This is a genomic window from Staphylococcus borealis, assembly GCF_001224225.1.
GTDB classification, from domain to species: domain Bacteria; phylum Bacillota; class Bacilli; order Staphylococcales; family Staphylococcaceae; genus Staphylococcus; species Staphylococcus borealis.
The window spans coordinates 1-57671 of the sequence record NZ_CUEE01000011.1; the positions used below are offsets into that span (position 1 = coordinate 1).

Sequence of the window (57671 nt, forward strand, 5' to 3'; positions counted from 1 at the left end):
GATTTACGTTCCGCTAGAGTAGGACGTTGCCAGGCAAATCGTATGGATGCGATGAGCCGATATCGAGACCGTAAGGTCTCTTTTTTTATGCTTAAAAAATCAAACCGAAGGTTTAATGATATATATGTATAATGGCTTAACGAAGAGAAAGCGTTTGAAGCTGATGAATTGAGAAAATTGAGAAGCGAGTTTAGTAGAGCTAAAAGAGCAAGCAATTTTAGAAAAAGAAGAAAGATGCGAGCGCTTGCCTCGAAGTAAAGTAAGATTCTTAGCGCCGATGGTAGCCGATTTACGTTCCGCTAGAGTAGGACGTTGCCAGGCAAATCGTATGGATGCGATGAGCCGATATCGAGACCGTAGGGTCTCTTTTTTTTATGCTTAAAAAATCAAAATGAAGGTTTAATGATATAAAGGTTGAAATAATTATTATCATCATGTAGTATATGTAATATATTGCATATAATAAATATATCTACAAGGAGAACGACTTACAATGAGAATTGGTTTATTATTAATAAGACTTATGTTAGGTATTACATTTACAATACATGGATCTCAAAAAGTATTTGGTGGATTTAAGGAACCGATGGCAATGATGTCTGATTTAGGTTTCCCTGCATTCTTAGGAATTATATTAGGGTTATTTGAGTTTATCGGGGGCATATTAATGATCATAGGTTTATTTGCAAACTATGTTGCTGCTGGTTTCATTATAATTATGCTTGGCGCTTTATTTACAGTTCATCTAGCACATGGTTATATGGCTTCAGAACTTGTAATTATACTATTGGTAATGAGTATATCTGTAATGATTTCTTATAATTGGAAGAAATCACTTGAACTTTATTAAAAATGTGTATTTGCGAATAATTAGCAAATACGTTCATTGAAATTCTATAAGTAAAGTAAAGTCAGTCTGGGACAAAAATAATATAATAATGCTATTTAGCAAATTCGCAGTAGCTGACTGAACTGAGAAGGCGCTTAACTCAAGCTTTTCTCAGTTCTAGTCACCCTTGCGGGGGTGGGACGACGAATTCAAAAGAATTCTGTCCCTCTCCCACTTTTTAATGATTATAAAGTTAATGCTTTGATTAAAATATCAGTATGCTCTTTAAGTTGATGGTTGGGAATACCACCGAAACCAATAATAAACTTTGGGATTGGTTCAACTTGCTCATCATAGTTGTAGATATTTAATTTTAATTTTAGTTCTTCCGCATTGTGCAGGCATTGAGACATGGTAAGTCCATTATTTACTGTTAGTGTGAAATGCATTCCTGTTAATGCGCCTTCAATGTTTAGTTGTTCCTTATAGGGTTCCAATCGTTGCAATATATAATTTAGTTTCTCTCTATAAATTTTTCTCATTTTATTTAAATGACGTTCAAAACTTCCAGATGACATAAAATTCGCAATGATTTGTTGGATATGAACAGGGACGGTATTACTCTCTTTATAAGGCATAGATAAATAAGATTGTAATAATGTTTGAGGCAAAACGATATAAGCAATACGACAACTCGGATAAAGTGATTTTGAAAATGTACTAATATAGATTACTTTGTCTTTTTTATCTAAACTTTGTAAAGCAGGAATTGGTTTACCGTAATATCTGAATTCTGAATCATAATCATCTTCAATAATATATCTACTATGTTTCTGATGAGCCCATTTAATGAGTTGGGTACGTTTTTTTAAGTTCATGACATAGCCAGTTGGGAATTGATGAGATGGTGTGATATATACAATATCATTATTAGAATTAAGTACGTCAGTCATGTTTATTCCATCTTTCTCAACAGTTGCTTGAATATAATCGTGATTGTTTTTATCCAAAACATGTTTAATTGGTGGATAACTTGGTTTTTCTATTATGAATGACGATGTTTTAAGAATATCAGTAATCATGTTAAGTAATTGCTCAGTAGAAGACCCAATGATAATTTGATTTGGATGACATGACACACCTCTACTATTAAATAGATAATGTGCGATTTGTTGTCGTAAATTTAGTTCACCTTGTATGTCTCCTTTTTCTAAAAGCGCTAATTCATTATCTTCAAATGCTTCCTTTGCAAATTTTCTAAATAGATTTAGAGGGAAATATTCGGCATCTATCTCTGCTAAATTAAATGCATACTTATATTGGTTAGTGTCAATTGGATTCGCTTCTGTTTCAATAGATGGGCTATTAACATTAATGACAGGGAGAGACTGTATATCAGATACATAATAGCCGGAGCGGGGTTTAGAGTATATAAAACCTTCATCTAAAAGTAGTTGATAGGCATGCTCAATAGTTGTATGGCTAAGTGATAAATGTTCACTTAATTGGCGCTTTGATGGAAATTTATCTTGTGTTTGATATTGACCTTCGATAATTTGATTTTTCAGCTGCTCATATAATGCTATATATAATTTTTGCTTTTTCATTTTAAACTGACCCCTAATTTTATAAATAAATTGTACCTTTTTAAATATCAGTTTATAACTTAAAATGAATTTAATCAAATGTGAAAAGGGGTTAATATTATGTCTAAAATCGTAGGATCAGATCGAGTTAAACGAGGAATGGCTGAAATGCAAAAAGGCGGCGTTATTATGGACGTTGTTAATGCAGAACAAGCTAAAATTGCTGAAGAAGCTGGCGCAGTTGCTGTTATGGCTTTGGAACGTGTACCATCTGACATCAGAGCAGCTGGTGGGGTAGCACGTAGCGCTAATCCTAAAATTGTTGAAGAAGTAATGAATGCTGTTTCAATTCCAGTTATGGCAAAAGCACGTATCGGTCACATTACTGAAGCACGTGTATTAGAAGCTATGGGTGTAGATTATATTGATGAATCTGAAGTATTAACACCTGCAGACGAAGAATACCACTTAAGAAAAGATCAATTCACTGTTCCGTTTGTGTGTGGTTGCCGTAACTTAGGAGAAGCTGCACGTCGTATTGGTGAAGGTGCTGCGATGTTACGTACTAAAGGTGAACCGGGTACAGGTAACATCGTTGAAGCTGTAAGACATATGAGAAAAGTTAATTCAGAAGTTAGTCGTTTAGTTGTTATGAATGACGATGAAATTATGACTTATGCTAAAGAATTAGGTGCACCATATGATGTGTTAAAACAAATTAAAGATCATGGACGCTTACCTGTTGTTAACTTTGCAGCTGGTGGTGTTGCTACACCTCAAGATGCTGCTTTAATGATGGAATTAGGCGCTGATGGTGTATTTGTTGGTTCAGGTATTTTTAAATCAGAAGACCCTGAGAAATTTGCTAAAGCAATTGTTCAAGCTACGACGCATTACCAAGATTATGAACTTATCGGTAAATTAGCTTCAGAAATAGGCACAGCAATGAAAGGTTTAGATATTAATCAAATTTCATTAGAAGAACGTATGCAAGAGCGTGGTTGGTAATTTATGAAGATTGGTGTATTGGCATTGCAAGGTGCCGTACGTGAACACATTCGTCATATTGAACTTAGTGGTCATGAAGGTATTGCAGTTAAAAAGGTTGAACAATTAGAAGAAATAGATGGATTAATTCTTCCAGGTGGAGAATCTACTACACTAAGAAGATTAATGGATCTATATGGTTTTAAAGAAAAGTTACAACAGTCTGATTTACCAATGTTTGGTACATGTGCAGGCCTTATCGTACTTGCGAAAGATGTCGAAGGTGAAACTGGCTATTTGAAAAAGTTGAATATCACTGTTGAACGTAATTCATTTGGCAGACAAGTGGATAGTTTTGAAGCAGAGTTAGATATTAAAGGTATAGCTGAAAACATTGAAGGTGTATTTATTAGAGCACCTCATATTGCTAGTGTTGAAGAGGGCGTAGAAATATTAAGCACTGTGGGCGAAAAGATTGTAGCAGTCAAACAAGGAAAATATTTAGGTGTATCATTCCATCCTGAATTAACGGATGATTATAGAGTGACACAATACTTTATCGATCATATGGTCAAATAAAAGAATAGTAGGTAATGGAGAGACGCATTTGAGTGTTTCCATCTATGAAAATACCCTAGAACTTCTAATCGTCAGAAGTTCTAGGGTATTTAATTTCAATATTAGATAAAGAATCCAGCGATTGCTGCTGAAATAAATGATACCAATGTTGCACCTAATAATAATTTAAGTCCAAAACGTGCTACGACGTCACCTTTTTCAGAGTTAAGTGATTTGATAGCACCTGAAATGATACCAATTGAACTGAAGTTAGCGAATGATACTAAGAATACTGATGTAACACCTTTAGCATGTTCAGAAATATCTTTTAAGTTTCCTAATGATTGCATTGCAACGAATTCATTAGATAATAATTTAGTTGCCATAATTGAACCAGATTTAACTGCATCTTCCCATGGTACACCAGCTAAAAATGCTAATGGTGCGAAGACAAATCCAATTAACGTTTGGAAATCCCATGTAATTGCGCCACCAGAAACAAAGCTAAAGATACCACTAACGATACCATTTAATAATGCGATGATGGCAATATAACCTATTAACATCGCACCAACGATTACTGCAACTTTGAACCCGTCTAAAATGTATTCTCCCAACATTTCAAAGAATGATTGCTTTTTAGTTTCGCTTTCGTCTACTAATAGTTTATCGTCTTCTTCATTAACTTTATAAGGATTGATGATAGAAGCAATAATGAAACCACCAAATAAGTTTAATACTACTGCTGTAACAACGTATTTAGGCTCAATCAATGTGAAGTAAGCACCGATAATTGACGCTGATACTGTCGACATTGCTGAAGCGGTCAATGTGTACAAACGTTGTTTAGGTATGTAAGGTAATTGTTGTTTTAATGAAATAAACACTTCCGATTGACCTAAGATTGCAGCAGCTACTGCGTTATAAGATTCTAAACGTCCCATACCGTTAATTTTAGAGATTAAGAATCCTAAAACATTAATAATCCATGGTAAGATTCGAGTGTATTGCAAGATACCAATTAATGCTGAAATAAATACAATTGGTAGTAATACGCTAAAGAAGAATGGTGGGTTTTTTGGATCGACAAATTTGAATCCGCCAAACACGAAGTTAACCCCTTCTGCAGCTTTTTGTAATAAGTAGTTAAATCCTTCCGAAATGCCCCCAATAACTGTAATACCTGCTGTCGTTTTTAATAAAATAAACGCAAATACAAGTTGGATGACTAATAAAAGACCAACATATTGCCAGCGAATATTTTTTCTGTCAGAGCTAAACAAAAATGCAAGTGCCAAAAAGAAAATTATCCCAATAATCCCAATAAGAATATGCATAATTCTACTCCTTTAAATTTTTCTTAATTAATATAATACATTAAATTCTTGCATGTAACATCATTATTTTAGAAAATTAAAAAACAAATTGGTTGAAAAAGGTCAAAGATGCTCATATAATATAGTCAAAGAAGGTCAAAAGAGGTGGTAAATCATGCACAACATGTCTGACATCATAGAACAGTACATTAAAAAGTTATTTGAAGAAAGTAATGAAGACGTGGTAGAAATTCAACGAGCTAACATTGCTCAGCGTTTCGACTGTGTACCTTCTCAACTAAATTATGTTATTAAAACTAGATTCACAAATGAACATGGTTATGAAATAGAAAGTAAACGTGGTGGCGGAGGTTATATCCGAATCACTAAAATTGAAAATAAAGATGCAACGGGGTATATTAATCACCTATTGCAAATCATTGGGCCATCTATTTCTCAACAACAAGCGTATTATATTATAGATGGTTTGCTAGATAAGGGGCTCATCAGTGAAAGAGAAGCAAGAATGATTCAAGTAATCGTAGATCGCGAAACATTAAAAATGGACGTGGTTGCTCGAGATATCATTAGAGCCAACATATTAAAACGCGTATTACCAATCATTAATTATTATTAGTAGAAAAGCGAGGTGTCTATGTGTGCTTTGTGAAAACTGTCATTTAAATGAAGCAGAGGTTAAACTCACAGTAAAAAGTAAAGAAGGCACTTCTGAGAAATGGGTATGTTCTATATGTGCGCAGGGCGAAAATCCTTGGCAACAAAATGAAAATACATCGCCACATTCTCAGTTTCAAGACGATATTGAAGAAGCTTTCGTCGTCAAACAAATATTGCAACATTTAGCAACTAAGCATGGAATTAATTTTCATGAAGTGGCTTTTCAAGAAGAGAAGCGATGTCCAACATGCAACATGACTTTAAAAGATATTGCACATGTAGGGAAATTTGGTTGTGCAAATTGTTATGCTACATTTAAAGATGACATTGTAGATATAGTAAGACGTGTGCAAGGTGGGCAATTTGAGCACGTAGGTAAAACGCCTCGTTCTTCTCATAAGAAACTTGCCATCAAAAAACAAATCGAAGAAAAAACGAAGTATCTCAATGTATTAATTGATGAACAAAACTTTGAAGAAGCTGCTATCGTTAGAGACGAAATAAAGGCATTGAAAGACGAGAGCGGGGTGGAACGTAATGAGTGATATGAATACGCATATCAGTGAATGGATGAAGCAAACGGAAGAATCTCCAATTGTGATGTCTTCCAGAATCCGATTAGCTAGAAATTTAGAAAATCATGTCCATCCACTCATGTTTCCCTCAGAACAAGATGGCTTTAGAGTGATAAATGAAGTACAAGATGTATTACCTAATTTGTCTCTCATGCGATTAGATACAATGGATCAACAAAACAAGATGAAACTAGTTGCTAAACATTTAATTAGTCCTGAACTTATTAAACAACCGGCATCAGCAGTGTTATTAAATGAAGACGAATCAATCAGTATTATGATTAATGAAGAAGACCATATACGCATACAAGCAATGGGAAATGATTTGTCATTACATGATTTATATAACAAAGCGAGTGATATTGATGATACGTTAGATCAATCGCTAGACATTAGTTATGATGAACATTTAGGGTATTTAACAACATGCCCAACCAATATTGGTACAGGTATGAGAGCAAGTGTAATGCTACATTTGCCAGGGTTATCCATCATGAAACGTATGAATCGTATTGCACAGACCATTAATCGTTTTGGTTTTACGATTCGAGGTATATATGGAGAAGGCTCGCAAGTTTATGGCCATATCTATCAAATTTCAAATCAATTAACACTTGGTAAAACTGAAGAAGAAATTATAGATAACTTAACTGAAGTTGTTCAACAAATTATAAATGAAGAAATGCAAATTCGTGAACGCTTAACGCATTATAATGAATTGGAAACGTTAGACCGTGTTTATCGGTCGTTGGGTATCTTACAGAACAGTCGAATTATTTCAATGGAAGAAGCTTCCTATCGTTTAAGTGAAGTGAAATTAGGTATCGATTTAGGGTATTTAACATTGAAAGACTTTAAATTTAATGAATTAATGGTAAGTATTCAATCAGCGTTTATTTATAACGATGAAGATGAAACAATCTCTGTAAATGAGAAGAGAGCAGATATATTAAGAGAATATACACAATAGGAGGTACAGAAATATATGCTATTTGGTAGATTAACTGAACGTGCACAACGTGTCTTAGCACATGCGCAAGAAGAAGCTATACGTTTAAATCATTCTAATATAGGTACAGAACATTTACTACTTGGCTTAATGAAAGAGCCAGAAGGTATAGCCGCTAAAGTATTAGAGAGTTTCAATATTACCGAAGATAAAGTGATTGAAGAGGTTGAGAAATTAATCGGCCATGGACAAGATCAAACAGGAACATTGCATTATACACCTAGAGCCAAGAAGGTAATTGAACTTTCAATGGACGAAGCTAGAAAGTTACATCATAACTTTGTAGGTACAGAACATATTTTACTAGGTTTAATTCGTGAAAATGAGGGCGTAGCTGCGCGTGTGTTTGCTAATCTAGATTTAAATATTACAAAAGCGCGTGCTCAAGTGGTTAAAGCATTAGGAAGTCCTGAAATGAGCAATAAAAACGCTACAGCAAATAAATCAAATAATACACCTACATTAGATGGATTAGCACGTGATTTAACTGTGATTGCCAAAGATGGAACACTAGATCCTGTTGTGGGTAGAGACAAAGAAATTACGCGTGTGATTGAAGTATTGAGTCGTCGTACTAAAAATAACCCAGTACTAATTGGCGAACCTGGGGTAGGTAAAACTGCAATTGCAGAAGGTCTTGCACAGGCGATTGTTAATAATGAAGTGCCTGAAACATTAAAAGATAAACGTGTCATGTCACTTGATATGGGAACAGTTGTAGCAGGTACTAAATATCGTGGTGAATTTGAAGAACGTTTGAAAAAAGTAATGGAAGAAATCCATCAAGCTGGTAACGTTATTCTATTTATTGATGAATTGCACACATTAGTTGGTGCTGGAGGTGCAGAAGGCGCAATTGATGCATCAAATATATTAAAACCAGCATTAGCTCGTGGTGAATTACAATGTATTGGTGCTACAACATTAGATGAATACCGTAAAAACATCGAGAAAGATGCAGCGTTAGAACGTCGTTTCCAACCCATTCAAGTCGATGAACCTTCTGTTGAAGATACAATCGCAATTTTAAAAGGATTACGAGATCGTTATGAAGCGCATCATCGTATTAATATTTCTGATGAAGCACTTGAAGCGGCTGCTAAATTAAGTGATCGCTATATATCTGATCGTTTCTTGCCTGACAAAGCAATTGATTTAATTGACGAAGCAAGTTCAAAAGTAAGACTGAAAAGTCATACAACACCTAACAACTTGAAAGAAATTGAGCAAGAAATTGAAAAAGTAAAAAATGAAAAGGACGCTGCAGTTCACGCTCAAGAATTCGAAAATGCGGCTAATTTACGTGATAAACAAACGAGACTTGAAAAACAATATGAAGATGCTAAAAATGAATGGCAAACAACGCAAGGTGATAAATCTACATCACTATCTAAAGAAGATATTGGCGAAGTGATTGCAGGCTGGACAGGCATACCACTTACAAAAATCAATGAAACAGAATCAGACCGATTATTGAATCTTGAACAAACATTACATGATAGAGTGATTGGTCAAAATGACGCTGTAACATCTATAAGTAAAGCAGTACGTCGCGCACGTGCAGGATTGAAAGACCCTAAACGTCCAATCGGTAGCTTTATCTTCTTAGGACCAACTGGTGTAGGTAAGACGGAACTAGCTAGAGCGTTAGCAGAATCAATGTTTGGCGAAGAAGATGCAATGATTCGTGTTGATATGAGTGAGTTTATGGAAAAACATGCAGTGAGCCGTTTAGTTGGAGCGCCTCCTGGCTACGTAGGTCATGATGAGGGTGGCCAATTAACTGAAAAAGTTAGACGTAAACCTTATTCAGTTATTTTATTTGATGAAATTGAAAAGGCACATCCAGATGTGTTTAACATCTTATTACAAGTGTTAGATGATGGTCATCTAACGGATACTAAAGGACGTCAAGTTGATTTCCGTAATACTGTGATTATTATGACATCAAATGTTGGTGCACAAGAATTACAAGATCAACGCTTTGCAGGTTTCGGTGGTGGCTCTGACGGTCATGACTATGAAACGATTCGCAAGACAATGATGAAAGAATTGAAAAATTCATTCCGTCCAGAATTCTTAAACCGTGTAGACGACATTATCGTATTCCATAAACTTTCTAAAGATGAATTGAAAGAAATTGTTACAATGATGGTTAATAAATTAACACAACGTCTTTCTGAACAAGATATTAATATTGTAGTAACCGACAAAGCGAAAGAAAAAATTGCGGAAGAAGGTTATGATCCAGAGTATGGTGCACGTCCATTAATCAGAGCTATTCAAAAAACAGTTGAAGATAACTTAAGTGAATTAATTTTAGATGGCAACCAAATCGAAGGTAAAGAAGTCGTGATTGATCATGATGGCGATGAATTTAAATATAATATCAATGAAAAAAATAATAATGTTTCAGATTCAGACGAAGATAGTGACGTAACTGAAACAGAAGCATAATTTAATAAAATGAACGTTAGGCCTAGCTGTTTTTAGGATAAAAATAGTATAGGGTTATAACGCAAAGTACGTGCTAACTAATGAAGATGAGATAATATTTATATAGTGCGTTTCTTAGCACTCGTCATTTATCTGGGAGTGGGACATGAATTCTTAATGGATTCTGTTCCACTCCTATTACTTTTTGAAATATAATGTAATGATTTCAACTGAAATAAAATGATTATCTATATACGTCATTTCGAACAATAAATATCAATATATTTATATAAAATGCTTAAGTTTACATTTGTCATTGTGCAACGTTACATATAAAATAGATTTGTTCAAAGAAAAATCGGAGGTGCAATTTTGGCCAAAAAGAAAGTGATTTTTGAGTGTATGGCTTGTGGCTATCAATCTCCAAAATGGATGGGAAAATGTCCTAATTGTGGTTCATGGAATCAAATGGAGGAAATTGTTGAAAAAGCTTCAAATCCCAAACACGGCGTTAAGACATCAACATCTAGCGCAAAGGTCCAGAAATTAAATGATATTAAGAATGAAGTGACGCCAAGAGTTCAGACAGAATCAAAGGAATTTAACCGCGTTTTAGGTGGTGGTATTGTAAGTGGTTCTTTAGTGTTAATAGGTGGAGATCCTGGTATTGGGAAATCAACACTATTACTACAAATTTGTGCATCACTATCACAAAAATTAAATGTACTATATATTACGGGTGAAGAATCACTTAATCAAACTAAATTACGAGCTGATCGTTTAGATGAAGATTCTAGTAATTTAAACGTGCTGGCAGAAACGGATTTAGAAGTGATATATCAAACGGTTCAACAAGCACAGCCAGATATTTTAGTGGTCGATTCAATCCAAACCATATATCATCCAGAGATTAGTTCGGCACCTGGCTCTGTATCTCAAGTTCGAGAAAGCACGCAGAGTTTGATGAATATTGCCAAACAAATGAATATCGCTACATTTATCGTTGGTCATGTAACCAAAGAAGGTCAAATTGCAGGACCACGTTTATTAGAACATATGGTTGATACTGTATTGTACTTTGAAGGAGATGAGCATCATGCTTATCGTATCTTGAGAGCAGTTAAGAACCGTTTTGGTTCTACTAATGAAATGGGCATTTTTGAAATGAAACAAAGCGGATTGAAAGGGGTACATAATCCGTCAGAAATGTTCTTGGAAGAGCGGTCTACTAATGTACCTGGATCAACGATTGTAGCAACGATGGAAGGTACGCGACCATTGCTAATAGAAGTTCAAGCGTTAGTGACACCTACCACATTTAATAACCCTAGACGTATGGCTACAGGAATTGATCATAATCGTTTGAGTTTATTAATGGCAGTATTAGAGAAAAAGGAAAATTATTTATTACAACAACAGGATGCTTATATTAAAGTGGCAGGTGGTGTTCGATTAACAGAACCAGCAGTTGATTTAAGCGTTATTGTAGCGACAGCTTCAAGTTTCAAAGATAAGGCAGTGGATGGCCTGGATTGTTATATTGGAGAAGTAGGTTTGACTGGTGAAGTGAGACGTGTTTCTCGAATTGAGCAACGTGTTCAAGAAGCGGCTAAATTAGGGTTTGAACGAGTTGTTATTCCACAAACTAATATTGGTGGATGGCAATTCCCTGAAGGTATTAAAGTAGTAGGTGTCTCTACTGTACATGAGGCACTTAAATATGCTTTTAAAGCGTAACATAAGCTGAAAAAGAGGTGAGACTTTTGAAAGTATTAAAAGGCATTGTAATCATTATATATATTATCTTAGGTATGGCACTTGGTATTTTGCTAATACCTGAAATACTTAAAGATTTTAATATTAATGGTTATCCATTTTTAAATAATTATTATATTGACGGCTTAATAGGCATCGTAGTATTTTTCTTGATTTTTGGCTTCTTTATTAATAAAGTAACAAGAACTTTCAAAGCCGTTGAACATTGGATTATGCAACGTAGCGCAGTTGAAATTTTATTTGCAACACTCGGACTTATCATTGGCCTATTTATTTCAGTAATGGCCTCGTTTATTCTAGAAATGATTGGAAATACGATACTGAATCATCTTATACCACTTATTATTACTTTATTGCTATGTTATTTAGGCTTCCAATTTGGTTTGAAGAAGCGTGACGAAATGCTCATGTTCTTGCCGGAAAACATGGCGCGTTCTATGTCTAAAAGTAATATTAGTGCCGTACCTAAACTATTAGATACAAGCGCAATTATCGATGGTCGTATCTTAGATGTCATTCGATGTGGTTTTATCGATGGCGAAATACTTATTCCGCAAGGTGTCATTAATGAACTTCAAGTCGTTGCTGATGCGAATGATAGCGTGAAGCGTGAAAAAGGGCAACGTGGATTAGATATATTAAATGAATTATATGATTTAGATTATCCGACACGTGTGATACATCCACAAAAGTCTCACAGTGATATCGATGAACTATTAGTGAAATTAGCACAGAAATATCATGCGCATGTGATTACTACCGATTTTAATTTAAATAAAGTATGTCACGTTCAAGGAATTAAAGCGTTGAATGTGAATGACTTGTCTGAAGCAATTAAACCAAATGTACATCAAGGCGATCGCATTAATATTCTATTGACTAAAATGGGTAAAGAACCTGGTCAAGGTGTTGGCTATTTAGATGACGGTACAATGGTAGTGGTTGATAATGCGAAACCACTTGTTGGTAAGCATGTAGACTTAGAGGTCATCAGTTTATTGCAAACATCATCAGGTCGTATTATTTTCGCTAAAAAAGTTGACGATTCGGAATCATGATTCATAGAATAGGTTTGATGATGACAATAAAATATGTGTAAATGACTAGGTTTCATGTGAAACGCTAAATGTTGAGCGTACGCTTTTCAAATAGCAAAGCATGAAACCTATTTATGTAATGTGAATGAATGTGCAACTAAGTGTGGTAAGTGGAAACATGTGACTTATCAAAGTATTGATTTAATGCTACAATAATGAAGAAATGCGAACTTTTATCTAAGATGAATGTAAAGTGGAAAGTTATTCGGAAACACGTCTAAAATGATAGTTTGGAATAACTTTTTTCTAATGGTTTGAAGATGTTTCTGAATGGTGTATGACTGCTCGGTTAAATTACAGAGCGCGTCACCTATATTAGATAAAGCGTATGAATTCGATGGTAAAACAGAATTAATAATTATAGGAGTGAATACGATGAGTGAACGCATTAGAGTGAGATATGCGCCAAGTCCAACTGGATATTTACACATTGGTAATGCAAGAACTGCATTATTTAACTATTTATTTGCCAAACATTACGATGGTGATTTCGTAGTGCGTATTGAAGATACAGATAGTAAACGTAATCTTGAAGATGGTGAGTCATCTCAATTTGATAACTTGAAATGGTTAGGTTTAGATTGGGATGAATCTATCGATAAAGATAAAGGTTATGGTCCTTATCGTCAATCTGAACGCGGTGACATCTATAATCCACTTATCCAGCAATTATTGGATGAAGATAAAGCTTATAAATGTTATATGACTGAAGAAGAACTTGAAAAAGAACGTGAAGAACAAATTGCACGTGGTGAAATGCCTCGTTATGGTGGCCAACACGCACATTTAACTGAAGAGGAACGTCAACAATTTGAAGCTGAAGGACGTCGCCCATCAATTAGATTCCGTGTGCCTCAAGATCAAACGTATACGTTTAATGACATGGTGAAAGGTGAAATTTCATTCGATTCAAATAACATAGGAGATTGGGTTATCGTTAAAAAAGACGGCATACCTACGTATAATTTTGCTGTAGCCATCGATGATCACTATATGGAAATTTCTGATGTTATTCGTGGGGATGACCATGTTTCTAACACACCTAAACAACTTATGATTTATGAAGCGTTTGGTTGGGAACCACCACGTTTTGGTCATATGTCATTAATTGTTAATGAAGAACGCAAAAAACTAAGTAAACGTGATGGTCAAATTTTACAATTTATCGAGCAATATCGTGACTTAGGTTACTTACCAGAAGCATTATTTAACTTTATTACATTATTAGGTTGGTCTCCAGAAGGCGAAGAAGAAATCTTTTCTAAAGAAGAATTTATTAAGATCTTTGATGAGAAACGTCTTTCTAAATCACCAGCAATGTTCGATAGACAAAAATTAGCTTGGGTTAATAACCAATATATGAAAACGAAAGATACGGATACTGTATTTGAACTTGCATTGCCCCATCTTATCAAAGCTAATTTAATCCCAGAATCTCCAAGTGAAGCTGATAGAGAATGGGGTCGCAAATTAGTTGCACTTTACCAAAAAGAAATGAGTTATGCAGGAGAAATTGTACCGTTATCTGAAATGTTCTTCCATAAAATGCCTGAATTAGGTGAAGAAGAGCAAGAGGTTATTAATGGGGAACAAGTACCAGAATTAATGTCACATCTATATGGTAAATTAGAAGCTTTAGAACCATTTGAAGCGGGTGACATCAAAAAGACAATTAAAGAAGTACAAAAAGAAACAGGTATTAAAGGTAAACAATTATTCATGCCAATTCGTGTTGCCGTAACAGGTCAAATGCATGGTCCTGAATTACCAAATACTATTGAAGTACTAGGTAAAGACAAAGTATTATCACGATTAAAAAAATACGTGTAAATGGTGTAAAGCACATACGTGAACAAGATGAACATTTTATTTAGCTAACACTTGAAATTTTACATTAAAGCAAATAAGATAAAGTTAAACATGGCAAAGTCATGTTAATATTGATATTACAAGCGCAAAGGATTAGTAAATATTAGACTATGATTTCAGAGAGTGTACGGTCGCTGCGAGTACACCATAGACGATATTGAATGCACCTTTGTTTGATCAACTAAATAAAGTCAATGAGTATGATAAAGTTAACTTTATCACCTATAGGTAGGGTGAAGTACTAGCTTAATTTTATCTAGAATACAGAGTGGAACCGTGCAGTAGCGCCTCTAGCATCTTAGTGTTAGGGGTGCTATTTTGTTTATCTATTATGTATATCAGTAGTATGTATATTGATTTTGATAAATTTTTAACTTTTTAAAAAACTGAGGGGGCGACAGTCTTGATAAAAAGAATTAGAGACGATGTGAAAATGGTGTTTGAACAAGACCCAGCAGCGTGTACAACATTTGAGGTGATTACAACTTATGCTGGATTACATGCAGTATGGAGTCATCTAATTGCGCATAAACTATATAATAAAAAACGTTATGTACTTGCGAGAATCATATCTCAAGTATCACGTTTCTTTACAGGGATTGAAATACATCCAGGTGCTAAAATTGGCAAACGCTTATTCATAGACCATGGTATGGGCGTTGTCATTGGTGAAACTTGTACAATTGGTGATAATGTAACTATTTATCAAGGTGTCACACTAGGTGGTACAGGTAAAGAAAAAGGGAAACGTCATCCTGATATTGGCGATAACGTATTAATCGCAGCTGGGTCAAAAGTGCTAGGTAATATTCAAATTGATTCAAATGTAAATATTGGTGCGAATTCAGTAGTATTACAATCTGTTCCAAGTTATACGACTGTCGTCGGTATTCCAGGACATATTGTTAAACAAGAAGGTAAACGTATTGGTAAAACATTTGATCATCGTAATTTACCTGACCCATTATTTGAACAAATTAAGCAACTAGAAAAGCAACTAGAAAAAGCTAAGAACGGAGAGATTAAAGATGATTACATTATATAATACTTTGACACGTCAAAAAGAGACATTTGAACCGATTGAACCAGGTAAGGTGAAAATGTATGTTTGCGGTCCGACGGTATACAATTACATTCATATTGGTAATGCGCGTCCAGCTATTAATTATGATGTGGTGCGTAGATATTTCGAATATAAAGGGTATGAAGTGATTTATGTTTCAAATTTCACTGATGTAGACGATAAATTAATTAACCGTTCGAAAGAATTGAATGAGAGTGTGCCAGATATTGCAGATAAATATATTAAAGCATTTTATGAAGATGTTGGTGCATTAAATGTTAAGAAAGCTACTTCAAATCCTCGTGTAATGAATCATATGGACGAGATTATTGATTTTATTAAAGATTTAGTTGACGACGGTTATGCCTACGAGAGTGATGGCGATGTATACTTTAGAACGCGTCAATTTGAGGGGTACGGTAAATTAAGTCATCAGTCATTAGATGATTTAAAAGTAGGCGCAAGAATTGAAGCTGGAGAACAAAAAGAAGATGCGCTAGATTTCACATTATGGAAAAAAGCAAAACCTGGTGAAATTAGTTGGGAAAGTCCTTTTGGTGAAGGACGTCCAGGTTGGCATATTGAATGTTCTGTAATGGCGTTTCACGAATTAGGTAAAACAATTGATATTCACGCCGGTGGTTCTGATTTACAATTCCCACATCATGAAAATGAGATTGCCCAATCAGAAGCACATAATCACGCGCCATTCGCAAATTACTGGATGCATAACGGCTTTATAAATATTGATAACGAAAAAATGAGTAAATCATTAGGTAACTTTATTTTAGTGCATGACATTATTAAAGAAGTAGATCCTGATGTATTGCGATTCTTTATGATTAGCGTACATTATAGAAGTCCTATTAATTATAATTTAGAACTGGTTAATGCAGCTAAGAGTGGTTTAGAGCGTATCCGAAATAGTTATCAATTGATAGAAGAACGTGAAACGATTGCGACAGATATTGTTGACCAATCTAATTATATTGACCAAATCGATGCTATTTTAGAACAATTTGAGACTGTTATGGATGATGATTTCAATACTGCCAACGCAGTTACTGCTTGGTATGATTTGTCTAAACTTGCGAATAAATACGTTTTAGAAAACAATACATCTACGCAAGTCATTTCAAGATTTAAAGAAGTTTATCAAATATTCAGTGATGTGCTCGGTGTGCCACTTAAAGGTAATGAATCAGATATGTTACTTGATGAAGATATTGAAAAACTCATCGAAGAACGTAATGAAGCGCGTAAAAATAAAGACTTTGCACGTGCAGATGAAATTAGAGATATGCTTAAAGAACAAAATATTATACTAGAAGATACGCCACAAGGTGTACGCTTTAAACGTGGATAGTATGGATATTAAATTATTAAATCCATTAACATTAGCCTACATGGGTGACGCAGTATTGGACCAGCACGTGCGTGAATATATTGTTCTTAAATTACAAAGTAAGCCCAATCGATTACATCAAGTTTCGAAAAGTTATGTGTCTGCTAAAAGTCAGGCACAAACTTTAGAAACATTGTTTGAAATGAATTGGTTCACTGATGAAGAACGAGACATTGTTAAAAGAGGTCGCAATGCCAAAAGTCACACTAAGGCTAAAAATACAGATATTCAAACTTACCGTAAAAGTTCTGGGTTAGAAGCAGTCATTGGATTTTTATATTTAGATCATCAAGAAGAAAGATTGGAAAATTTACTTGATATGATTGTACAAACAGTCAATGAAAGGTAGTGAAGACAGTGGAAGATATCGTTATTGTCGGTAGACATGCTGTTAAAGAAGCGATTGTTTCTGGCCATACAATTAATAAAATTTGGATTCAAGAAGGTATTAGAAAGCAACAAATTAATGATATTTTACAAAGTGCAAAAGCACAAAAATTAATTGTGCAAACTGTGCCAAAATCCAAATTAGATAATTTAGCAAATGCACCTCATCAAGGTGTCGCTGCACTGATTGCCCCATATGAATATGCGGATTTCGATCAATTTATACAATCGCAAAAAGATAAAGAAGGTTTATCAACGGTTGTAATTTTAGATGGCTTGGAAGACCCACATAACTTAGGTTCAATATTAAGAACGGCAGATGCTAGTGGTGTTGATGGTGTTATTATTCCTAAAAGACGTTCAGTTGCGCTGACACAAACTGTAGCTAAAGCATCCACTGGTGCGATCCAACACGTTCCGGTTATGCGTGTTACAAATTTAGCTAAAACCATTGATGAATTAAAGGAACATGGCTACTGGGTGGCTGGTGCTGAAGCGGATAATGCCACAGACTATAGAGATATGGCGGCGGATATGCCATTAGCTATCGTTATAGGTAGTGAAGGTCAAGGTATGAGTAGATTAGTTAAAGATAAATGTGATTTTTACATCAAGATACCAATGGTTGGTCATGTGAATAGCCTTAATGCATCTGTAGCTGCGAGTCTAATGATGTATGAGGTCTATCGTAAACGTCATCAAATTGAGGACAACGCATGAAAGATAGATATTTAATTATTGATGGCTACAATATGATTGGACAGTCACCGGAACTCGGTAAGATTGCAAAGCATAATTTGCAAGAAGCACGCGAACAATTATTAGATGCCATTGCTAACTATAATGCTGTTGTCGCTGATGAAGTTGTATGTGTGTTTGATGCATATGAACAATCAGGTATAGAAAGAGAATACATTTATCATGGTGTAAAAACAGTATTTACTAAAGAAAAAGAAACAGCAGATAGCTATATCGAACGTTATGTTTATAACCTATATAACAAACACACAACACATATTACCGTTGTAACGAGTGATATGAGTGAGCAACATGCCATATTTGGTGCTGGCGCATATCGAGTATCTTCGAGAGAAATGTGGCGTGATTTAAGAGAGAATGAAATCACGGTCAGTAAGTCTTTGGATAATTTCACAGAAAGTAAACCAAGAACTCGAATTTCATTATCAAATGATGTATTAGCAGAATTTGAAAAAATAAGACGCGGGAATCATAACAAAGATTGAAATTGCCCACTTGTCTTTTGAAAATAACATCGTATAAACTTTCTCTAACTTAATTTGAAAGGGAAGGTTTATGGCGCATCAATTCAAACAACTAGAGGAGACATTTAAAGCGTTTCAAAATAGTCATTGCAGTCTCGAACGAGAAAGATTATTTATAGAAATAGTAAATCATATACAACCGAAGCTTATTCAAAAGTTTAAAAGTTCTAGAGTACAGAATGAAGAAATAGAAGATTTAGTACAAGAATCATTAATCAGAATTTACTTAGCACTCCATACATTTGATTTTAGTACGAATGTTCCTTTCGAACACTATTTAAACTGTATTGTACGTTCAATGCGAAATGATTTTTGGAGAAGAAAGTATACCGAAATGAATAAACGAGATAGTATGATTAATGACTATGTCATCGAATATAGATTGAACCAATCTATCAAACGTATTGAAGAAGCATGTATGTTACATGAGCAACGTAAAATGCTAGCGCGTAGTTTAACAGCACTAAGTCAGTTTGAACGTTGCGTAGCACAATTACTAATGTCTGATTATACGCCTAATGAAATTGCGAAACATTTAGGTATTAAAGATAAAGTGGTTTACAATAGTATTCAACGTTGTAAAATAAAAATGAAGTGTTATTTATTGAAGCATCATTAGTAAGTTGTAATAGCATTTATATAGCGGTGCTAGTTTGACATTTAATGTTTGATTTATGTATAGTATACTGGTATTAAAATGAGCAAAGGTGAACTGAATTGAAAAAAGTACCTTTAATTTGTGAAGTTTGTGGTACAAGAAACTATAATGTACCGAAAAAAGAAACTTCTGCAACGAGATTAGAATTAAAAAAATATTGTTCGAGATGTAATGCGCATACGATTCACAAAGAGTCTAAATAATAGTGGAACTATTACGATTAGAGGTAGCGGTTAACTAACTGTGAGTATGGAGGTAATTTTGATGGCTAAAGATAAGGGCACAAACAAAGAAAAAGATAGTTTTTTCCAAGGCGTTAAAAGTGAAATGGAAAAAACAAGTTGGCCAACAAAAGAAGAACTTTTTAAATATACTGTGATTGTAGTTTCTACAGTAATCTTCTTTATGGTCTTTTTCTGGGTGTTAGATATAGGTATTGGTAATTTAATTGAATTATTTAGATAAGAATAAGGAGTGACAACATGTCTGAAGAGGTTGGCGCAAAGCGTTGGTATGCTGTGCATACGTATTCTGGATATGAAAACAAGGTTAAGAAGAATTTAGAAAAAAGAGTAGAATCAATGAATATGACAGAACAGATTTTTAGAGTTGTCATACCTGAAGAGGAAGAAACACAAGTTAAAGATGGGAAAGCTAAAAAACTACTTAAAAAAACATTCCCTGGTTATGTACTTGTAGAATTAGTAATGACTGATGAATCTTGGTATGTAGTACGTAATACACCAGGTGTTACAGGATTCGTTGGTTCAGCTGGTGCAGGTTCTAAACCAAATCCATTACTTCCAGAAGAAATGAGATTTATCTTGAAACAAATGGGACTGAAAGAAAAAACAATTGATGTTGAATTAGATGTCGGTGAACAAGTTCGTATTAAATCTGGACCATTTGCTAATCAAGTAGGAGAAGTTCAAGAGATTGAACCTGACAAGTTCAAATTAACAGTATTGGTTGATATGTTCGGAAGAGAAACACCAGTTGAAGTTGAATTTGATCAAATCGAAAAATTATAATCAAGTAATTATGGAAAAATATTGAACAACTAAAAAGATGAAATTTTACTATTGCTTTTTAAGTTGGTTCAGTGTTAAAATAATGTGGTCGCGTTTTTATAGCGCTCATTTCGTCACGAAATGTTTATGAGTGGGAGGGCAAAACTGAGCCCTGTGACCACATCACGATATCAAGGAGGTGCACATCGTGGCTAAAAAAGTAGAAAAAGTAGTTAAATTACAAATTCCTGCAGGTAAAGCGAACCCAGCACCACCAGTTGGTCCAGCATTAGGTCAAGCAGGTGTGAACATCATGGGATTCTGTAAAGAATTCAATGCACGTACGCAAGAACAAGCAGGTTTAATCATTCCGGTAGAAATCAGTGTTTATGAAGATCGTTCATTTACATTCATTACTAAAACTCCACCGGCTCCAGTACTACTTAAAAAAGCAGCTGGCGTAGAAAAAGGTTCTGGTGAACCTAACAAAACTAAAGTTGCTACAGTAACTAAAGATCAAGTACGTGAAATTGCTCAAACTAAAATGCAAGACCTAAACGCTGCAGACGAAGAAGCAGCTATGCGTATTATCGAAGGTACTGCACGTAGTATGGGTATCACTGTACAATAATTAAAGAATAATAAGTTAGTTTAATCTTGAAATAAACTGATAGACGATAGCAGGTAACAGAAATGACAACGACAATATTGTCTATGATTGGTCTGGGTGACTAGTAATTTCTTAGGAGATTGCTCAAACATTAGACATTCATCTGTTATCTGCTCTTAACTTGTGTTAGACACAAGTAAGCGTGGGAGGAAATTCCGCTAAAACCACTAAAGGAGGAACAATAAATGGCTAAAAAAGGTAAAAAGTATCAAGAAGCAGCTAATAAAGTTGATCGTACTAAACACTATAGTGTTGAAGAAGCAATCAGCTTAGCTAAAGAAACAAGCATTGCTAACTTTGACGCATCAGTTGAAGTTGCTTTCCGTTTAGGAATTGATACACGTAAAAATGACCAACAAATCCGTGGTGCAGTAGTGTTACCAAACGGAACTGGTAAATCACAACGTGTATTAGTATTTGCTAAAGGTGACAAAATCACTGAAGCAGAAGAAGCAGGCGCAGATTACGTAGGTGAATCTGAATACGTACAAAAAATCCAACAAGGTTGGTTCGACTTTGACGTAGTAGTAGCTACTCCAGACATGATGGGCGAAGTTGGTAAATTAGGTCGAGTATTAGGACCTAAAGGTTTAATGCCAAACCCTAAAACTGGTACAGTAACTATGGACGTTAAAAAAGCTGTTGAAGAAATCAAAGCTGGTAAAGTTGAATACCGTGCTGAAAAAGCTGGTATTGTACATGCTTCAATCGGTAAAGTTTCATTTAGCGATGAAAAATTAGTTGAAAACTTCAAAACGTTACAAGATGTTTTAGCTAAAGCTAAACCATCATCAGCTAAAGGTACTTACTTCAAATCTGTTGCTGTAACTACAACAATGGGTCCTGGAGTTAAAGTTGATACTTCATCATTCAAATTATAATTAAGTGTAAACTTATTGAAAATAGAACCTGTGACTTTTTGAAAGTCGCAGGTTATTTTTATGTATAGATATAAATTAAGTCCTGTAAAAAGTGTCGCATGACGATGACACGTAAAATCTCTGTATGCACAGGTTATTAAAAGTCATCTGTAAACATTAGTGGTCGTATGTGGATGTAACATAACGCTTAATTTCTACAATGACTATAACTTTTGCTCGTTTGATTAAAAAAATTGAAAAAGTTATTGACATATTACAACAATGAGGTTATATTATTTATTGTGATTATTTTACCTAAGACAGTAGGAGTTAACCATTAACTTAAAACATCATCCTGCCGAGGCTAAAATTGACTTGAACGTGTGATCATATAAATGATCTTTCAAGCGCTTTTTGCCGTGGGTAGAAAGTGCTTTTTTTATTGAGAAATTTAAAAAGCACCAAAAATAAAAATGGAGGTGTCTGAATGTCTGCTATTATCGAAGCTAAAAAACAACAAGTTGATGTTATTGCTGAACAACTTAAAAATTCAGTTTCAACTGTTATCGTCGACTACCGTGGCTTAACTGTTGCAGAAGTAACTGAATTACGTTCACAATTACGTGAAGCTGGTGTTGAATATAAAGTTTATAAAAACACTATGGTTCGTCGTGCAGCTGAACAAGCAGGTATCGAAGGCTTAGATGAATTCTTAACAGGTCCTACAGCTGTTGCAACTTCAACTGAAGATGTAGTAGCACCAGCGAAAGTTATCGCAGGATTTGCTAAAGAACATGAAGCTTTAGAAATCAAAACAGGCGTTATGGAAGGTAACCTTATTTCAGCAGAAGAAGTTAAAACTGTTGGTTCATTACCTTCACACGATGGTCTTGTTTCTATGCTTTTATCAGTATTACAAGCTCCAGTACGCAACTTCGCTTATGCGGTTAAAGCTGTTGGAGAACAAAAAGAAGAAAGCGCTGAATAATTGCGCATAAAATTTTAAAATAATTGGAGGAAATATAAAATGGCTAATCAAGAACAAATCATTGAAGCAATTAAAGAAATGTCAGTATTAGAATTAAACGATTTAGTAAAAGCAATTGAAGAAGAATTTGGTGTAACAGCAGCAGCTCCTGTAGCAGCAGCTGGTGCAGCTGGTGGCGGAGACGCAGCAGCAGAAAAAACTGAATTTGACGTTGAGTTAACTTCAGCTGGATCTTCAAAAATCAAAGTTGTTAAAGCAGTTAAAGAAGCAACTGGCTTAGGCTTAAAAGATGCTAAAGAATTAGTAGATAACGCTCCTAAAGTAATCAAAGAAGGCGTTGCTAAAGAAGAAGCTGAAAAACTTAAAGAACAATTAGAAGAAGTTGGAGCTACTGTAGAATTAAAATAATTCTAGTATCTTAACTTAATATCGAAAGTTAGTGTATTCGATGTATTTATAACAATACATTGATATAATTAACTTGAATTCTTTGAGAAATTAAAACCCCGTTATCACGATAACGGGGTTTTACTTCATTTTCTAGTAAAATAAAGATGAACAATGAAAAAAAGAGGTGGCGTTATGGGACACTATTATGATGAAAATCCTGATGTACAAAGTGATGAAAGAGTCATTCACTATCATTACCATCAACATCAATTAAATCTAACTACAGATGCAGGCGTATTCTCAAAAGCGCAAGTAGATTTTGGGTCAGATACTTTAGTACAAACCTTTTTAAATGAACATCCTCCTGGTCCAAGTAAAGCAATTGCTGATGTCGGGTGTGGCTATGGTCCGATTGGATTAATGATTGCTAAAGTTTCACCGCATCATCAAATTACCATGGTTGATGTTAATCACCGTGCGTTAAGTCTTGCTGAAAAGAATAAAAAAGCAAATCAAATTGATAACGTCATTATTAAGGAAAGCGATGGTTTATCGCAATTGAAGGATTGTCATTTCGATTATGTGCTAACAAATCCTCCTATTAGAGCTGGAAAAGAAGTTGTTCATCGTATTTTCGAAGAAGCATATCAACAGCTCAATGCTCAAGGTGAGTTGTACGTTGTGATCCAAAAGAAACAGGGTATGCCTTCTGCTAAGAAGAAAATGGAAGAGATTTTTAATAATGTCGAAATTGTTAATAAGAACAAGGGATACTACATTTTGAAAAGCCGAAAAGGTTGATTTCAAAAGTGTATTCTGATATAGTTATAAAATGTAAAAATTTATGTTCAATAAGTGTGTACTTTTACGCGAAAAGAGTATGATAAACAAGAATAAATGTAGAATCGAAAATGGTGTCATCAACTGTGTTGCCGTTTTCTTTTTGTCTTGTTATACGAAATTTTCATGCGTATTGGTTCATCACACAATATTTGAGGGGTGAATCTGTTTGGCAGGTCAAGTTGTCCAATATGGAAGACATCGTAAACGTAGAAATTATGCGAGAATTTCAGAAGTATTAGAATTACCAAACTTAATAGAAATTCAAACTAAATCTTACGACTGGTTCCTAAAAGAAGGTTTATTAGAAATGTTCCGTGATATCTCTCCAATTGAAGATTTCACAGGTAACCTTTCATTAGAATTTGTAGATTATCGATTAGGTGAACCAAAATATGATTTAGAAGAATCAAAAAACCGTGACGCTACTTATGCTGCACCTCTTCGTGTTAAAGTACGTCTAATAATTAAAGAAACTGGCGAAGTTAAAGAACAAGAAGTATTCATGGGTGACTTCCCATTAATGACAGATACAGGTACATTTGTAATCAATGGTGCAGAACGTGTAATCGTGTCTCAATTAGTACGTTCACCATCCGTTTACTTCAATGAGAAAATTGACAAAAACGGTCGTGAAAACTACGATGCAACAATTATTCCTAACCGTGGTGCATGGTTAGAATATGAAACGGATGCGAAAGATGTAGTATATGTACGTATTGATAGAACACGTAAATTACCGTTAACAGTATTATTACGTGCTTTAGGTTTCTCTCACGATCAATCAATTATTGATTTATTAGGAGACAGTGAATACTTACGTAATACACTTGAAAAAGACAGCACTGAAAATACTGAACAAGCATTATTAGAAATATACGAACGTTTACGTCCTGGTGAGCCACCAACAGTTGAAAATGCGAAAAGTTTATTATATTCACGCTTTTTCGACCCTAAACGTTATGATTTAGCAAGTGTTGGTCGTTACAAAGCAAATAAAAAGTTACACTTAAAACACCGCTTATTTAACCAAAAATTAGCAGAACCAATCGTCAATAGCGAAACTGGTGAGATTGTTGCTGAAGAAGGTACAGTATTAGACCGTCGTAAATTAGACGAAATTATGGAAGTTTTAGAAACAAATGCTAATAGTGAAGTGTTTGAATTAGAAGGTACAGTTATTGATGAACCTGTTGAAATTCAATCAATTAAAGTTTACGTTCCAAATGATGAAGAAGGTCGTACAACTACTGTAATTGGTAATGCTTTACCTGATTCAGAAGTTAAATGTATTACACCAGCAGATATCATTGCGTCAATGAGTTATTTCTTTAACTTGTTAAATGGTATTGGTTATACAGACGACATTGACCATTTAGGTAACCGTCGTTTACGTTCAGTTGGTGAATTATTACAAAACCAATTCCGTATCGGTTTATCAAGAATGGAACGTGTTGTGCGTGAAAGAATGTCAATTCAAGATACAGATTCAATCACACCACAACAATTAATTAATATTCGTCCTGTAATTGCTTCTATTAAAGAGTTCTTCGGTAGCTCTCAATTATCACAATTCATGGACCAAGCTAACCCGTTAGCTGAGTTAACACATAAACGTCGTCTATCTGCCCTAGGACCTGGTGGTTTAACACGTGAACGTGCTCAAATGGAAGTGCGTGACGTTCACTACTCTCACTATGGACGTATGTGTCCTATCGAGACACCAGAGGGACCAAACATTGGTTTGATCAACTCACTTTCAAGTTATGCACGTGTGAATGAATTTGGTTTCATTGAAACACCATATCGTAAAGTAGACTTAGACACTAACTCTATTACAGATCAAATCGACTACTTAACAGCTGATGAAGAAGATAGCTATGTAGTTGCCCAAGCGAACTCTCGCTTAGATGAAAATGGCCGTTTCTTAGATGATGAAGTAGTATGTCGTTTCCGTGGTAATAACACAGTTATGGCCAAAGAGAAAATGGACTACATGGACGTATCTCCAAAACAAGTAGTATCAGCTGCGACAGCATGTATTCCATTCCTTGAAAACGATGACTCTAACCGTGCCTTAATGGGTGCGAACATGCAACGTCAAGCAGTACCATTGATGAACACTGAAGCACCATTTGTTGGTACAGGTATGGAACACGTTGCTGCACGTGACTCAGGCGCTGCAATTACTGCTAAACATAGAGGTCGTGTTGAACATGTTGAATCTAAAGAAATCTTAGTTCGTCGATTAGTAGAAGAGAACGGCATTGAACATGAAGGTGAATTAGATCGCTATCCATTAGCTAAATTCAAACGTTCAAATACAGGTACGTGTTATAACCAACGTCCAATTGTTACAGTTGGCGACGTTGTTGAGTACAATGAAATTTTAGCTGACGGACCATCTATGGAATTAGGTGAAATGGCGTTAGGACGTAACGTTGTAGTTGGTTTCATGACTTGGGACGGTTACAACTATGAGGATGCTGTTATTATGAGTGAACGTCTAGTTAAAGATGACGTTTATACTTCAATTCATATTGAAGAATATGAATCAGAAGCGCGTGATACTAAACTAGGACCTGAAGAAATCACTCGTGACATTCCAAACGTGTCAGAAAATGCACTTAAAAACTTAGATGATCGTGGTATTGTCTACGTTGGTGCTGAAGTTAAAGACGGTGACATCTTAGTAGGTAAAGTAACGCCTAAAGGTGTGACTGAATTAACAGCTGAAGAAAGATTATTACATGCTATCTTCGGTGAGAAAGCACGTGAAGTACGTGATACATCATTACGTGTACCTCACGGTGCCGGTGGTATCGTTCTTGATGTTAAAGTGTTTAATCGTGAAGAAGGCGATGATACTTTATCACCAGGCGTTAACCAATTAGTACGTGTATACATCGTACAAAAACGTAAAATCCATGTTGGGGATAAAATGTGTGGTCGTCACGGTAACAAAGGGGTTATCTCTAAGATTGTTCCTGAAGAAGATATGCCTTACTTACCAGATGGACGTCCTATCGATATCATGTTAAACCCACTTGGTGTACCATCTCGTATGAACATCGGACAAGTATTAGAACTACACTTAGGTATGGCTGCTAAAAACTTAGGCATCCATGTTGCATCTCCAGTATTCGATGGTGCGAACGATGATGATGTATGGTCAACAATCGAAGAGGCAGGTATGGCGCGTGACGGTAAAACAGTCTTATACGATGGTAGAACAGGTGAACCATTCGATAATCGTATTTCTGTTGGTGTTATGTACATGCTTAAACTTGCACACATGGTTGACGACAAACTTCATGCGCGTTCAACTGGTCCATACTCACTTGTAACGCAACAACCACTTGGTGGTAAAGCACAATTCGGTGGACAACGTTTTGGTGAGATGGAGGTATGGGCACTAGAAGCTTACGGTGCTGCTTACACATTACAAGAAATCTTAACTTACAAATCTGACGATACTGTAGGACGTGTTAAAACTTACGAAGCTATCGTTAAAGGTGAAAACATCTCTAGACCAAGTGTTCCAGAATCATTCCGTGTATTGATGAAAGAATTACAAAGTTTAGGTTTAGATGTCAAAGTTATGGATGAACATGATAATGAAATCGAAATGGCGGATGTTGATGATGAAGATGCAACTGAGCGCAAAGTAGATTTACAACAAAAAGATGTTCCTGAAACACAAAAAGAAACTACTGACTAATTAGAAATAGAAGTTATCTAACATAAGGGATATGAAACTCAGTTCGATTTAATTCTGAAACATGGATAAATCGTACTGATTTCCTCCCCATATTCATAATGACTTGTTTTAGTTTCAATAGATGTAAATCAATCAAATAGCACAGCTAATCTAAATTGAAGGAGGTAGGCTCCTTGATTGATGTAAATAATTTCCATTATATGAAAATCGGTTTAGCCTCACCTGAAAAAATCCGTTCATGGTCATACGGTGAAGTAAAAAAACCAGAAACAATCAACTATCGTACATTGAAACCAGAAAAAGATGGTCTTTTCTGTGAAAGAATTTTTGGACCTACAAAAGACTGGGAATGTAGTTGTGGTAAGTACAAACGTGTACGCTACAAAGGCATGGTCTGTGACAGATGTGGTGTAGAAGTAACTAAATCTAAAGTACGTCGTGAAAGAATGGGACACATTGAATTAGCTGCTCCAGTTTCACATATTTGGTATTTCAAAGGTATTCCAAGTCGTATGGGTCTTTTATTAGACATGTCTCCTAGAGCATTAGAAGAAGTGATTTACTTCGCTTCATATGTTGTTGTAGATCCAGGCCCAACTGGCTTAGAGAAAAAATCTTTACTATCTGAAGCTGAATTCAGAGATTATTATGATAAATATCCAGGCCAATTTGTCGCTAAAATGGGTGCTGAAGGTATTAAAGATTTATTAGAAGAAATCAACTTAGACGAAGAATTAAAATCATTACGTGACGAATTAGAATCTGCAACAGGTCAAAGATTGACACGTGCGATTAAACGTTTAGAAGTTGTTGAATCATTCAGAAACTCTGGTAATAACCCAGCATGGATGATTTTAGATGTACTTCCAATTATTCCACCAGAAATCCGTCCAATGGTTCAGTTAGATGGTGGACGTTTCGCAACAAGTGATTTAAATGACTTATACCGTCGTGTAATTAACCGTAACAACCGTTTGAAACGTTTATTAGACTTAGGTGCTCCTGGCATCATCGTTCAAAACGAAAAACGTATGTTACAAGAAGCTGTAGATGCTTTAATTGACAACGGTCGTCGTGGTCGTCCAGTTACTGGTCCAGGTAACAGACCATTGAAATCTCTTTCACATATGCTGAAAGGTAAACAAGGTCGTTTCCGTCAAAACTTACTTGGTAAACGTGTTGACTATTCAGGTCGTTCAGTTATTGCAGTTGGACCAAGCTTGAAAATGTATCAATGTGGATTACCTAAAGAAATGGCCCTTGAATTGTTCAAACCATTCGTAATGAAAGAATTAGTTCAACGTGAAATTGCTACGAACATCAAAAACGCTAAAAGTAAAATTGAACGTATGGACGATGAAGTTTGGGACGTATTAGAAGATGTAATCAGAGAACATCCTGTATTACTTAACCGTGCACCTACACTTCACAGATTAGGTATCCAAGCATTTGAACCTACATTAGTTGAAGGTCGTGCTATCCGTCTTCACCCACTTGTAACAACAGCTTACAACGCGGACTTTGACGGTGACCAAATGGCTGTTCACGTTCCTTTATCTAAAGAAGCACAAGCTGAAGCACGTATGTTAATGCTAGCTGCGCAAAACATCTTGAACCCTAAAGATGGTAAACCTGTTGTAACACCATCACAAGATATGGTACTAGGTAACTATTACCTTACTTTAGAACGTAAAGATGCAGTAAACACTGGCACAATCTTTAATGATACTAATGAAGTGCTTAAAGCATATGCAAATGGTTATGTACATTTACACACTCGTATTGGTGTGCATGCGAAATCATTTAATAACCCTACATTTACAGAAGCTCAAAACAACAAAATTTTAGCTACTTCAGTAGGTAAAGTGATCTTCAATGAAATCATTCCTGATTCATTCGCATTTATTAATGAACCTAGCCAAACTAATCTTGAAGGTAAAACACCGGATAAATACTTTATTGATCCAACTCAATTAGGTGAAGGTGGACTTAAAGCTTACTTTGAAGAACAAGAACTTATTGAACCATTCAATAAAAAATTCTTAGGTAATATTATTGCCGAAGTCTTCAATAGATTTAGCATCACTGACACATCTATGATGCTTGACCGTATGAAAGATTTAGGTTTCAAATTCTCATCTAAAGCGGGTATTACTGTTGGTGTAGCAGATATTGTTGTACTTCCAGATAAACAAGATATCTTAGATGAACATGAAAAATTAGTTGAACGCGTATCTAAACAATTTAACCGTGGTTTAATTACTGAAGATGAACGTTATAATGCGGTTGTTGAAATTTGGACAGATGCCAAAGATCAAATTCAAGGCGAATTAATGCAATCACTTGAGAAAACAAACCCAATCTTCATGATGAGTGACTCTGGTGCCCGTGGTAACGCATCTAACTTTACTCAGTTAGCTGGTATGCGTGGTTTAATGGCCGCTCCATCAGGTAAAATTATCGAGTTACCTATCACATCTTCATTCCGTGAAGGTTTAACGGTATTAGAATACTTCATCTCTACTCACGGTGCGCGTAAAGGTCTTGCCGATACAGCCCTTAAAACAGCTGACTCTGGTTACCTTACTCGTCGTCTTGTTGACGTTGCACAAGATGTTATCGTTCGTGAAGAAGACTGTGGTACAGACCGTGGTTTACTCGTTTCTGATATCAAAGAAGGTACAGAAATGATCGAACCATTCATCGAACGTATTGAAGGACGTTACTCTAAAGAAACAATTCGTCATCCTGAAACGGATGAAATTATCATTCGTCCAGATGAATTAATTACAGCTGAAATTGCTAAGAAAATCACTGATGCAGGCATTGAACAAATGTACATCCGCTCAGCATTTACTTGTAACACACGTCACGGTGTTTGTGAAAAATGTTACGGTAAAAACCTTGCAACAGGTGAAAAAGTTGAAGTGGGTGAAGCAGTTGGTACAATCGCTGCGCAATCAATCGGTGAACCTGGTACCCAACTTACAATGCGTACATTCCATACAGGTGGTGTAGCAGGAAGCGATATCACTCAAGGTCTTCCTCGTATCCAAGAGATTTTCGAAGCACGTAATCCTAAAGGTCAAGCCGTGATTACTGAAATCGAAGGTGTCGTTGAAGATATTAAATTAGCTAAAGACCGTCAACAAGAAATTGTTGTTAAAGGTGCTAATGAAACAAGATCTTACTTAGCTTCAGGTACTTCTAGATTGAAAGTAGAAATCGGTCAATCAGTTGAACGTGGTGAAGTGTTAACAGAAGGTTCAATCGAGCCTAAGAACTTCTTAGCCGTTGCTGGTTTAAATGCAACTGAAAGCTACTTACTTAAAGAAGTTCAAAAAGTTTATCGTATGCAAGGTGTAGAAATCGACGATAAACACGTTGAAGTAATGGTAAGACAAATGCTACGTAAAGTTAGAATCATTGAAGCTGGCGATACTAAGTTATTACCTGGTTCATTGGTTGATATTCATAACTTTACAGATGCAAACAGAGAAGCATTTAAAGAACGTAAACGTCCAGCAACAGCTAAACCAGTATTGCTTGGTATTACTAAAGCTTCTCTTGAAACAGAAAGCTTCTTATCAGCAGCGTCATTCCAAGAAACAACACGTGTGCTTACAGATGCAGCTATCAAAGGTAAACGTGATGACTTACTTGGACTTAAAGAGAACGTTATTATCGGTAAGTTAATTCCAGCTGGTACTGGTATGAGACGTTATAGCGACGTTAAATACGATAAAGCGGAAACACCAGTTACTGAAACTGAAGAAGCCGAAGTTATTGAATAAACTATGAAATAAAGCCTATTAGGAATTATTTTTATAATTGACGAGACGGGACATATCTAACTTTTAAAGAGGTAGTCTCGCTCTCGTTCTTTAATTTTTAAAATGAGTAAAAAGTCTATAAAAAATGTTGACTTGATGATTCAATAAGTGTTATTATTGTAAAGGTTGATGCAAGCAGAACTTTGGAGGATATTTTAATGTCTAATGAAAAAGTTGCACGCTTTAACAAACAACACTATGTAGTTGGTCTTAAAGAAACGCTTAAAGCGTTAAATAGAGATCAAGTTGCATCTTTGATTATTGCTCAAGACGTTGAGGTACATTTGTTAGCTCACGTATTTAGTTTAATCAATCATAAAAATATACCTATCACTTATTATCAAAGCAAACATGCTTTAGGTAACTATGTAGGTATTAATGTTAATGCAACCATTGTTGCGTTATTGAATGAGAATTAGTAAGTATTTTGCTTACTAAATTTTATTTAACCTAAAAATGAACCACCTGGATGTGTGGAATTAAAAAGTGAAGAGAGGAGGACATTTCAATGCCAACTATTAACCAATTAGTACGTAAACCTAGACAAAGCAAATCTAAAAAATCAGATTCACCAGCTTTAAACAAAGGTTTTAATAGTAAAAAGAAACAATTTACTAACTTAAACTCACCTCAAAAACGTGGTGTTTGTACTCGTGTAGGTACTATGACACCTAAAAAACCTAACTCAGCGTTACGTAAATATGCACGTGTGCGTTTATCAAACAATATTGAAATCAACGCATACATCCCTGGTATCGGCCATAACTTACAAGAACACAGTGTAGTACTTGTACGTGGTGGACGTGTAAAAGACTTACCTGGTGTGCGTTACCACATCGTACGTGGTGCACTTGATACTTCAGGTGTTGACGGACGTAGACAAGGCCGTTCATTATACGGAACTAAAAAACCTAAAAATTAAGTTTAAGATTGTGTAAATTTTAATTTCAATTTTTAATAATATACTATAATAGGAAGGGAGGATTTTAATTATGCCTCGTAAAGGATCAGTACCTAAAAGAGACGTATTACCAGATCCAATTCATAACTCTAAATTAGTTACAAAATTGATCAACAAAATTATGTTAGATGGTAAACGCGGAACTGCACAAAGAATTCTTTATTCAGCATTTGACCTTGTAGAACAACGCAGTGGTCGTGATGCTTTAGAAGTATTTGAAGAAGCAATCAACAATATTATGCCAGTATTAGAAGTAAAAGCTCGTCGTGTAGGTGGTTCAAACTACCAAGTACCAGTTGAGGTTCGCCCTGAACGTCGTACGACTCTAGGATTACGTTGGTTAGTAAACTACGCGCGTCTTCGTGGTGAAAAAACTATGGAAGATCGTTTAGCTAACGAAATCTTAGATGCTGCTAATAATACAGGTGGTGCCGTTAAGAAACGTGAGGACACTCACAAAATGGCTGAAGCGAACAAAGCATTCGCTCACTACCGCTGGTAAGATTAAAGCTTTAACCCTGAGTGTGTTCCGTCACATTGGTTTACCAAATAAGATGGCTCATGCTTAGGGCATCGCCATATTCAATAGTACTTATTCAGTAATTACTGGAAGGAGAAAAACAATGGCTAGAGACTTTTCTTTGAAAAACACTCGTAATATCGGTATCATGGCTCACATCGATGCTGGTAAAACAACTACGACTGAACGTATTCTTTACTATACAGGTCGTATCCACAAAATTGGTGAAACACACGAAGGTGCTTCACAAATGGACTGGATGGAACAAGAACAAGACCGTGGTATTACAATCACATCAGCTGCTACAACAGCTCAATGGGATGGCCACCGTGTAAACATTATCGATACTCCAGGACACGTAGACTTCACTGTAGAGGTTGAACGTTCATTACGTGTACTTGATGGTGCGGTTACTGTACTTGATGCGCAATCAGGTGTAGAACCTCAAACTGAAACTGTTTGGCGTCAAGCTACAACATACGGTGTACCTCGTATCGTATTCGTAAACAAAATGGATAAATTAGGCGCTAACTTCGATTACTCTGTAAGCACATTACATGATCGTTTAGATGCTAACGCTGCACCTATCCAATTACCAATTGGTGCCGAAGACGAATTTGAAGCTATCATTGACTTAGTTGAAATGAAATGTTTCAAATATACAAACGACTTAGGTACTGAAATTGACGAAATTGAAATTCCTGAAGATCACAAAGAAAGAGCAGAAGAAGCTCGTTCTAATTTAATCGAAGCAGTTGCTGAAACTAACGACGATTTAATGGAAAAATATCTTGGTGAGGAAGAAATTTCAGTTGAAGAATTAAAAGATGCTATCCGTCAAGCAACTACTGACGTAGAATTCTACCCAGTACTTTGTGGTACAGCATTCAAAAACAAAGGTGTTCAATTAATGCTTAACGCAGTAATTGACTACTTACCATCACCTTTAGATGTTAAACCAATTGTTGGTCACCGTGCTGACAATCCTGAAGAAGAAGTAATTGCTAAACCAGACGATTCAGCTGAATTCGCTGCATTAGCATTTAAAGTTATGACTGACCCTTATGTTGGTAAATTAACTTTCTTCCGTGTATATTCAGGTACTTTAACATCAGGTTCTTACATTAAGAACTCAACTAAAGACAAACGTGAACGTGTAGGTCGCTTATTACAAATGCACGCTAACTCACGTCAAGAAATCGATACTGTTTACTCAGGCGATATCGCTGCTGCAGTTGGTCTTAAAGATACAGGTACTGGTGACACATTATGTGGTGAAAAGAATGACATTATCTTAGAATCAATGGAATTCCCTGAACCAGTTATCCACTTATCAGTAGAACCTAAATCTAAAGCTGACCAAGATAAAATGACTCAAGCTTTAGTTAAATTACAAGAAGAAGACCCTACTTTCCATGCACACACAGATGAAGAAACTGGACAAGTTATCATCGGTGGTATGGGTGAGTTACACTTAGACATCTTAGTTGACCGTATGAAGAAAGAATTCAACGTTGAATGTAATGTAGGTGCGCCAATGGTTTCATACCGTGAAACATTCAAGCAATCTGCACAAGTTCAAGGTAAATTCTCTCGTCAATCTGGTGGTCGTGGTCAATACGGTGATGTTCACATTGAATTCACACCAAACGAAACTGGCGCAGGTTTCGAATTCGAAAACGCTATCGTTGGTGGTGTAGTTCCTCGTGAATACATTCCATCAGTTGAAGCTGGTCTTAAAGATGCTATGGAAAACGGTGTCTTAGCTGGATATCCATTAATCGATGTTAAAGCTAAATTATTTGATGGTTCATACCATGATGTCGATTCATCAGAAATGGCCTTCAAAATTGCTGCATCATTAGCGCTTAAAGAAGCTGCTAAAAAATGTGATCCAGTTATCTTAGAACCAATGATGAAAGTAACAATCGAAATGCCTGAAGAATACATGGGCGATATCATGGGTGACGTAACAGCTCGTCGTGGACGTGTTGATGGTATGGAACCTCGTGGTAATGCACAAGTTGTTAACGCTTATGTACCACTTTCAGAAATGTTCGGTTATGCAACTTCATTACGTTCTAACACTCAAGGTCGCGGTACTTACACAATGTACTTCGATCACTATGCAGAAGTTCCAAAATCAATCGCTGATGATATCATCAAAAAAAATAAAGGTGAATAATTAAACTTGTTTTAACTAGATTTTCTAGGTAAAATACAGCGTATGCTTATTCTTTAAGCAAACACCTTTATGAATTGATTTTTTACTGAAAATGCATTATAAATGAATTATGAATTCTAACAATCATTATGTCTCATGATGGTGAGAAACTATCATGAGAGATAATATTGAAATAACTTTTACTAGAATAGGAGAGATTTAATAATGGCAAAAGAAAAATTTGATCGCTCAAAAGAACATGCCAATATTGGTACTATCGGTCACGTTGACCATGGTAAAACTACTTTAACAGCTGCTATCGCAACTGTATTAGCTAAAAATGGTGACACTGTAGCACAATCATATGACATGATTGACAACGCTCCAGAAGAAAAAGAACGTGGTATCACAATCAATACTGCACACATCGAATACCAAACTGACAAACGTCACTATGCTCACGTTGACTGCCCAGGACACGCTGACTATGTTAAAAACATGATCACTGGTGCTGCTCAAATGGACGGCGGTATCTTAGTAGTATCTGCTGCTGACGGTCCAATGCCACAAACTCGTGAACACATTCTTTTATCACGTAACGTTGGTGTACCAGCATTAGTAGTATTCTTAAACAAAGTTGACATGGTTGACGATGAAGAATTATTAGAATTAGTTGAAATGGAAGTACGTGACTTATTATCTGAATACGACTTCCCAGGTGACGACGTACCTGTAATCGCTGGTTCAGCTTTAAAAGCTTTAGAAGGCGATGCTCAATACGAAGAAAAAATCTTAGAATTAATGCAAGCAGTTGATGATTACATTCCAACTCCAGAACGTGATTCTGACAAACCATTCATGATGCCAGTTGAGGACGTATTCTCAATCACTGGTCGTGGTACTGTTGCTACAGGCCGTGTTGAACGTGGTCAAATCAAAGTTGGTGAAGAAGTTGAAATCATTGGTATCCATGACACTTCTAAAACAACTGTTACTGGTGTAGAAATGTTCCGTAAATTATTAGACTACGCTGAAGCTGGTGACAACATCGGTGCATTATTACGTGGTGTTGCTCGTGAAGACGTACAACGTGGTCAAGTATTAGCTGCTCCAGGTTCAATCACACCTCACACAAAATTCAAAGCAGACGTATACGTTTTATCTAAAGACGAAGGTGGACGTCACACTCCATTCTTCACAAACTATCGTCCACAATTCTATTTCCGTACTACTGACGTAACTGGTGTTGTTAACTTACCAGAAGGTACTGAAATGGTTATGCCTGGCGACAACGTTGAAATGACAGTAGAATTAATCGCTCCTATCGCGATTGAAGACGGTACTCGTTTCTCAATCCGTGAAGGTGGACGTACTGTAGGATCAGGCGTTGTAACTGAAATCATCGAATAATTTTAATTATTCTTTATTTCAAAGACTCCCTTTAAGGGAGTCTTTTTTTTGGAGAAGAACAGAAATTAAAATAATTTGTTGTTCTCTCCCAGCTTGCTTAGTTTATAGAATCTCTTGATGAGATTCCCTTTGCTAGGGCCCCATCGTCAAGTATGACTAGTTTTGAAAAACTCTTGATTTAAGCGCATTTTAAAATTAAATCAGTCAGCTACTGCCTAAATGTTTAAAGAGGCTAAGACAATTCATTTTGTTTTAGTCTCTTTTTATATGCTCGATAATAGGCACTATTGTGTTTCTATATGATTAATAACTATAGCTATCACAGTTTGTTATATATAAATATTACTTCCTTTTATATGAAAATAGGAGTGGGACAGAATTCTTTTTAAATTCGTTGTCCCACCCCCAGCCTGCTTTGCTTGTAGAATTTCTTTATGAAATTCTCTTTGCTGGGGCCCCGACTCCCAACTTGCTTTGCTTGTAGAATTTCTTGATGAAATTCTCTTTGCTGGGGCCCCGCCCGCAAGGATGACTAGAACTGAGAAAAGCTTGAATTAAGCGCCTTCTCAGTTCAGTCAGCTACTGCGAATTTGCAAAAATAGCTTCATTATATTATTTTTGTCCCAGCCTCATTGTTCCATTAAGTTAAACGATTCTATTTTTAAAACACATTTTCAATTTCTAATATTTTCAAGAACGTACTAGCAGCATACTTAAATGCAGTTTCATCGATATCAAAATGTGGGTTATGATGTGGTGCTGTAATACCTTTATCTTTATTACCACATCCAGTTAAGAAGAATGCCCCTGGGCGGACTTTTAAATAGTGAGAAAAGTCTTCACCAATCATCATTAACTCAGATTCATTGAAGCGTAGATGTAAGTCATTTGCAGCTTGTTTGACTACCTCATATGCATTGACATGATTGTGTACTGGTAAATAGCCACGAATGTATTCTAAGTCGTAAGTGATATCATTAGCTAGAGCCAAGCCTTGTAATAGTTTATCCATCTTATGTTGAATGTGTGATTGTAATTCTGTATCAAATGTGCGCACAGTTCCCTTACAAAAAGCACTATCGGGAATAACACTATCAGACGATCCAGCTTGAATCATTCCGAATGTAAGGACAGCTTCTCTTACAGGATCGATTGTTCTAGATATAATTTTTTGCGCACTGAGAATAAACTCAGCCATAATTACAATGGGGTCAATGGTTTCATGCGGTTTAGCGCCATGGCCCCCTTTACCTTGGATTGTAACTGAGAATTCATCTGGTGATGCCATAATCGCACCAGGTCTTGAATAAATCGTACCTGTACTATAGCCACTCCATAAATGGGTACCATAAATTTTATCAACACCATTTAAGCAACCATCATCAATCATTTCTTGAGAGCCACCTGGCATAATTTCTTCACCATATTGGAAGATAAAGACCACATTTCCTTTTAATAAATGGCGATGTTCATGCACAATCTCAGCGACGCCTAATAATATCGCAGTATGACCATCATGACCACATGCATGCATCAATCCATCATTCTTAGATTTGTAAGGTACATCGTTAAGTTCTTGTACAGGTAGTGCGTCGAAGTCAGCACGAAATGCAATTGTTGGTCCTTCTTCTTTACCTTTGAATGTTGCTTTAATGCCATTACGTCCAATAGGTGATTCAATTTTACAATCAAGATGACTAAGCTGATTTAGAATATAGTTATGCGTCCAAGTTTCCTCGAAAGAAGGTTCAGGATATTGATGCATATAGCGACGCATCTGAATCATTCTATTTTCCTTATTACTGGCTAATTGAAACCAATCTAACACATGAACCACTTCTTCCTAATTATTATGAATTTTAGTATATCAAATTCTAATTCAACTCAATAGATTAATTCGGTATTTTCTAGAAAATGAAGGTAAATATACATGTTGTATGAACAGTTGTACATGACGTAAAGAATATTCAATATATTGAATTAACTGGAATGATAGTGCTTTCATGTTCAAGTAAAATCAGTTATGATTATGTTGATAAATAAATGCAAAGGGGATATGAATATGGTTCAATCACTACACAACTTTTTAGAAGAAAATATTCAATATTTAAAAGACAATGGATTATATAACGAAATCGATTCAATCGAAGGTGCGAATGGTCCAGAAATTACAATCAATGGGAAACAATATATTAATTTATCATCAAATAACTATTTAGGACTAGCAACAAACGAAGATTTAAAATCTGCAGCTAAACATGCAATTGATTCACACGGTGTTGGTGCTGGTGCTGTACGTTCAATTAACGGTACATTAGACTTACATGATGAGTTAGAAGAAACATTAGCTAAGTTCAAAGGTACTGAAGCTGCTATTGCTTATCAATCAGGATTCAACTGTAACATGGCAGCTATTTCAGCAGTAATGAACAAAAATGACGCAATCCTTTCAGATGAATTAAACCACGCATCTATTATTGATGGATGTCGTTTATCTAAAGCTAAAATCATCCGTGTTAACCACTCAGATATGGATGATTTAAGAGCGAAAGCGAAAGAAGCTGTTGAATCAGGTCAATACAATAAAGTTATGTACATCACAGATGGTGTATTTAGTATGGATGGAGACGTTGCTAAATTACCTGAAATCGTTGAAATTGCTGAAGAATTTGGCTTAATTACTTACGTTGATGATGCGCACGGTTCAGGTGTAATGGGTAAAGGTGCTGGTACAGTTAAACATTTCGGTTTACAAGATAAAATCGACTTCCAAATCGGTACACTTTCAAAAGCAATCGGTGTAGTTGGTGGTTATGTAGCAGGTACTAAAGAACTTATCGACTGGTTAAAAGCTCAATCAAGACCATTCTTATTCTCAACTTCATTAGCTCCTGGAGACACTAAAGCAATTACTGAAGCTGTGAAAAAATTAATGGCTTCTACTGAATTACACGATCAATTATGGGATAATGCGAAATATTTAAAAGATGGCTTAGCTAAACTTGGCTTCAATACTGGTGAATCAGAAACACCAATTACGCCAGTTATTATTGGAGACGAAAAAGAAACACAAGAATTTAGTAAACGTCTTAAAGACGAAGGTGTATATGTTAAATCTATCGTCTTCCCAACAGTACCACGTGGCACAGGACGTGTAAGAAATATGCCTACAGCAGCGCATACGAAAGAAATGTTAGACAAAGCAATTGCTGCCTATGAAAAAGTTGGTAAAGAACTAGGTACAATTAAATAATGATATAAGAGAGAGTCATTTTTAGGCTGGGACGATTATGATCGTTTCAGTCTATTTTTATTGTGATTTAACAAAGATAACGCAAAATGTCGCTTGTTAATAGATGAGGTGGAGATATTTATTTTGGTAAAATAATGTTATAGTTCATCATCTTATAATGTGAAATATCAAATTAACATATAATTTAGAAGGTGGTGTGTTAATGCTAAATCTAAGACAGTTAAGCTATTCAGATAAAGTTGCTTTAATGAAGTACCTCCAAGAATGGTATGTTCATGATGAACCCATAGTGCCTTCCAACACAGACTTGTCGAAGTATGAGTCATTTGAGCACATGGTAGACCATTTAAATAATATAGAGGTTGATGATGATTGGGTACCAACGACCACACTATTTTGCTTTGAAAATGGAGCTATTGTTGGTGCAGTCGATATTCGTCATCACTTAAATCGACGCTTAGTAAACATTGGCGGACATGTGGGTTACGGCGTATGTCAGTCACGTAGAGGACATGGCATTGCTTCATTTATGTTGCAAGAGGCGAAGCTATTGTTAAAAGAATTAGGTGTAAACAAAGTATTAATGACTACAAATCCTAAGAACACTGCCTCACAAAAAGTGATTAAAAAACATGGCGGATATGAAATCGAACCATATGTTAAAAAGAATGGTAATTTAGTAAGTCGATTTGAAATTCCTAATGAATGAAGGTTGGATGAATGAAAGATTTAAAAGTAGTATATGCATTGATACAAGATGAAGCAGGAAATATTTTACTCGTTCATAATACAGATGGTGGTGGCTGGTCACTACCCGGTGGCAAAGTTGAGTATGGAGAAACGTTAGTTGAAGCATTGAAACGTGAAGTTAGAGAAGAAACAGGATTAGCTATTGAAGTTAAAGACGTGGTTAGTATTAATGAAGGTAAATCGACACAAATGAATGTCCATACGCTTTTTATTATGTTTAAAGCACAAGTACATGATTATACAACAGAAATTCAAATGAAAGATGAAATTTCAACATTACGTTGGTTGCCAATCGAAGAAGCGGATGAAAAGTTAGTATATTACCATCATAGTTTGCGTGTATTTCTAAATAATCACGCTACTTATTATGATGAAGGACTTGTAGATTAAAGTGGGAAACGAAGCGCTTCAATCAAAATGAATAGTTTAAGCAAGTTAAATTAGCCTTTTCATCCTATCAACATACGTGAATTAAAAGTGTTACATAATAAGATGATAAATGAGTGGCTTGACGGGTAAATAATGAATAACGACAAAGCATTTGATGGAGGAATTAATATGTTAGTTTTGAATGAGCAAGATCAACGAGCATTACTAGATATGAAAGAAGTGATTGATGAAGTTGCCAATTCGTTAAAAGCATTCTCAGAAGGTAAGACAGAAACGCCACTACGCTATGTTCTACCATTTAATGATGATAATCGCTATTTAGTCATGCCAGCTTTATCCGATGATCTTAAAATCGTTGGCATCAAAACCGTTACATTTGCGCCTGATAACCCTAAAAAGGGTAAGAAAACGATAACAGGTTCAGTCCTTTTAAGTGACTATGAGACGGGAGAAACGCTTGCTGTGTTAGATGGTAGTTATTTAACACAAATACGTACTGGCGCAATTTCAGGCGTAGCAACGCAATACTTGGCTCGCAAAGATGCTAAAACGCTATGTGTCATTGGTGCTGGTGATCAGGCTAGGGGTTTAATTGCAGCTGTTATGGCTGTGAGACATATCGATATGATTCACTTTTCAAGTCGTACGACATCGAATGCGGAAGTATTAGCACAAGAAGTAGCGGAAACATATCATGTCGCAACGAAAGTCTTTGATCAAGCGGATGATGCCATGGCAGAAGCGGACATTGTAGTAACTGCTACAAATTCGAATAATCCCGTATATGCTCATACTTTACATCCAGGTGTTCACTTAAATGCAGTAGGCTCTTTCAAACCAGATATGCAGGAATTACCTACTGAATCAATGATGGTAGCTAACAAAATTGTGGTTGAATCTACTGAAGCTGCAATGGAAGAAACAGGCGATTTAAAGGTACCTCAAGAAGAAGGAATTATCACACAAGCATCTTTACATGGCGAACTTGGTGATATTGTTGCAGGTAAAATTTCAGGACGTGAGAGTGATGAAGAAGTGACACTCTTTAAATCTGTTGGCCTTGCTATTGTAGATATAGTGGTTGCTAATTATTTTTATAAAAAAGCGATTGAAAAGCAGGATAAATAGTTGGGTGTCATAACAATCTTAATATAAAGACAACAAACCGTGAGTGAGACAATGCATTTAGTGTCCCATTCACGGTTTATTATCTATTACAAATTATGCTGATTTTTTGCGTTGACGACAATATATCAATCCAGTTCCAGTTACAACAAGTAAGATTGCGATACCATGTTCTGATGTATCACCTGTATTACCTGTATTAGGTAGCTGTATTAATGATTCATTATAGAGCGCCATTGTTTGAATTGCGTTGCTCGTGTGATGATTTTGCTGATGCATCATATGGTACGCACCTGCATGCTGTTCAAAGGCGTGATTTGATAATTGAATCACTTTGTTGTAATGATTTGAAGCTACAGGATAACCACAATGATGATGTGTAGATGTATGGTTAGTGTTGATGACCATTGGTTGTGCATCATTATGGTGATGCTTCCCATTAGTACATAATGGCACTTGCATTTGTTGATGACCGCCATTAGCTACGTTAGGAAGTTCGATGATATTTCCATTGGCTTGATGTGTATCTTTATGCGCTGGTTGTTGTCCATGATGACTATTGTGTTTCGAGTCATCATTCGTATTATTATTTGGCATTTGTTGACCGCTACCTGCGTGACCTGTTGAATGATTGTTACTATCTTGAGTTGCTTCACCAGTATTTGGCTGCTCAGCACTTTCAGGCTCTCCGTTGATAATACGTACAGGTTCAACTGTATCATATTTACTCAAATCGGTTTCTTTAATGTATTGCGCGACAACTTCATCTAATGAGATGCCTTCTTCACGTTGACCACCAAACATATCATAGCCATCACCTTGATTAGCCGTGAAATCATTTGTTGTTACATAATACGTGCGGTTAGGGTCTAAATCTTCATAGCGACCATTTTCTTTATTCAATACTTTAATTGCATTAATACGTTGTCCAGATGCTTTGTCGATATCGTAATATACTTTTAGTGAATCAGAAATTTGTAAGAAACCACCATTCGCACCTAAGACTTTCTTATCGTCTTGTGTTTCAGTATCAGCACTTAAACTATGTTCAAATGCTTTTAACACATCTGAGCCCTTAACTTGAATTTGAGAAATTAAATTTCCGAATGGTAATACAGTAATAATATCATTTTCTGTAACTTTACCTTTGTCGATTGAAGCACGTATGCCACCGCCGTTAGTGATTGCGAAATCAGAAGGGTGTGAGAAATGTTTAGAGGCATATGCTTCCATAGCGTCTGTAATTAAATTCCCTAAATTGGTTTCTTGTGTACGTGCTTGTGCGCGTTCGCCATTTAACTTCACTGTATTATTAGGGATAACGACAGTGGATGTTGCTTTCAAGAACGCATCATTTGCTTTCTTAGTTTGTGCTTCGATTTGTGAGTCAGGTGTCACATGCTCAGCATCAGCGACATTAATTAATGATGCTTCGACATTCGTTGCTTGCTTATCTTTAAAATTAAAATCAATACGGCCTACATTTTCGAGGGCTGTTCCTGTTTGCGCGAGTATATTGTTAGCACCGTAGTGTTGACCGTGATCAATGACTGTATGTGAATGGCCATCGAGGACAAAGATAGACTGTGTAAATGAACGGTCTTTCGTCAGCTGCTTGATTAAATAATCACCACGCCAACGTTCTTGTGTTGATTTATCCACACCTAAGTGTGATAAGACAACGAATATATCTACATGATTTTTAATTTGATTCATAGCTTGTTTGACACTGGTTAACGGATCTTTAAATTCTACACCTTCAACTGCGCTAGGTGATGTTTTAGTTTTGGTTTCAGGTGTTGTGACACCCACAATACCATAACGGACATTGTTTTTAGTTACGATTGTAGAAGGATTAAAAATACGTTTACCATTTTTATAGATATTGGATGAAATGATAGGGAAATTTAACTGTTTCTGTAATTTAAGTAATTGGTCATAGCCAAAGTCAAATTCATGATTTCCGACAGTCATCGCATCGTAACCGACATGATTCATAGCTTTAGCCATTTCCTCACCTTTAGAGTTGTTAGAAACAGGTAATCCTTGAAAAGCATCGCCAGAATCAACCATTAAATCAGGATGATATTTGTCTTTGAGTCCCTTTACTTTAGCCATTCCGATGACACGACCATCTTCTTCAACGAAACGACCATGAATATCATTTGTATGTAAAATTGTGTGTTTATCTTTGTTGTTAGAAGCTGTTGTTGCTTTCTTATTCGCAGTAACATCATTCGTCTTCATAGCTGTTTGCTTTGAAGTAGCATCACTGTGTTTAAGTGCTTGCTTTGAAACAGGTGTTGCGTGTTGTGATATAGCAACATCATGACTTTGTTGTTGCGTTGCTTCTTCAGGCGATGAGGTAGCTTTCGCCGGCGTAGATGCCTTTGGCGATGTAACTTGTGCTGACTTAGAAGCTTCAGTTGTTGAAGATGATGTGTTTACCTTAGTATCTTGCGACGATTGAACTTCATTTGTAGTCGGTTCAGGCAATGCTTTTTCGTCTGAAAAGGCAGAACCCTGAGATGAAGCATTGTGCTTCTCTGAAGTTGTATGTTGTGTTGTAGACGTTGCAACATCAGGATGTGGCGTCGTTTGAGATGACGATGAGGTGTCATCATTATGTGAAATTGCATCAGATTTTATTGCCGTATCCTTATTCGTCGAGTAAGCATTTACTGATGGTGCTTCTTGTGATGTTGTGTGTGATACTGCTGTGGTGTTGTTTGATTGGATTGATTCCGATTCAGCAGCATATGTTGTACCCATAGTGATACCAAATACGATAAAAAATAGTATTAAGATTGGAACAAGATATCGCTCCATATTTGCCTCCTTTATTATATGGAATTTACATTTTTATATTAGCATAAGTCACCCGTCTTAAAGCTTACGCATTCAATTATTTACGATAAATTTAAAAATGATTAATAAATCAAACACTACGATACCTAAGAATCTCTGACTTTTCAAAAAGAAATAGATTAATAAAGAATGTACTTTCTGAGTATACAAGAAAGCGCTTTTATATTATAATAAGCATGTAAATAGGGAATATGTACACCCTAAAAGGACAATTATTCGTGGTAAACACACAAAGGGAGTTTTTATTTATGGAAAGAATCGTTATTACAGGAGCGCTTGGTCAAATTGGTACTGAGCTGGTATTAAAATGTAGAGAAATTTATGGAAATGACAATGTCTTAGCTACGGATATTAGAGAACCGGAAGAGGACTCACCGGTTAATAATGGACCGTTTGAAGTATTGGATGTTACGAATCGTGAAGCGATGATGGCGAGTGTTGAGAACTTTAAAGCGGATACGTTAATGCATATGGCGGCTTTATTATCAGCAACTGCTGAGAAAAATCCATTATTAGCATGGGATTTAAATATGGGCGGTTTGATGAATGCATTAGAAACTGCTAGAACATATGAATTACATTTCTTCACACCAAGTTCTATTGGTGCGTTTGGTGATTCAACACCTAAGAAAGATACACCTCAAAATACAATCCAACAACCAACTACAATGTATGGTGTGAATAAAGTTGCTGGTGAATTATTATGCCAATATTATTTCACAAAATTTGGTGTCGATACGCGTAGTGTGAGATTCCCTGGACTTATTTCTCATGTTAAAGAACCAGGTGGCGGTACGACGGACTATGCGGTTGAAATCTATTTCGAAGCGGTAAGAAGCGGACGTTATACAAGTTATATTGCTAAAGACACATACATGGATATGATGTATATGGATGATGCAATTGATGCAATTATTAAATTAATGGAAGCAGATGCAGATAAATTAGTTACGCGTAATGGCTATAACTTAAGCGCAATGAGCTTTGAACCTGAAGAAATTAAAGCTGAAATCCAAAAACATTATCCGGATTTTGCTTTAGATTATGAAGTGGATCCAGCACGTCAAGCAATTGCAGATAGTTGGCCAGATAATATTGATACAAGCTATTCTCGTAAAGAGTGGGGCTTTGATCCTAAATACGATTTAGCTGGTATGACTGAGTTAATGTTAAAAGCGATTGAAGAAAAAGAACAAAATAAATAAAGTGTGATGTGTTGAGCTAGCAGGGTGGTAACACCCTGCTAGTTTTTTGTGAAAAGGGAGTGGGACAGAATTCTTTTGAATTCGTTGTCCACTCCCAGCTTGCTTTGCTTGTAGAATTTCTTGATGAAATTCTCTTTGCTGGGGCCCCGCCCACCTTCGCAAGGATGACTAGAACTGAGAAAAGCTTGAATTAAGCGTCTTCTCAGTTCAGTCAGCTACTGCGAATTTGCAAAATAGATTCATTATATTATTTATGTTCCAGCCTTTTTTTGTGAAAATTGTTATTGGATAGATAATCACTCACATAAGTTGCTTCGCGTTCCTGGGGTGCTGTCCCTAAAGTAGTTCTTAAATGGATTTCATTTCACTTAAGTTGAGACGCTTGCCTAGGGGGCTGGGTCGAACCGCGGTCTTGTAAAGTAGTTCTTAGATAGATATTCACTCGTTTAAGTTGTTTCGCTTTCCTGTGGGAAAGGCTCGTGCCTGTAGTCACTCGACACTTTCTTTTCCACTAGGAGTCTACACAACTACACTTCGTCATCTATCTTAGAACTATTTACGTAAGTGTGTGAGCATGCAACTATGTACTATTATTCATTTTACATTTTTCTAAGTGGCTAATTCTCAATTTCGAAGTTGGATTTAAATTCATTATTAAAGTATGTTATTTTTGAAGTAAGGGTTTACAATTGGTATTTAGTTTGAATTTTTAGAAAATTTATTGAATCACCATTATGAGATTGCTATAATTTAATATACTATTATTAACTTAGAATGATTTAGGAGGCTTTCATCATGTCAGAAAAAGTAAAATTTGAACAACGCGACGCGCTTAAAGAAAAACCAGAAGGTAATTTAGGATTCGGTCAATACTTCACAGATTACATGTTAAGTTTTGATTATGATGCAGATCAAGGTTGGCATGATTTAAAAATTGTTCCTTATGCACCATTTGAAGTTTCACCAGCTGCACAAGGTCTTCATTATGGACAAGCTGTATTTGAAGGTTTAAAAGCATATAAACATGAAGGCGAAGTTGTATTATTTAGACCAGATCAAAACTTCAAACGTATCAATGATTCATTAGCACGTCTAGAGATGCCTAAAGTAGATGAGGAATTATTACTAGAAGGTTTAAAACAATTAGTAGACGTTGAACGTGATTGGGTACCTGAAGGCGAAGGACAATCATTATATATTCGTCCATTTGTATTTGCCACTGAAGGTATCTTAGGTGTAAGAGCATCTCATCAATATAAATTATTAATCATTTTATCTCCATCAGGTGCTTATTACGGCGGAGATACTTTAAAAACAACTAAAATTTACGTTGAAGATGAATATGTTCGTGCCGTACGTGGTGGCGTAGGATTTGCTAAAGTAGCAGGTAACTATGCAGCAAGTTTATTAGCACAAACAAATGCTAATAATTTAGGCTATGATCAAGTATTATGGTTAGACGGTGTAGAACAAAAATATGTTGAAGAAGTTGGTAGTATGAACATTTTCTTCGTTGAAAATGGAAAATTAGTTACACCTGCTTTAAATGGTAGTATCTTACCAGGTATTACACGTAAATCAATCATTGAATTGGCGAAAGAGTTAGGCTATGAAGTTGAAGAACGTAAAGTATCAATCGATGAGTTATTTGAAGCATACGACAAAGGTGAATTGACTGAAGTATTCGGGTCAGGTACAGCTGCCGTGATTTCACCAGTAGGTACTTTAAAATATGAAGACAGAGAAATCGTCATCAACAATAACGAACCTGGCGAAATTACTAAAAAATTATATGACACATACACTGGCATCCAAAGTGGTAAATTAGAAGATACGCATGGTTGGAGAGTAATCGTGCCAGAGTATAAATAATTCATATATAAGAAGCTAGAAACGTTGATATGAAGCGGTTTCTAGCTTTTTATTTTGTTTGCTAATTTGAGTTTGAATACGTTTTGAATACGTTAATACTAAAAACTAACATATTGAGCGAATTTTTCGGCCACTTTATCACGTTGCTTTTCTGTAATATGAGCGTATATATCCATAGTGGTATTTATATCTCCGTGGCCTAATCTGTCTTGAACTTCTTGAACAGATAAACCCGCTTCGAATAGTAGTGAACAGTGTGTATGCCTAAAGCCGTGTACTGTAATTTTTTTGAATTCGTTTTTTTATATATCTTATCTAGTGCTTTGTTAGGGTGCTGTACTTGTAATCTGCGGTTAGTAGTAACATTAGTAAAAAGATTTTGAGTTACATTACTAGTATTATGTCCATACATTAAAGATAACTTACGCTGTTCTATACGCCATTCTTTTAATATTGCAGCGGTACGATCATCTATACTAACTACTCTTATTGAGGAACTTGTTTTCGGTGGCTGTATAATTTCTTTGTAACCAACGCCGATTGTTACTGTCTTATCTATATTGATAGTTTGTTTTTCGAAATTTATATCATTCCACGTTAAAGCCATGAGTTCGCCTCTACGCATACCAGTAAACGCTAGGGTACGAAACATAGCGTGATACATTGGCTCATCTTCTACTAATTTTAAAAAGTCTTTTAATTCCTCGCTAGAATAATAAATCAAATGCTCGTTTTCTTTGCCCTTACTTCTTTTAGGCAATTTAGTATATTTAAAAGGGTTTTCGGATATGATTTTTAAACTAACAGCATATTCTAATACATTAGCAGCGTACACTTTTATATTTCTATAATCTGAATAGCTCTCAATCCACTTATTTACAGTGTTTTGACAGTACGGTGTCGTTATACTTTTAATAGGCATATTTTCAAACTCTTTGAGAATAGTGTTTTTAAACATATTTTGTACTCTAACAAATGTACTTTCTCTAACAGTATGTTTATATTGTTCTAGCCATAATTTATACACTTGTTTATAAGTCGTTATTTCATTATTTAAAAAGCCGTTGCTTTGTATTTCCGTTTGTAGCTTTGCTTCTTCGATTTTGGCCTCTCTTTCAGTTTTGAAGCCTCGTCTTGTTGTCCGCTTCTGCTTACGAGTTACAGGATCAACACCCAAATATGCAACAAACATATAAGCTGTTGTCCCGTCTTTCTTTTTATATTTCTTAATCATTTTAAATCAATCCTTTCTACTTGCCCGCATGCGTTTGATTGGATTGAACGCACCTTTGAGAGTGGTTACTCATCAGTGCGGTAATAGTATGTATTTGCTCGTAAGAGAAGCGAGAAAAGTCATTTACAATTTTTAAATTGCTCAATAAATTCATCTAAACTTTTGGGATATGTTTCTTTGTAAACTAAATACATAGGTTTACCTTTTATAGCTTCGTATGAATAGTTAGGATAATGATAAAGACGCTCACTAATTTTTAAAGATTTTTGTTTTAAAATCTCTGCTTCTTTAATTAATGCCTCTGCATTTATATTGTTTTTATCCGTTTCTGCTTTCCTCATAAATTCTATGTAATCAGTACTAAATGCCACTATCTCTTCAAGAGAAACTGCCTCTGATTTTTTATTTTGATTATTATCGTTCTTATGTAGTATTTCAATACATAGTTTCTTTATATACTCATAACTGACAGAATTTATATCAATATTAGAGTTTTTTAACATGTCTAAAATTTCAAGTGTTTCTTTGTATTCATCTATCGAATAAAAATATATATCTGCTTCATTATAATAAGCCTTTAAAAAATAATTATATATCTTTTGGAAATCTTGAAATTGATCGAGAGCTTTACTATATCCGTTATGAAATAAGTCTTCACTAAATCGTATAATCAAATTATAAGAAACATTTAATTTTTCTGCATAAATGTGTAAATCATTTAAATCAATTTTTCTGTTACCATTTTCATGATTGGATATAGTATTTTGACTAAAACCTGTTAGTTTACTTAATTCTTTTTGGGTAATACGCCTAGCTTTTCTAATGCTTTTGATAACTGTCCCTAATGTATTTTGTCTTTCTACCATATTCTTCAATTCCTTTCGTTAAAATTCTAGCATAAAGAAAAAAATATCTCAATTTGCAATATTTTGTGTTGAAATAAATATCTCACTTTGAGATAATAGGCTCAAGGAGGTTTGAAACATGATTACAAAAAAATTGGAATTGAAACAAAAATATTTAAAACCTAAAGTTAGATTAAGAGAAGAAAGGTTAAAAAGAGAGTTATCAACTACCTATGTTTCTCAATTAATTGGAATTGATAGAAGACAGTATGAAGCAAAGGAAAAAGGTTTGTTCTCATTTCACGACTATGAAATTACTGTACTATCAAACGAATTAAATATTGATAGAGAGTTGTTTTTTATTTAGTTATTAATATCTCATTTTGAGATAAAAGGGAGGCTTCTAAATGAGTACACCGATATTAAGCGAAGCCGCTTCAATCGAGTTAGCAAACGGTATTTTAAAACTTGCTGAGCAAATCGCACAGCAAAAGATAGAACAACAACAGAAGCGGTGGCTTACACAAACGGAAGTAAGAAAGTTATACAGATGTACACATAGTGACGTTACCGAGTGGGAACGATTAGGACTTACTAAACGTAAACAGGGACGAAGCTATTACTATGACCGCCAAGAAATTGAGCAATTTTTAGAAAGTCAAAAATATTAAAAGATCTTGCCCGCAAGCGAGTGAATAAGTTAATAGAAATATTAGATAAAAAAACACACTCCTTGTCGTAGAAAGAGTGTGCTACGGAAATTTTGTTTGGTTTTAGAAGCTACGACCATCTGTACAGATTTTGCTGGTATCGCCCCCAGCCCTGTAATGTACTTAAGCTTTCAATCAAAGTCTAGCGTCCCGTAAGTTACTACCTTACAGTACGCATACTCTAGTTAACGTCTCTTGATTGACGGCGAGACACAACAAACGATGCCTTAATTTAGATTTACTTACCTATAAAACCACAGGATGATTTAAAACCTCGCATAAGCAAGGCCATCACCTCACATATTAGTGGGATGAAATAAGTATATAACGATATTTCGTTATATACAATAAGGAGGATAAAATGCTTAATTTAAAAGAATTAAGAGAAGAAAAAGGTTTATCTCGTTATCAGCTTTCAAAACTATCTGGATTATCAAATTCTACAATTCAATCAGCTGAACTTATTAATGAAAATCCTGGATTTTTAACAGTTAAAAGAATTTGCGACGCATTAGATATTGAGATTAAAGAAGTAAGGAAAATAAAAAATGGAAATTAATTATTGTGGAGGTGCTATATGATTAAGCAACTTTTCAAAGGTAATGAAATTAGATTTATAGAAAAAGACGGGGAACATTGGGCGGTAGCGAGTGATGTAGCAACTATATTAGGTTTTAGAGATAGTCATACAGCAGTGAGAGTATTACCTACTCATGTAAAGGATACACATAAAGTGCGTACCCTTGGAGGAGAACAAAATATGTCGGTTATCAATGAAAAAGGTATTTACAGATTAGTCATGCGTTCTAATAAAGCCGAAGCGGAAGAGTTTCAAGACTGGATATGTGACTTACTTGTTGAGTTACGCCGAGCCACAGGCCTAGAAGATTATCAAGCCTTTAGAATGTTAGATAAAGAAAAGCAAAAAGAAGCTATGGCGATTGTTAAAAAAGCAAATAGCAATGTTAAACCAGTGGATTTTATTAAACCTAATATGATAGCTAATAAAGCAGTTTCAACGCTATACGGCTTCAAAAAGGCTATTAAGAAAGGCGATATGACGCCGCCAATGTTAGAAGCAAGACAAACTATACTTGATGATGTTGTAGCACTAACAGAGGCTAACAGTCGCTTTAATTTAGGTATTAGAGTTAGTGAACGTATTTACGATAAATACAATGTTAGGACAGAGAAATGAAAGGGGCGATATTAATGCTTAGATTTATAAACGAACTTATTTATATAAGTGTAATAACCATATTTATATGTATGTATAGTGAATTTCATTACGCAATAGCGTTTTATGGACTAGGTTCACTAATAGCAATAATTAAGTATGAGATTAGTAAAGAACAGATAGCAAACAAACGCATATAAGACGTTTAGAGAGCAATTAAGAAACAAACAGATAGAAACATCAAATAATACAATCCGCTTCCAATTGAGGCGATTAGGAGGAAATAGAATGAATTTTGACGAAAAGGACTTAGTTTTTGAATTAGATGTTTTAAAAGAAAAATTAGAAGATGTATTAACAATACAACAATGGCATTTGGATAAATTTTTCACTAAACCACACTTAAGTAATAGAGAGGATTATATCAATCATGGTATTGGATATTCGGAACAACGAATTAATCAATCACAAATTACTGACCTTTTATATATGTATTTACAACGTTTCGACGAGGTATTAGAAAAATTTAAAGAATTAGATAAAAAAGAAACGTTATCAGCAACTGGCGACCAAACCGAAACTGATAACGCTGATAGATAGTTATACAAACTAAAAATCTATGTGAAAGGTTAACACTATGAACGATAAAAAACAATCAAGTAAACAACCTAGTTACTTCTCTATTTTACCCGCTAACGTGAGATATGACAATAACTTAACAGATAGTGAACGGGTGTTATTTGCTGAAATAACAGCATTTAGTAATAAGTATGGCTATTGTACAGCTAGTGATAAATATTTCGCTAGCTTGTACGGTCATAATGAAATAACGATATTAAACAGAATAAACCATTTAAGAAAATTAGGCTACTTAGAAATTAATTATGTATATATAGATAAACAATTGCAAAGACAAATTAGACCTAAATTCTATGAAGTAAAGGAGTAGTATAGTGAACGATAGATTAATTGACGTAACAGGTGGCTACGGAACAGTTTATAAAGAAGTGATGAAAACACCTAAGTTAAGTATTGAAGCAAAAGCTATATATTCTTACCTATCTTCTTATGCTGGTGGTAAAGATACAGCATTTCCAAGTGTAGATTTGATTTGTCATGAGCTTAATATCAGCGAAAATCGTTTTAGAAAATATAAAGATGAGTTAGTTAATCAAAAAGTTATTGATATAAAACGACAAAGAACAGATAACGGATTTAGTAAAAATATCTACACAATTAATCATCATTTCGTATCACGTCAATTTGTAGGCATACGAAATGTAGGCATACAAAACTTAGGGCTACAAAATGTAGGCATACAAAATAAAGGTACTAAGAATAACAGTATTAAGAATAACAAAGAGAAGAATAACAGTAGTAGTGGCATAAATGCCACTGCACAACAACCACCGTCACAATCCAGTAGTAATGTTTTTAATTTTTACCAAACTAATGGCTTTGGTATTTTACAACCAACCATTATTGAACAAATTAACGCATGGATAGATGATTTTAACGGTAATGAGAAGATCATTATCGAAGCACTTAAAGAAGCGGCTACTAACAATGTCTATAAGTGGGCGTATGTGAACAGTATTTTAAAAAACTGGTATCAAGACGGAATAAAGTCAGTCGAAGATATAGAAGCACGTAGAAGGCAAAGAGAAGCTATTAGCAACCGAAGTAAATCAAATAGCAGTAGTTACTTAGATAAGCTATTAAATAGCGAAGATGAAACGTTTGATAATTCACAATACAAAGATTTGTTCTAAGGAGGTATTATTTTGAAAACACTCACTGATATTTTAAAAAGTAAATTACGAAATAACGTAGTAGATGAACAACTCGATTTAAAATGTGAAAGATGTGGCAATAGATACGACTACTATAAATTTGATAACGGGCAAGAGGAACGTATCGGGTGTGATTGCTACATGATTGAGAAAGCTAAAGAAAGTACTCAAAACTATAAAGCTAAACAAAAGCGTATAAGTATTGAGAATGTATTTAAACAGTCACTAACAAATGATGATTTATTAAATGCAGAATTTGATAATTACAAGCCGACAAACGCCGAGCTTTTAGAAGCTAAACAAACTATTCAGAAATATGCTGCTAACTTTAATACAGACAATCCGCAATCATTACTATTACAGGGTAGTTTTGGAATAGGCAAAAGTCATTTAGCGATGTCAGTAGTTAGAGAAGTAAAGAAAAAAGGATATACAGCTTTATTTATTGACGTAACGGAACTAATTACAGCATATAGAGATACCTATAACAAAAAATCAGATGTCACAGAAAAAGAGCTAGATCAACTTATCAAAGACGTAGACTTACTTGTTATTGATGACTATGGCACATCTTTAACACCATACGGCATAAGTAAGATGTTTGGCGTAGCTAATTTGAGAACAGGAAAGAACAACATTATTACAACTAATAATGAGGCGTCTGAATTAGCTACTACGAAAGATATGGCGAAGATATTTAGCCGACTAATGAAAAATACAAAAGTAATTAAAATGCACGGAGCAGATTATAGACTGAAAGACTTCAAAGCATAGATAAGAGTTGCGGACTTTTTTGTCCGTGACTTTATTTTGAATTTACAACATACTTATTTGCTATTTTAAGCTATCATTTAGAGCAAAGATAATTGAATGCGATAAATAAACATTAAAAATAGTTGAATGCTTAAAATGAGCTTGTAAACGTGCTTAAAAGCGATTTGATGAATTAGAGGGGATTTTATTAATTGCGATGTGGTTTATTCAATCTATTAATGAAACGGAGGTAGGGAATTATGACAATTACTAAAGAAAGCAATCAAGCTATTGCTGACGCATGGAGTGTACTGTTTGAAGATAATAAATATCAAGCACTCATCAATGAATTAGAGGCTTTTCTTAATCAAACGAGAGATATGGTTAAACAGGGGCATAGCGTTGATGAGATAGACAATAAGCAATTACCTAAAATAGAGCAGTTAGAGAATGGTTTTAAGGCGTTTGCAGTGTGTAAGTTGCAAAGTATCAATAATCAGTTATGCACCATGCAAAGCGAAGCATTAGAGAATGATATCGATAATCCACATGCTGAAATTATTAAGCGACAAGATTTACAAGCTAGGTTATCGCTTATAACTAATAACGAAGCAATAACGCTTATTAAACAATTAGAGCCGACTAATACAAAAATATATGAGATATATCTATACCAAAATTTGATTGATAACCGCTTCACTGAATTAGAAAAGCAACATATATCAAAAGACTTCGAGAAACTAAAAAGAGAGGTATTATATCCTTATTCTGATGAAGTAGGATATAAACGACTGATAAGCGAAAGAAATACGTTAAACACGCTTAAAATGAGTTGTTTAGGCGTACCAGCAACGAAAGATGAAGCGGGCTATATCGGTGTACGCTCAATAGAGAAACGTTATAACGATGTATTAAGCAATAGCTAGATGAATAATATTAAGGCCTATCCTAGTTTGATAGGCTCATTCTGTTTAAAAAGAGGTGTATAAATGAAGTTGAAACGAGTTGATTATCGTTTATATTACTATGAAACAATGATTTCAGAATATGCGTTGCTAACTGAATTTAACCCACGTTTTATAAGTAATAAGGTTAAGGGAATTAAGTCACAAATCGAAGCTATGTATTTTTTGAACGTATCTCACTCAACGACAAGTGATGTATTCGGTGTCGTATCTATTTCGTACCCTTTAGATAAATTAGTCGTACATATCATAGAGGAAAAAGAGAAGTTAGACACCTATATAAGAAAATCGAACTATAAGCTAGCTTTATTTAAAGAGATAGTTAAGCGATATACACCTAGTGAACAAAAACAAATAATTTACTATATACGTTCGGGAGGATCAACTTCTAATTATGAATTAATTGAACGCTTACGACGTGATTTATACAGAGCGATACATAAGCGTAAGGTAATGGCAGGGACTAGAAGACTATGAAGTACGATAGAGAAACTATTAAACGCTTTATAAAGACGTATCACAAGCATAGCAATCGTTCAATGCAAGAAGTAGACGAGAGAGAGCTAGATATAGATAATTTCTTTGAACTTACTGATGATGTAGAAGCGGAAGAATTAAACGACAATGTAGACGATATTGTATTTTACAATGAACTAGAGCAGCTCGTTGATAAAATAGCTACGGATAAAGAATACTTTGTATTTTACTTATTATGTCAGGGTAAGTCTTTTAACGAAGTCGGAAAGGTATTTAATCTTTCGGGGGAACGCATTAGACAATTGTTTGAGATATTACTTAATAAGATAGTTGATGAAGCGGAGTAGCCCCCCCGTTTCAAATATTTAGAGGTTAAAAGGGATATTGGAGAACGGCGAGGGGTATCTACTCTCCAAATTTATTCTTTTTTTACACGTAAGGGGGGTATGCTAGAAATTGCTAGCATTTATTTTCTAAAAGTGATAACACTTACTAAGAAATGTTGGAAAATGTTGGTGTTAAATACTATATTGAGAAGTATTTGAATGAAATTAAAATGTAGGGAAATGTTGGGATGAAAGCAAATATACGAAAAGGTTTAAAACATCGGAAAATGTCGGACAATATACCTAGAAAATCCTAGCATAAAAATAGTTGCAAATGTGAGCATTATATCTTACATACCGCTTCAAAGGAACGACACGAACGACGATTATAAAAAGGGCTATTACTCAATATCGAGTAGTAGCTTTTGACTAATCAAAGCTATCGCTCAAAAAAGAGCTTGAGCATATTTAAGTTAATCATTTTCGATTAGGTTGAGCTATTAGTCGTTAAAGTCTAACAGCTTAAAAGTATGCGGTCATTTTTGGGCGTGTACATTTTATTAATGTTAATTTATGCAAAATTTCAGAGGCTTTTAAAATGGCTTAAATGTAGAAGTAGTATAGCTTTAAAGTTATTTTAGCTATTTAATATTTAGCATTAATTAAACTACTACAAATTACTACATATCACTTAGTAAATTACTAAAAACTACTAAGGGTTGTTATATAGCCCTCCTACTTACATAAAACTTACGATAACTTTCTGAAATGATGAAGAATGTTGAGGGCTTAAATATATAAGGGGGGCACTGATTTGAGGCCTCCTTAACTTAAAGTGTTAACTTTTGTTACGGCTATCGGAATAAGTAAGGGTGTATCTAAAATGTCGCACCCTTAATATTAATTTGTGATAGATAAAAGCTTATTTGTTACTTTCGGCAGCCATAAAAAGGACTTTTTGACTGCCATAAAAAAGGGATAGATAAGGGGGAGGTTGAATTTATTTTGAGAATTGATAAATATGCTTTCTACAAAGACCTTACGACTAT

General features: G+C 35.2%; 53 protein-coding genes, 1 pseudogene and 1 other annotated feature. Of the genes and pseudogenes, 48 read left to right on the top strand and 6 right to left on the bottom strand.

Features of this window, described 5'->3' with window-relative positions; genetic code table 11:
* Window positions 1-493 precede the first annotated feature (493 nt).
* On the top strand, window positions 494-850 hold the full coding sequence (locus AK212_RS10980; RefSeq protein WP_053030989.1) for a DoxX family protein: 357 nt from the start codon (window positions 494-496) through the stop codon (window positions 848-850).
* Window positions 851-1074: 224 nt separating this feature from the next.
* Here AK212_RS10980 and pdxR read toward each other — a convergent pair whose 3' ends face one another.
* The gene (gene pdxR, locus AK212_RS10985; RefSeq protein WP_053030991.1) at window positions 1075-2436 is read right to left on the bottom strand and encodes a MocR-like pyridoxine biosynthesis transcription factor PdxR; all 1362 of its coding nucleotides are present in this window, start codon (window positions 2434-2436) and stop codon (window positions 1075-1077) included.
* Between the two features lie 99 nt (window positions 2437-2535).
* On the opposite strand from pdxR, the gene pdxS reads away from it, so the two are divergent.
* Together pdxS and pdxT are read left to right on the top strand one after the other, a co-directional pair.
* Window positions 2536-3423, top strand: a complete 888-nt coding sequence (gene pdxS, locus AK212_RS10990; RefSeq protein ID WP_053030993.1) for a pyridoxal 5'-phosphate synthase lyase subunit PdxS — start codon at window positions 2536-2538, stop codon at window positions 3421-3423.
* Between the two features lie 3 nt (window positions 3424-3426).
* On the top strand, window positions 3427-3981 hold the full coding sequence (pdxT, locus tag AK212_RS10995; RefSeq protein ID WP_053030994.1) for a pyridoxal 5'-phosphate synthase glutaminase subunit PdxT: 555 nt from the start codon (window positions 3427-3429) through the stop codon (window positions 3979-3981).
* 101 nt (window positions 3982-4082) lie between these two features.
* Here pdxT and AK212_RS11000 read toward each other — a convergent pair whose 3' ends face one another.
* A complete protein-coding gene (locus AK212_RS11000; protein WP_053030996.1) occupies window positions 4083-5297 on the bottom strand; it encodes a NupC/NupG family nucleoside CNT transporter in 1215 nt (404 codons plus the stop codon).
* Window positions 5298-5451: 154 nt separating this feature from the next.
* Here AK212_RS11000 and AK212_RS11005 point away from each other — a divergent pair, with 154 nt between their 5' ends.
* The 28 genes from AK212_RS11005 to tuf all read left to right on the top strand — a co-directional run bounded on the left by AK212_RS11005 (window position 5452) and on the right by tuf (window position 36879).
* Entirely contained in the window at window positions 5452-5913 is a 462-nt protein-coding gene (locus AK212_RS11005; protein ID WP_053030998.1) for a CtsR family transcriptional regulator, read from the top strand.
* Window positions 5914-5935: 22 nt separating this feature from the next.
* Window positions 5936-6499, top strand: coding sequence for a UvrB/UvrC motif-containing protein (locus AK212_RS11010; protein WP_053031000.1), 564 nt, complete (start codon window positions 5936-5938; stop codon window positions 6497-6499).
* Window positions 6492-7499 carry a protein arginine kinase gene (locus AK212_RS11015; RefSeq protein WP_053031002.1) on the top strand — a complete coding sequence of 336 codons (1008 nt, stop codon included), beginning with the start codon at window positions 6492-6494 and terminating at the stop codon, window positions 7497-7499. Before AK212_RS11010 ends, AK212_RS11015 begins: the two co-directional genes overlap by 8 nt.
* A 15-nt stretch (window positions 7500-7514) precedes the next feature.
* Window positions 7515-9995: an ATP-dependent Clp protease ATP-binding subunit gene (locus AK212_RS11020; protein WP_053031003.1), complete on the top strand. Its 2481-nt coding sequence runs from the start codon at window positions 7515-7517 to the stop codon at window positions 9993-9995.
* 351 nt (window positions 9996-10346) lie between these two features.
* A complete protein-coding gene (gene radA, locus AK212_RS11025) occupies window positions 10347-11711 on the top strand; it encodes a DNA repair protein RadA (RefSeq protein WP_053031005.1) in 1365 nt (454 codons plus the stop codon).
* A 74-nt stretch (window positions 11712-11785) separates the two neighbouring features.
* Window positions 11786-12808 (top strand): PIN/TRAM domain-containing protein, encoded by a 1023-nt coding sequence (locus AK212_RS11030; protein WP_371106756.1) that lies wholly within the window; start codon window positions 11786-11788, stop codon window positions 12806-12808.
* A gap of 414 nt (window positions 12809-13222) precedes the next feature.
* Window positions 13223-14677 (top strand): glutamate--tRNA ligase, encoded by a 1455-nt coding sequence (gene gltX, locus AK212_RS11035; protein WP_053031106.1) that lies wholly within the window; start codon window positions 13223-13225, stop codon window positions 14675-14677.
* 442 nt (window positions 14678-15119) lie between these two features.
* Window positions 15120-15761 carry a serine O-acetyltransferase gene (cysE, locus tag AK212_RS11040; protein WP_053031008.1) on the top strand — a complete coding sequence of 214 codons (642 nt, stop codon included), beginning with the start codon at window positions 15120-15122 and terminating at the stop codon, window positions 15759-15761.
* A complete protein-coding gene (cysS, locus tag AK212_RS11045; protein WP_053031010.1) occupies window positions 15745-17145 on the top strand; it encodes a cysteine--tRNA ligase in 1401 nt (466 codons plus the stop codon). Before cysE ends, cysS begins: the two co-directional genes overlap by 17 nt.
* 1 nt (window position 17146) lies before the next feature.
* A complete protein-coding gene (locus tag AK212_RS11050; protein WP_053031012.1) occupies window positions 17147-17533 on the top strand; it encodes a Mini-ribonuclease 3 in 387 nt (128 codons plus the stop codon).
* Window positions 17534-17541: 8 nt separating this feature from the next.
* The gene (gene rlmB / locus AK212_RS11055; protein ID WP_053031014.1) at window positions 17542-18291 is read left to right on the top strand and encodes a 23S rRNA (guanosine(2251)-2'-O)-methyltransferase RlmB; all 750 of its coding nucleotides are present in this window, start codon (window positions 17542-17544) and stop codon (window positions 18289-18291) included.
* The gene (locus AK212_RS11060) at window positions 18288-18815 is read left to right on the top strand and encodes an NYN domain-containing protein (RefSeq protein WP_053031016.1); all 528 of its coding nucleotides are present in this window, start codon (window positions 18288-18290) and stop codon (window positions 18813-18815) included. The genes rlmB and AK212_RS11060 overlap by 4 nt, the downstream gene beginning before the upstream one ends.
* 70 nt (window positions 18816-18885) lie before the next feature.
* Window positions 18886-19473 carry a sigma-70 family RNA polymerase sigma factor gene (locus AK212_RS11065; RefSeq protein WP_053031018.1) on the top strand — a complete coding sequence of 196 codons (588 nt, stop codon included), beginning with the start codon at window positions 18886-18888 and terminating at the stop codon, window positions 19471-19473.
* 98 nt (window positions 19474-19571) lie between these two features.
* Window positions 19572-19715 (top strand): 50S ribosomal protein L33, encoded by a 144-nt coding sequence (gene rpmG, locus AK212_RS13215; protein ID WP_080365550.1) that lies wholly within the window; start codon window positions 19572-19574, stop codon window positions 19713-19715.
* A 61-nt stretch (window positions 19716-19776) separates the two neighbouring features.
* Entirely contained in the window at window positions 19777-19977 is a 201-nt protein-coding gene (gene secE, locus AK212_RS11070; protein ID WP_011276726.1) for a preprotein translocase subunit SecE, read from the top strand.
* Window positions 19978-19994: 17 nt separating this feature from the next.
* Window positions 19995-20543, top strand: a complete 549-nt coding sequence (nusG, locus tag AK212_RS11075) for a transcription termination/antitermination protein NusG (protein ID WP_053031020.1) — start codon at window positions 19995-19997, stop codon at window positions 20541-20543.
* A 187-nt stretch (window positions 20544-20730) separates the two neighbouring features.
* Window positions 20731-21153: a 50S ribosomal protein L11 gene (rplK, locus tag AK212_RS11080; RefSeq protein ID WP_001832298.1), complete on the top strand. Its 423-nt coding sequence runs from the start codon at window positions 20731-20733 to the stop codon at window positions 21151-21153.
* A 224-nt stretch (window positions 21154-21377) separates the two neighbouring features.
* Entirely contained in the window at window positions 21378-22073 is a 696-nt protein-coding gene (gene rplA, locus AK212_RS11085) for a 50S ribosomal protein L1 (RefSeq protein WP_053031022.1), read from the top strand.
* Between the two features lie 275 nt (window positions 22074-22348).
* Window positions 22349-22501 (top strand) — a sequence feature (ribosomal protein L10 leader region).
* Between the two features lie 38 nt (window positions 22502-22539).
* On the top strand, window positions 22540-23040 hold the full coding sequence (gene rplJ / locus AK212_RS11090) for a 50S ribosomal protein L10 (RefSeq protein WP_053031024.1): 501 nt from the start codon (window positions 22540-22542) through the stop codon (window positions 23038-23040).
* Window positions 23041-23079: 39 nt separating this feature from the next.
* Window positions 23080-23448, top strand: coding sequence for a 50S ribosomal protein L7/L12 (gene rplL / locus AK212_RS11095; protein ID WP_011276720.1), 369 nt, complete (start codon window positions 23080-23082; stop codon window positions 23446-23448).
* Between the two features lie 174 nt (window positions 23449-23622).
* Window positions 23623-24231 (top strand): class I SAM-dependent methyltransferase, encoded by a 609-nt coding sequence (locus tag AK212_RS11100; RefSeq protein WP_053031026.1) that lies wholly within the window; start codon window positions 23623-23625, stop codon window positions 24229-24231.
* A 208-nt stretch (window positions 24232-24439) separates the two neighbouring features.
* Window positions 24440-27991, top strand: coding sequence for a DNA-directed RNA polymerase subunit beta (rpoB, locus tag AK212_RS11105; RefSeq protein ID WP_053031027.1), 3552 nt, complete (start codon window positions 24440-24442; stop codon window positions 27989-27991).
* A 200-nt stretch (window positions 27992-28191) separates the two neighbouring features.
* Window positions 28192-31785 (top strand): DNA-directed RNA polymerase subunit beta', encoded by a 3594-nt coding sequence (gene rpoC / locus AK212_RS11110; protein WP_174841861.1) that lies wholly within the window; start codon window positions 28192-28194, stop codon window positions 31783-31785.
* Window positions 31786-31982: 197 nt separating this feature from the next.
* Window positions 31983-32243: a ribosomal L7Ae/L30e/S12e/Gadd45 family protein gene (locus tag AK212_RS11115; protein WP_053031031.1), complete on the top strand. Its 261-nt coding sequence runs from the start codon at window positions 31983-31985 to the stop codon at window positions 32241-32243.
* 89 nt (window positions 32244-32332) lie between these two features.
* Entirely contained in the window at window positions 32333-32746 is a 414-nt protein-coding gene (gene rpsL / locus AK212_RS11120) for a 30S ribosomal protein S12 (protein WP_053031033.1), read from the top strand.
* A gap of 70 nt (window positions 32747-32816) precedes the next feature.
* On the top strand, window positions 32817-33287 hold the full coding sequence (gene rpsG, locus AK212_RS11125; protein WP_001137495.1) for a 30S ribosomal protein S7: 471 nt from the start codon (window positions 32817-32819) through the stop codon (window positions 33285-33287).
* A gap of 121 nt (window positions 33288-33408) precedes the next feature.
* Window positions 33409-35490, top strand: coding sequence for an elongation factor G (gene fusA / locus AK212_RS11130; RefSeq protein WP_053031035.1), 2082 nt, complete (start codon window positions 33409-33411; stop codon window positions 35488-35490).
* Window positions 35491-35694: 204 nt separating this feature from the next.
* Window positions 35695-36879: an elongation factor Tu gene (gene tuf / locus AK212_RS11135; RefSeq protein ID WP_011276713.1), complete on the top strand. Its 1185-nt coding sequence runs from the start codon at window positions 35695-35697 to the stop codon at window positions 36877-36879.
* Between the two features lie 661 nt (window positions 36880-37540).
* Here the strand turns inward: tuf and AK212_RS11140 are convergent.
* A complete protein-coding gene (locus tag AK212_RS11140; RefSeq protein WP_053031036.1) occupies window positions 37541-38707 on the bottom strand; it encodes a M20 family metallopeptidase in 1167 nt (388 codons plus the stop codon).
* Between the two features lie 234 nt (window positions 38708-38941).
* Between AK212_RS11140 and AK212_RS11145 the strand changes: the two genes are divergently transcribed.
* The 4 genes from AK212_RS11145 to AK212_RS11160 all read left to right on the top strand — a co-directional run bounded on the left by AK212_RS11145 (window position 38942) and on the right by AK212_RS11160 (window position 42400).
* On the top strand, window positions 38942-40132 hold the full coding sequence (locus AK212_RS11145; RefSeq protein ID WP_053031038.1) for a glycine C-acetyltransferase: 1191 nt from the start codon (window positions 38942-38944) through the stop codon (window positions 40130-40132).
* A gap of 202 nt (window positions 40133-40334) precedes the next feature.
* The gene (locus tag AK212_RS11150; protein WP_053031040.1) at window positions 40335-40841 is read left to right on the top strand and encodes a GNAT family N-acetyltransferase; all 507 of its coding nucleotides are present in this window, start codon (window positions 40335-40337) and stop codon (window positions 40839-40841) included.
* Between the two features lie 11 nt (window positions 40842-40852).
* A complete protein-coding gene (locus AK212_RS11155) occupies window positions 40853-41272 on the top strand; it encodes an NUDIX hydrolase (RefSeq protein ID WP_053031042.1) in 420 nt (139 codons plus the stop codon).
* Between the two features lie 168 nt (window positions 41273-41440).
* Window positions 41441-42400, top strand: a complete 960-nt coding sequence (locus tag AK212_RS11160) for an ornithine cyclodeaminase family protein (protein WP_053031044.1) — start codon at window positions 41441-41443, stop codon at window positions 42398-42400.
* Between the two features lie 93 nt (window positions 42401-42493).
* Here AK212_RS11160 and AK212_RS11165 read toward each other — a convergent pair whose 3' ends face one another.
* A complete protein-coding gene (locus AK212_RS11165; RefSeq protein ID WP_053031046.1) occupies window positions 42494-45226 on the bottom strand; it encodes a 5'-nucleotidase C-terminal domain-containing protein in 2733 nt (910 codons plus the stop codon).
* Between the two features lie 287 nt (window positions 45227-45513).
* On the opposite strand from AK212_RS11165, the gene AK212_RS11170 reads away from it, so the two are divergent.
* A complete protein-coding gene (locus AK212_RS11170; protein WP_053031048.1) occupies window positions 45514-46470 on the top strand; it encodes an L-threonine 3-dehydrogenase in 957 nt (318 codons plus the stop codon).
* A 795-nt stretch (window positions 46471-47265) separates the two neighbouring features.
* On the top strand, window positions 47266-48342 hold the full coding sequence (locus AK212_RS11175; RefSeq protein WP_053031050.1) for a branched-chain amino acid aminotransferase: 1077 nt from the start codon (window positions 47266-47268) through the stop codon (window positions 48340-48342).
* A gap of 98 nt (window positions 48343-48440) precedes the next feature.
* Here the strand turns inward: AK212_RS11175 and AK212_RS11180 are convergent.
* Both AK212_RS11180 and AK212_RS11185 read right to left on the bottom strand, forming a co-directional pair.
* Window positions 48441-49576 (bottom strand): annotated as a pseudogene (locus tag AK212_RS11180) (tyrosine-type recombinase/integrase).
* Between the two features lie 119 nt (window positions 49577-49695).
* On the bottom strand, window positions 49696-50442 hold the full coding sequence (locus AK212_RS11185; protein WP_053031052.1) for a helix-turn-helix domain-containing protein: 747 nt from the start codon (window positions 50440-50442) through the stop codon (window positions 49696-49698).
* 118 nt (window positions 50443-50560) lie between these two features.
* Between AK212_RS11185 and AK212_RS11190 the strand changes: the two genes are divergently transcribed.
* The 11 genes from AK212_RS11190 (at window position 50561) to AK212_RS11240 (ending at window position 56643) form a co-directional block, all read left to right on the top strand.
* The gene (locus AK212_RS11190) at window positions 50561-50788 is read left to right on the top strand and encodes a hypothetical protein (RefSeq protein WP_053031054.1); all 228 of its coding nucleotides are present in this window, start codon (window positions 50561-50563) and stop codon (window positions 50786-50788) included.
* A 40-nt stretch (window positions 50789-50828) separates the two neighbouring features.
* Entirely contained in the window at window positions 50829-51092 is a 264-nt protein-coding gene (locus AK212_RS11195) for a helix-turn-helix domain-containing protein (RefSeq protein WP_053031056.1), read from the top strand.
* A gap of 400 nt (window positions 51093-51492) precedes the next feature.
* Entirely contained in the window at window positions 51493-51690 is a 198-nt protein-coding gene (locus tag AK212_RS11200; protein ID WP_053031058.1) for a helix-turn-helix domain-containing protein, read from the top strand.
* Between the two features lie 18 nt (window positions 51691-51708).
* Window positions 51709-52329, top strand: coding sequence for a BRO-N domain-containing protein (locus AK212_RS11205; RefSeq protein WP_053031060.1), 621 nt, complete (start codon window positions 51709-51711; stop codon window positions 52327-52329).
* 267 nt (window positions 52330-52596) lie between these two features.
* Window positions 52597-52908, top strand: a complete 312-nt coding sequence (gene tscT, locus AK212_RS13220) for a type II toxin-antitoxin system toxin TscT (protein ID WP_080365551.1) — start codon at window positions 52597-52599, stop codon at window positions 52906-52908.
* 37 nt (window positions 52909-52945) lie between these two features.
* Window positions 52946-53257: a helix-turn-helix domain-containing protein gene (locus AK212_RS11215; RefSeq protein WP_053031062.1), complete on the top strand. Its 312-nt coding sequence runs from the start codon at window positions 52946-52948 to the stop codon at window positions 53255-53257.
* A 4-nt stretch (window positions 53258-53261) separates the two neighbouring features.
* Complete coding sequence (locus tag AK212_RS11220) at window positions 53262-54080, top strand: DnaD domain protein (RefSeq protein WP_053031064.1); 819 nt, start codon at window positions 53262-53264, stop codon at window positions 54078-54080.
* Between the two features lie 12 nt (window positions 54081-54092).
* Window positions 54093-54875, top strand: a complete 783-nt coding sequence (locus AK212_RS11225) for an ATP-binding protein (protein ID WP_053031066.1) — start codon at window positions 54093-54095, stop codon at window positions 54873-54875.
* A gap of 239 nt (window positions 54876-55114) precedes the next feature.
* Entirely contained in the window at window positions 55115-55780 is a 666-nt protein-coding gene (locus AK212_RS11230) for a hypothetical protein (RefSeq protein ID WP_053031068.1), read from the top strand.
* Window positions 55781-55843: 63 nt separating this feature from the next.
* Entirely contained in the window at window positions 55844-56296 is a 453-nt protein-coding gene (locus AK212_RS11235; RefSeq protein ID WP_053031070.1) for a hypothetical protein, read from the top strand.
* On the top strand, window positions 56293-56643 hold the full coding sequence (locus AK212_RS11240; protein WP_053031072.1) for a sigma-70 family RNA polymerase sigma factor: 351 nt from the start codon (window positions 56293-56295) through the stop codon (window positions 56641-56643). The genes AK212_RS11235 and AK212_RS11240 overlap by 4 nt, the downstream gene beginning before the upstream one ends.
* Window positions 56644-57671 lie beyond the last annotated feature (1028 nt).

What these genes read in the sequence shown, in the direction of transcription:
- AK212_RS10980 (WP_053030989.1), top strand. Translation starts at nt 494, where the DNA reads ATGAGAATTGGTTTATTATTAATAAGACTTATGTTAGGTATTACATTT.
- pdxR (WP_053030991.1), bottom strand. Translation starts at nt 2,436, where the DNA reads ATGAAAAAGCAAAAATTATATATAGCATTATATGAGCAGCTGAAAAAT.
- pdxS (WP_053030993.1), top strand. Translation starts at nt 2,536, where the DNA reads ATGTCTAAAATCGTAGGATCAGATCGAGTTAAACGAGGAATGGCTGAA.
- pdxT (WP_053030994.1), top strand. Translation starts at nt 3,427, where the DNA reads ATGAAGATTGGTGTATTGGCATTGCAAGGTGCCGTACGTGAACACATT.
- AK212_RS11000 (WP_053030996.1), bottom strand. Translation starts at nt 5,297, where the DNA reads ATGCATATTCTTATTGGGATTATTGGGATAATTTTCTTTTTGGCACTT.
- AK212_RS11005 (WP_053030998.1), top strand. Translation starts at nt 5,452, where the DNA reads ATGCACAACATGTCTGACATCATAGAACAGTACATTAAAAAGTTATTT.
- AK212_RS11015 (WP_053031002.1), top strand. Translation starts at nt 6,492, where the DNA reads ATGAGTGATATGAATACGCATATCAGTGAATGGATGAAGCAAACGGAA.
- AK212_RS11020 (WP_053031003.1), top strand. Translation starts at nt 7,515, where the DNA reads ATGCTATTTGGTAGATTAACTGAACGTGCACAACGTGTCTTAGCACAT.
- AK212_RS11030 (WP_371106756.1), top strand. Translation starts at nt 11,786, where the DNA reads ATGGCACTTGGTATTTTGCTAATACCTGAAATACTTAAAGATTTTAAT.
- gltX (WP_053031106.1), top strand. Translation starts at nt 13,223, where the DNA reads ATGAGTGAACGCATTAGAGTGAGATATGCGCCAAGTCCAACTGGATAT.
- cysS (WP_053031010.1), top strand. Translation starts at nt 15,745, where the DNA reads ATGATTACATTATATAATACTTTGACACGTCAAAAAGAGACATTTGAA.
- AK212_RS11050 (WP_053031012.1), top strand. Translation starts at nt 17,147, where the DNA reads ATGGATATTAAATTATTAAATCCATTAACATTAGCCTACATGGGTGAC.
- AK212_RS11060 (WP_053031016.1), top strand. Translation starts at nt 18,288, where the DNA reads ATGAAAGATAGATATTTAATTATTGATGGCTACAATATGATTGGACAG.
- AK212_RS11065 (WP_053031018.1), top strand. Translation starts at nt 18,886, where the DNA reads ATGGCGCATCAATTCAAACAACTAGAGGAGACATTTAAAGCGTTTCAA.
- secE (WP_011276726.1), top strand. Translation starts at nt 19,777, where the DNA reads ATGGCTAAAGATAAGGGCACAAACAAAGAAAAAGATAGTTTTTTCCAA.
- nusG (WP_053031020.1), top strand. Translation starts at nt 19,995, where the DNA reads ATGTCTGAAGAGGTTGGCGCAAAGCGTTGGTATGCTGTGCATACGTAT.
- rplA (WP_053031022.1), top strand. Translation starts at nt 21,378, where the DNA reads ATGGCTAAAAAAGGTAAAAAGTATCAAGAAGCAGCTAATAAAGTTGAT.
- rplJ (WP_053031024.1), top strand. Translation starts at nt 22,540, where the DNA reads ATGTCTGCTATTATCGAAGCTAAAAAACAACAAGTTGATGTTATTGCT.
- rplL (WP_011276720.1), top strand. Translation starts at nt 23,080, where the DNA reads ATGGCTAATCAAGAACAAATCATTGAAGCAATTAAAGAAATGTCAGTA.
- AK212_RS11100 (WP_053031026.1), top strand. Translation starts at nt 23,623, where the DNA reads ATGGGACACTATTATGATGAAAATCCTGATGTACAAAGTGATGAAAGA.
- rpoC (WP_174841861.1), top strand. Translation starts at nt 28,192, where the DNA reads ATGAAAATCGGTTTAGCCTCACCTGAAAAAATCCGTTCATGGTCATAC.
- AK212_RS11115 (WP_053031031.1), top strand. Translation starts at nt 31,983, where the DNA reads ATGTCTAATGAAAAAGTTGCACGCTTTAACAAACAACACTATGTAGTT.
- rpsL (WP_053031033.1), top strand. Translation starts at nt 32,333, where the DNA reads ATGCCAACTATTAACCAATTAGTACGTAAACCTAGACAAAGCAAATCT.
- rpsG (WP_001137495.1), top strand. Translation starts at nt 32,817, where the DNA reads ATGCCTCGTAAAGGATCAGTACCTAAAAGAGACGTATTACCAGATCCA.
- fusA (WP_053031035.1), top strand. Translation starts at nt 33,409, where the DNA reads ATGGCTAGAGACTTTTCTTTGAAAAACACTCGTAATATCGGTATCATG.
- tuf (WP_011276713.1), top strand. Translation starts at nt 35,695, where the DNA reads ATGGCAAAAGAAAAATTTGATCGCTCAAAAGAACATGCCAATATTGGT.
- AK212_RS11145 (WP_053031038.1), top strand. Translation starts at nt 38,942, where the DNA reads ATGGTTCAATCACTACACAACTTTTTAGAAGAAAATATTCAATATTTA.
- AK212_RS11150 (WP_053031040.1), top strand. Translation starts at nt 40,335, where the DNA reads ATGCTAAATCTAAGACAGTTAAGCTATTCAGATAAAGTTGCTTTAATG.
- AK212_RS11155 (WP_053031042.1), top strand. Translation starts at nt 40,853, where the DNA reads ATGAAAGATTTAAAAGTAGTATATGCATTGATACAAGATGAAGCAGGA.
- AK212_RS11160 (WP_053031044.1), top strand. Translation starts at nt 41,441, where the DNA reads ATGTTAGTTTTGAATGAGCAAGATCAACGAGCATTACTAGATATGAAA.
- AK212_RS11165 (WP_053031046.1), bottom strand. Translation starts at nt 45,226, where the DNA reads ATGGAGCGATATCTTGTTCCAATCTTAATACTATTTTTTATCGTATTT.
- AK212_RS11170 (WP_053031048.1), top strand. Translation starts at nt 45,514, where the DNA reads ATGGAAAGAATCGTTATTACAGGAGCGCTTGGTCAAATTGGTACTGAG.
- AK212_RS11175 (WP_053031050.1), top strand. Translation starts at nt 47,266, where the DNA reads ATGTCAGAAAAAGTAAAATTTGAACAACGCGACGCGCTTAAAGAAAAA.
- AK212_RS11185 (WP_053031052.1), bottom strand. Translation starts at nt 50,442, where the DNA reads ATGGTAGAAAGACAAAATACATTAGGGACAGTTATCAAAAGCATTAGA.
- AK212_RS11190 (WP_053031054.1), top strand. Translation starts at nt 50,561, where the DNA reads ATGATTACAAAAAAATTGGAATTGAAACAAAAATATTTAAAACCTAAA.
- AK212_RS11195 (WP_053031056.1), top strand. Translation starts at nt 50,829, where the DNA reads ATGAGTACACCGATATTAAGCGAAGCCGCTTCAATCGAGTTAGCAAAC.
- AK212_RS11200 (WP_053031058.1), top strand. Translation starts at nt 51,493, where the DNA reads ATGCTTAATTTAAAAGAATTAAGAGAAGAAAAAGGTTTATCTCGTTAT.
- AK212_RS11205 (WP_053031060.1), top strand. Translation starts at nt 51,709, where the DNA reads ATGATTAAGCAACTTTTCAAAGGTAATGAAATTAGATTTATAGAAAAA.
- tscT (WP_080365551.1), top strand. Translation starts at nt 52,597, where the DNA reads ATGAATTTTGACGAAAAGGACTTAGTTTTTGAATTAGATGTTTTAAAA.
- AK212_RS11215 (WP_053031062.1), top strand. Translation starts at nt 52,946, where the DNA reads ATGAACGATAAAAAACAATCAAGTAAACAACCTAGTTACTTCTCTATT.
- AK212_RS11230 (WP_053031068.1), top strand. Translation starts at nt 55,115, where the DNA reads ATGACAATTACTAAAGAAAGCAATCAAGCTATTGCTGACGCATGGAGT.
- AK212_RS11235 (WP_053031070.1), top strand. Translation starts at nt 55,844, where the DNA reads ATGAAGTTGAAACGAGTTGATTATCGTTTATATTACTATGAAACAATG.
- AK212_RS11240 (WP_053031072.1), top strand. Translation starts at nt 56,293, where the DNA reads ATGAAGTACGATAGAGAAACTATTAAACGCTTTATAAAGACGTATCAC.